Here is a 52,996-nt window from a genome sequence, read left to right as displayed (position 1 = left end):
GGGATAAGTCATATATCTTTCTTCGTTTACCTGCAGGATTTACACCATAGGGTTACGGTTATCTTTAGGGACTTTGTTGTCTTAAGTCAACTCACCCTCCTACAATGCCTCATTATCCTGTTCCTATTCGTCAGGCCACGATTTCGCTATCGCTTCCTCTCCCCCACATCTCACGATGTGAAGCTTGCGAGTCGCTAGCTAGCTTCGTCGATAACTACGCGCTAAGAGGACTTTCACCCCAGATATATGACATGCCCGTCATACTTAAAAAACTCCGTCCTATTGATTAGGACGGAGTTTCCGCGGTACCACCTGTATTTCTGCATGAAGAATCATACAGACACTTTAAAAGATAAGGGATTATCCCCCTTGCCTCATCAGTCAGGTGAACCACAGCCCCATCTGTATGCCTCATTACAGTCTGTGTAAGGCACTCCCTGAACAGAATTACGGACCATTTATGTCTGGCTTCAAGCTGAAGCAATGTATTCAATCTATAAAGTAATTATAAATCAAAATTTATAAAAATCAAGCTTTGAAATAATGCATTAAGATCCCCCCGGAAATGGCCACATTCAAACTTTCACTGTCTCCGGGCATTTCAATTTTCACGCGTTGATCTGCCTTATCGAGCAATTCTTCTTCGAGTCCTCTGCCCTCGTTGCCGAGGACCAGCATCAGCGGTGTATCATTAACCGCAATATTCTCAAACGGCACCGCCTCTTTGAGCGAGGTGCCAAGCACCATGCCATCAAAAGATTCAATTGCCTCGGCTGTATCCATCACATCCATCTCAATGTGGAAAGTACTGCCCTGGGCGCTCCTTAAGACTTTACCGCTATAGGCATCTACTGTGTCGGGCGATAAGATCACCTTGGAAAAACCGAACGCGTCTGCAGTACGTATCAACGTGCCAAGGTTCCCGGGATCCTGTATAAAATCAAGCAACAGTACCCTGTTTGAACTTTTGGAAGGCGCACTATAACTGATTGCCGCCACAATACCCGGCGGTGTTTCCAGTGTCGACAATGAATTCATTACTTCTTCATTCACAAGTATCAGATCTATGTCTGACAAATCAAGATGACTGTAATCATAATCTTCCAAAAGCACTACGTTATGGATTTTCTGATTATGAAGAATCGCCTCTGTGACCAGATGCTCACCTTCTATCAGAAACTGATCCGCCTTTTTTCGATGCTTTTTCGTCTGCAGTTTCCTTAACTCTTTAATACGTCCATTATCCTTTGATGTGATGATTTCCTCTTTTACCAAATAATTTCTTCCACCTTACTATCATCCAGAGATCTTACAATTTCAGTGACTAAATTAACCGCGTTGTTATAATCTTCCCTGTTGAGCACAGAAATATTGGAGTGCATGTATCTTAAAGGCACCCCGATAGAAACTGATGGCACACCTTCGTTGGACACGTGGAATGCACCGGAGTCAGTGCCTCCTCCTGTGATCGCAGACCACTGGATCGGTATATCCTTCTCTTCTGCTACTTTTTCGATATGGCGGCGAAATCCGACATGCCCGATGTTGGAACCGTCAAGCAGCAGAACCAGCGGCCCGTCGCCCATCTTTCCGACACCGTCTTTCTCACTCATCCCCGGGGTGTCCCACGATATACCTACATCAACAGCAATGGCGAGATCCGGTTTAATTTTATTGGCGGCAACTTTCGCCCCCCTCAATCCAACTTCCTCCTGGACAGTTGCACCACTCGCAAGGTTGATGTTCACATCTTCCTCTTTAATATTTTGCAGGACTTCGATGGCAAGCGCACAGCCGAATCTGTTATCCCATGCTTTGGCCATCAGGTAATTCTTATTCGTCATCTCAGTAAAATCACAATGCGGCGTGACTTGATCTCCGGGCTTGACGCCTGCTTCAACCGCTTCCTCTTTTGAAGCAACACCGATATCTATAAACATATCTTTGATTTCAACCGGTTTTTTTCGCGCTTCAGCTGACAGTACATGCGGCGGTTTTGAACCAATGACACCGGTTAATACACCTTTATCCGTGGTGATATTCATGCGCTGAGAAAGCATTACTTGATTCCACCAGCCGCCGACTGGAGTGAATTTAAGAAATCCGTTATCATCAATTTGGGTGACCATGAATCCTATCTCATCAAGATGCCCGCCGATTAAAAGGGTGCGTGAACCCTCCCTGGCCTTTCTCATACCGAATAAACCGCCCAGATTATCGCTCACCAGTTCATCACTGACAGGTTCAAGGTATCCCTCCATGATTTTTTTAACATCATATTCGAATCCGGAAATACCATTTGCGTCCGTCAGGCTTTTCATCATTGTTAACTGCTTGTCCATAATCAATCTCCTATCCTTCGTTCATATTACTTCCATTCTATCACATGATATTTCAATTTTCGTAATACAATACATATTGCTACAAAGTTTTGTACTTTACTGATATTATTTTCATATAGTATAAAGTTATTCAAGGAGGAAGGCCCATGATAAATATAGAATTATCCAAAGTTGAAGAATCCGGTGAACAGTTTGTTGTAAAAAGCAATACCTTTGAGGAGGAATCCACTGCTGAAGAACTGTATAATACGCTGACCGATGAATATGCCGATCAGACGCTCCCATTTTTTGATCAGGGTGAACAACTGATCAGACTTGATATTGTTTCACCTAATGAGGACGATGAAGCACCAAAAAATCAAAAAGAATGTTATTTCGAATACTCTGAAGCACTGCTTGGCAGTTTGTATAATCGGATATAGAGTAAAATCGCCTGATCCATTTGGATCAGGCGATTTCCATATATATTATCTTATTTTCCCAAAGCATTTTTAGCCTGGGATGCCAGTTCTGCAAAAGCTTTTTCATCGGAAACAGCAATTTCAGACAGCATTTTTCTGTTGATATCAATGCCTGCAGTTTTCAGGCCGTTCATCAAGCGGCTGTAGCTGATACCATTTTGACGTGCCGCAGCATTGATACGTGTAATCCACAGCTTGCGGAAGTCACGTTTCATCTGACGACGGTCACGGTAGGCGTACTGTCCGGATTTCAACACCTGCTGTTTGGCTGTTCTATACAGTGTGCTTTTCGCACCGAAATATCCTTTTGCCTGTTTTAATACTTTTTTGCGTCTTCTGCGGGACGTTAGTCCATTTTTAACACGAGCCATTGTATATCCTCCTCATTCAATCGATTATTTGACGTATGAAAGCAGCTGCTTAACACGTTTATGATCACTTTTGGAAACAAGCGTTGCTTTTCTCAATTGACGCTTCTGTTTCGTCGACTTATTTGCAAACAGGTGAGATGTAAACGCATGACTGCGTTTGAATTTCCCGGTTCCTGTACGTTTTATACGCTTTGCATAACCTCTGTGTGTTTTCATTTTTGGCATGAGATCATAACCTCCGGTTTGTTATTTTTTTTCAGAAATCGGTGATACAACCAAGAACATGGAACGGCCTTCCATCTTTGGTCTCTGTTCGATAGCCGCAACTTCTGACAGTTCATCCGCAAATCTTTCAAGCACTTTGCGTCCGATATCCTTATGGGTGATGGCACGCCCCCGAAAACGGATGGAAACTTTCACCTTGTCTTCCTTAGCCAGGAATTTCTTCGCGTTTTTAAGCTTGGTGTTAAAATCATGCTCTTCAATCGTCGGGGAAAGTCTGATTTCCTTGGTATTAATCACCTTTTGCTTCTTACGCGCTTCCCTTTCCTTGCGCTGCTGCTCGTATTTATATTTGCCATAGTCCATGATACGGGCAACCGGCGGCTTGGCGTTCGGTGCGACAAGAACGAGGTCCTGTTCTACCCGATCCGCCATTTCCTGGGCTTCCTGTTTTGACTTGATACCGACCTGTGAGCCATCCTGATCAATCAGACGAACTTCTTTAGCGCGGATTCTATCATTGATAAACGTTTGGTTTTTTGCTATCTTTGACACCTCCATAAAGTTTGAAGACGAACAAAAAAGGCGGGCACAATATGCGCCCGCCGTCCGACATAAAGACACACTGCAAATCGTAAAAGACCTGCATTCTGTCTTTACTTTTCAAACCCGTTCGCTACTTATTAGTGCTTGCGGGTGAGAAGCGGGTGCTTCTTCTTGTCCGTTCTTATCAACTCTTAGTATGATACATTATTCATTCTTTCCTGTCAACGTTTATTTCTTCAGTCTGACTTCGTCCACGAGCTGCCATATAAAGTCATCCTTATCATATGAATTCTGTTCCTGCTCACCATATTTTCTGACATTGACTTCCGATTCCTCTATTTCTTTGTCACCGATGACGATTTGGTAAGGAACTTTTCTCACTTGGGCTTCACGGATTTTATAACCCATCTTTTCATTCCTGTCATCGATGTTTACGCGGAGACCGTGGCTCTTAAGCTCATCTTTAACCGTCCGGGCGTAATCATAATGCAGATCGGGATTGACCGGTATGATCTCTGCCTGCTGAGGTGCCAGCCAAAGCGGAAATGCACCTTTATATTCTTCTGTGAGAAACGCCACAAAACGTTCCATCGTTGATACGACACCGCGGTGGATGACAACAGGACGATGCAGCTCCCCATCTTTGCCGACATACGTCAGATCAAATCTTTCAGGCATCAGGAAATCAAGCTGAACAGTGGATAATGTCTCTTCTTTTCCAAGTGCTGTCTGTACCTGAACATCAAGCTTGGGACCATAGAATGCCGCCTCACCTTTAGCTTCAGTATACTTGAGCCCCATTTCATCTATCGCCTCTTTACTCAGAGACTCTGCTTTGATCCACATTTCATCATCATCAAAATATTTCTCCTTATCGTCCGGATCCCTGTAGCTCATCCTGAACGAATAATTGTCAAAACCGAAATCATTATATACATCAACGATCAGCTGGATGACACGCTGGAATTCTTCTTTAATCTGATCGGGGCGCACGAAAACATGTGCATCATTCAATGTCATGCCCCGTACACGCTGCAGTCCGCTTACCGCACCGCTTGCCTCATAGCGGTGCATCGTACCGAGTTCTGCAATCCTGATTGGCAGCTCCCTGTATGAGTGACTTTCAGATTTATATACCATCATATGATGCGGACAATTCATGGGCCGCAAAACAAGTTCTTCCCCGTTTATGTCCATGACCGGAAACATATCGTCCTGATAATGACCCCAGTGCCCGCTTGTTTTATAAAGCTCACTGCTTGCCATTACCGGAGTATAAACATGGTCATATCCCAGCGAAACTTCCTTATCCACTATATAACGTTCTATCTCACGTCTGATGGTTGCACCGTTTGGCAGCCACAGTGGCAGGCCGGCACCAACCAGCTGATTGTTCTGAAAGAGTTTCATATCTTTGCCGATTCTGCGATGGTCACGCTCTTTACGTTCCTCCAAAATATTCAAGTAGGCTTTCAGGTTCTTTTTATCAAAAAAAGCTGTCCCGTATATGCGCTGCAGCATCTTGTTATCTGAATCTCCGCGCCAGTAAGCACCGGCGGTGCTGAGAAGTTTGAAAGATCTGATCTTTGATGTGGACGGCACATGTACCCCACGGCACAGGTCAGTGAACTCTCCCTGGGAATAAACAGTCACCGGTTCTCCTTCAGGAATGGCTTCGATCAATTCCAGTTTGTACGGATCGTCACTGAAAAATGTTTTTGCCTGTTCCCTAGTGAGTTCTTTCCTGGTGATTTCTATATTTTCATCGACAATTTTGTTCATCTCTTTTTCGATTTTCCCGAAGTCTTCGGAAGATATCCTTTCATCCATATCAAAATCATAGTAGAAACCTTCCTCGACCACCGGTCCCACGCCAAACTTAATATCACCGTACAATCGTTTTAGTGCCTGGGCCATCAAATGGGCAGTCGAATGACGCAGCACTTCAAGCCCCTCATCACTTTTATCGGTGATCAGTTCAACAGCACTGTCGCTCTCTATAGGGCGTCTGAGGTCATACATCCGACCGTCAACTTTCGCTGCCAGAGAGGCCTTTTTAAGTCCGGGACTGATTGAATGGGCAATCTCTTCTGCGGTGATACCCGGCTCAAACGCCTTGACATTACCGTCAGGGAAACTGATATTTATCTCGCTCATAAACATTCTTCCTCTCACATTAAAATTTGAAAATTCAATGATAAATCAAAAAATCGCCCCTCTATTATAGAGGGGCGATTTTAACCGCGGTACCACCCTGATTTTTACGGAAAACTCCCGCCTTCAGCCAGATATAACGGTCTGGACCGGCATGAGTATTAATCAGCAGATATCAAGGGAGTAACCATAACGGTCTTATATACATGTCTCAGCAAATCATGCATTCTCTGAAAAGAGACACAAAACGGTCTTGTCCTTGGATTTAAATTAATGAAATTATACATCTATTATAATCGAGCACTAACGAAATTTCAAGCGTCAGTGATCACGGTAATTTTTACCCTCAAGCTGCACTTCTTCACATAATGTTCTCAAACGTTCGATCATCCGCATCGCTTTTGTTTCTTCCACACCATTTTCTTTAGTTCTGCTGTAACGGTATGAAAGTTCATTCATGGAATAGTTCGAAGAGGCAAACGTCGGCAGACCTTCCACCATCCTGTAATGCAAAAGCCCTGTAACCACTTCATCCCGGACCCAGGGCGTAACATCTTCCGCGCCGAGATCATCAAGCATCAGCACCTGGGCATTCTTTATCGTATTGAATTTTTCATCTGTCGTCCCGTCCTTAAAGCCGGCTTTCAAATCACGAATAATTTCAGGTACATATACGATCATCGACGACACAGATTTTTCTTTTAATTCATTTGCAATACAGCCCAGCAGGTAAGATTTACCGATACCAAAACTGCCGTGGATATACATTCCTTTAGTCCCCCTGCCTTCACTGATTGCTTTCGACGCAGCGATTGCCTTCTTAATGATATCCTGCCTGTTCGTCTCTGGATCCAGAAAGACGGTGTCAAATGTTGCATCCTTGACATCTTTTGGCACATGATAGGACTCTATCATCCGCTCTCTTTCCCGGAAAGCATCGTCTTTGATTTTATTTGGACAGGCCGAATATATAATATGAATTCTGCCGTCGCGTACATCGATGGATGGGACATAGCCCTGCGGGTGATTGATGCAGTTCTCCAGCGATCCGCATTTTTCACATGCCAGTGACTGTTCTGTATATCTTTTCAACTGCAGCAGATCATTCTTTATCATCGTGCGGGTGATTTCCTGTTCACTGTTTTCTATGAGTTCAATAATCCGCGGATGAGAAATCAACTCCTCATAGAGCTTATCATTATTTTCCCGGATTTTCTTTGAGTTTTTTAAAAACTGATTAATGGGTTCCACTTCGCTCACCCTTTTCTGAATTCCTGTATCATTTTTTGTATTTCCGGGTCATCCTTGGCAGTTTTTTGATTGCTTCCTGACTGTTTCTTAGAATCTTCCTCCCCGGTTTTTTTCTCTTTGTCACCCTGTCTGGATTTATGTTCCTTCATCCAGGACGGCTGGCGTTCGCCCTGACGTTCTTTAAAGTTATGCTTGGAATTCGCCTGCTGATTTTCCTTTTTCCTTTGATTTCGATAATCCATGATCGACTGATAAGCATCAAGTGCAGACCTTATCCCTTTGGATTCCCAATCCTTGGCAATCTTCATGGTATAGGGGTAATTGAGGTCTCCCTGCTTTTGCTGATACACATATTCCAGCAATATATTGAGAACACCGTTTGGCAATGAAGTGACCGCTATCAGATCCGTGACCAGTTTTAAATCTCCATCACTCGGATTAAAATTTCTGATGTCATTCAACCGGTCGAGCGGGGAAATGTTCTCCAGATTTTTGATATAGGAATCCGACGGGCTTCCTTTGTCTTCCGATGAAACATCATTATTCAGCTTCGGCAGTTTGTTGTTATTCTCATTCTGATAATATCTTCTCGCTTCATATTTCAGCTGCTCTTTATCTATACCGGCATACTGGGTTGTGGAGGATAATAATATCTGCTTAATATCATAGGCATTCAGATCGAACAGCGCACTCAACTTCACGATCAGCATGCGTATTTCCTTATTAAAAAAAGCTTTGTCAATTTTAGTTCCTTTCAGATGGGTAAAGAGTACATCAAAGTCAAAATCATCCAGATCCATATTTGGGCCGCTCGAGTAGCTTTCTTTTTGAAACGTTTCCTGCGGCAGCGTAAACCCTCCTGTACTACCGGTTGTGAAAACTTCTGTAAACTTTCGGGTCACTTCCGCAACGTTCCCCGGCATTTTGGGGTAAACCAGCTTTTCTTTCTTTTTTCTGAATGCATCCGGTCCGATTTGGTTGTAAAGGTACAGACTCATCATCGGATCCTTGAAAAATGATTCTGCAGTCAGAGGCAGCAGAATTTCATAGACGAATAGATCATCATGCGCTTCATTGGATACATACGACCGGATCAATCCTACTGCTTCCAGTTTTTCAAGCTCTGTTGAAAAGTCGGACAGCGGTTTTCCGAATTCATCCATAATTTCCCTGTGAAATCTTACAGCAAGCGGCTCATAATGAGTGGAGGACTCATTGAAATAAATATATATCATCGAGGCCTCCGCCTGGATTAATGGCAGATACAACTCATTTAGAACATCCAGATGCGTCTGACTCATTTTAAACGGCTTATATATGATAAATTCGGTATTTGGTTTTAGCCTTTCATTAAAGTTCATCTTCATCACTGCCTTTGGTCAAGTGCTTCAAAGTATCCATGAGCTGATCGATATCCTTGAATTCTTTATAGACCGAGGCAAACCTGACATATGCCACCTGATCAAGTGTCATCAATTCGTTCATGACACATTCCCCGATTTCATTCGAAGAAACTTCCGGTTTGTTTAAATTTCTCAGAGAAGCTTCCACATTAGCAGCTCTTTTCTCCAATTCGTCATATGGGATGGGTCTTTTTTCACATGCTCTTAAAAGGCCGTCCATTATTTTATCCCTGCTGAAGGCTTCTCTTGTCCCGTCTTTTTTTACTACAACAAGCGGCGAAAGCTCCATTCTTTCAAATGTAGTAAACCTGAATCCGCAATTCTCACATTCTCTGCGTCTTCTGATGGCTTCATACTCCTCAGTATGCCTTGAGTCAATCACTTTGGAACTGGGATGCTGACATGTCGGACATTTCATCAAATCACCTCATTCTTACGGGATACTGATACTTCATTATAGTACAACATGGACAAAAAAAGAAGAAACCGAAGTTTCTTCCTTGGCATGAATTTATCATGTACTGCTCACCAGTGTTTTTGAAAGCAGCGTCTTAGCCAGGTCTACAACTCTGGCAGAGTAACCCCATTCATTGTCGTACCAGGCAAGCACTTTGACTTTATTATCGTCCATGACCATTGTCAGTGAACTGTCAATGATGGAACTTCTGCTGTCTGTATTGAAATCACTGGATACAAGCGGATCCCCTGTAACACCCAGAATGCCTTTCAAACCGCCCTCAGCATACTTTTCAAAAGTCGCATTCACTTCTTCTTTCGTCACATCCTTTTCAAGATCAACCACAAGATCTACGAGGGAAACATTGGAAACAGGTACACGTAAGGCCAGGCCGTGTAATTTACCCTGTAATTCCGGAATTACTTCCCCCAGTGCTTTTGCAGCGCCTGTAGATGTGGGAATGATATTTTCCGCACTCGATCTTGCTCTTCTGAGATCCTTATGCGGATTATCAATGTTCTTCTGATCATTAGTATAAGCATGGACAGTTGTCATCAGACCATTTTCGATACCAAACTCGTCATGGAGCACTTTGGCTACCGGGGCCAGACAGTTTGTTGTACATGAGGCATTGGAAAAGACATCATACCTCTCGATATCAATTTCCTGATCGTTGACACCGAGTACAATCGTTTGAACATCTCCACCTTTGGGCGGGGCTGTGAGCAGCACTTTTTTGGCACCCGCTTTGACATGCCCCTGTGCTTTATCACCATGATTGAAAACACCAGTAGCTTCAAGCACAAGGTCAATGCCGAGTTCTTTCCATGGAAGTTTTTCCGGATCCCTTTCATTGGTAATGAGAATTTCCCTGCCGTCGATCACCAGTTTATCACCTTCCGGCTCCACACGTTTCTTCCATGTTCCATGAGTTGTGTCATAGTTTAGGAGGTGAGCAAGGGTTTCTGCGGGGTAACTCGCATTGATTGCTGCAAGTTCCAATTCTTCCGACTCCACAGCTATACGGAACACCATTCTGCCAATTCTGCCTAAACCGTTAATCGCAACTTTATTCATGACAATCGCCCCTTTATGCTATACTTATTTTTAATTAGTATAACACAATTATTATGAGATTAAAGTATATTTTGTTAAATATGTCACTTTTCAAGTCTGCTTAAAAACGCATCGATCTGGTTGTATAATTCCTCCCTGGAACCATTATTATCAAGGGTTACATCGCTTAAATCCCTTTTTTTAGATAAAGGCATCTGACTGCTGATTCGGGATTCAGCGTCAGACTCCGTCAATTCATTGCGTTCAATCAACCGTTTTTTCTGAATGACCTTATCTGCATATACTGTCAGTGTAATATCGCACTGACTATCAAGGCCATTCTCAAACAACAGGGGGATATCCAGAAAAACATGACCTTTTTCAATCAGCCTGTCCCGTTCCTCATTCATCATCCGCCTGATTTTCGGATGCACCAGATCATTCAGTTCCTGTCTCTTTTCTTTGTCATTAAAAATAATGGATCCCAGCTTTTTACGGTCGATTTCCCCGTCTTCGTCGAGTATGTCCTTCCCAAAGGCCTTTATGATGCCATCAAAAGATGGGCCGCCTTTAGCTGTTGCTTTTCTGGAAAAGTGGTCGGCGTCAAGTACCGGATAACCTTTCTCCCTGATATATGCTGATGCTGTAGATTTCCCGCTTGCTATACCGCCTGTCAATCCAATGATGCTGTACATATTTTCACCTCTGGCATGTTGTGCAATAAAATGTATTCCTCGTCGCTATAACTTTCGTCCTCACTTCACTGCCGCATTGTCCGCACTTTTTCTTTTGATAAATACTAAATCCGTTCTGCATATTACCGCTCTGACCGGAAACGCCCCTGTAATCTGAAATCGTTGATCCGCCTTTGGATAATGAAAGCTCAAATACATTGATGATTTCCTGATGCAGTCCAGCAAGTCTCTTTGCCGAGATATTGGCGCACTTTCTGGTTGGCAGAATCCCTGCTGCATAAAGGGCTTCAGAAGCGTATATGTTCCCTACACCTGGTATTACCGTGCTATCCATAATCACTGCTTTGATCATCTTATTAGAATTTTTTTGATCCTTGACTCTATCCAAAAAATAAGCAGCGCTTCCTTCATCTGTATATTCAGGCGCCATGCGTGAGAATGGAAGAAAATCATTCAGTCTGCCAGCCAGACTCATTTCCCCGAAGCGTCTGATATCACAATACGCCATTAAAGTCGAATCATCCAAATGGAAAACCACCTGCCAGTGTTTCCTAAAGTTCACATTATCTATGTCATCCATGTTGTCCACAGCAAAAATCGCTCCTGACATCCCCAGGTGAGCCACCAGATGAAAGATGTCATTATTTTTCTCCAGGACGAAATAGATATACTTCCCGCGCCTGCCGACCTTTATGATTGAAGCACCGGTAACCCATTCTTTAAATGTTTCAATATCTTGTTTTATAATTGTTTTTCTGCCTGTTCGATGTCCATTGTTAACGAACTCCGACAGGTCTGTGCCTTCGATTGTTCTGCCTTGTACTCTTGGAGCAAGCTCGCGTTTCACGAGTTCAACTTCTGGTAATTCAGGCATTTCATCACCTACTTCACTTCGTACCAGTTATTCCCGTACCCATATTCAACTTCCAATGGTACTGAGAGTTCAATGGCCTCTTCCATTATTGATTTTATAACCGGGATGAAATTCTCCACCTGACTTTTTGGAATGTCAAAAATCAGTTCGTCATGAATCTGAAGCAGCAGCTCCGCATCAAATTTCCCGGCTTCAGTAGATTTATCATAATTGACCATAGCCAGTTTAATGATATCAGCAGCACTGCCTTGTATAGGGGAATTCATCGCCGTCCGTTCAGCAAAGCTTCTTGCATTGAAGTTTCTGCTGTGTATATCCGGGATATAGCGTCTCCGGTTCATCATCGTCTTAACATATCCATCCCTTTTGGCATCCTGGACAATCGTCTTCATGAAACTCTGAACTTCAGCGAATGAAGTCAAATAATTATCGATGAACGTTTTAGCTTCTTTCCTTGTGATGCCAAGGTTCTGACTTAAACCATAGTCACTGATTCCATAAACGATACCAAAGTTTACAGCTTTCGCATTCCTTCTCATCTCGGCAGTCACATCATTTTTGTTCACTCCGAAAACTTCCATAGCTGTTTTTGTATGAATATCGGTGTTGGATGTGAATGATTCTATCATCGTTTCATCCTGAGTGATGTGGGCAAGCACACGCAGCTCAATCTGGGAATAATCAAGAGCAAGAAGGACATGCGCATCATCTTTCGGAACGAATGCTTTGCGTATTCTGCGTCCTTCTTCGATCCGTATCGGTATGTTCTGGAGGTTCGGTTCCACACTCGACAATCTCCCCGTCTGTGCAAGCGTTTGATTGAATCTTGTGTGTATCCTGGAATCTTTCTTTATTTCCTCCTGCAGACCGATGACATATGTCGACTGAAGTTTTGAAAGGGTCCTGTAATCCAGCAGATATTGAATAATCTCATGTTTATCGTGCAATTTTTCAAGAACATCTACTGCTGTAGAATAACCCGTTTTTGTCTTTTTGATAACCGGCAGTTCCAATTTTTCAAACAGAATATGACCCAATTGCTTCGGTGAATTGACATTAAACGATTCTCCGGCTAATTCATGAATGCGCGATTCCATTGCGTCAACCCTGTCCTGTATCTCAATTTCCATTTCTTTCAAACTTTCAGGTTTGACCGTTATCCCCCTGATTTCCATCTCCGCAAGGATCTTCGTCAATGGAATTTCAAGATCCATCCACAGATCATACATTTCGTCTTCAGTGAGTGATGCCTCCATTCTATCCTTGATGAGATGGACAGCCATCACTTTGTCTGCCAGGAATTCAACTCTTTCTTCATGTGCAGGCACCTTTGCATTCTTGCCTTTGCCGTAGTGAAAATCATCACTGTCAATCGAAATGCCAAACTGTCCGACCGTTTCAGCCACATCCAGAACTTTTCTTGACGGGTTGAGCAGGAAACTGGCAAGCATCATGTCTGTATTAAACCCTTTGAATTCTATATCCATTTGTCTGAGCAGGCCGATATGTCTTTTAATATCATAGACATTGATACGCTTTCTTGAGTTTATAAATGTTTCCAGTTCCTTAGTGTCAATATTTTCTGTTGATTCCACATAAGTCTTTTCACCGTCTGTGACAGCAAAATATTCGGGCGGATTAAAAAGATAATTTTCTGCCCTGACTTCCAGATGCATGGTGACAGCTTCAGACAACTCATTAAAACCGTCAGCTCGTATGTCATTAAATTCACTCTTATCTTCTGCTCCGGATGCTGCCATATCTTCAAGCAGCGAGTCGAATTCCAGCTCTTTAAACAGCTCATATTTTTCTTTTTCATTATCATTTGAAAACTGCAATTCACCGAGACCAAAATCAAATGGTACTTCCCTGTAAATTGTGGCGAGCTGTTTGCTCATCATTGCATCGTCTTTATGATTTTCCAGATTATCCTTTAATTTTTTACCACTTATGCTGCCTATATTCCCGACCACATCTTCCACAGTCCCATGTTCTTTTAGAAGTTTCAACGCAGTCTTTTCACCAACTCCCGGCACGCCGGGGATATTATCTGAAGCATCCCCCATCAGTCCTTTCAAATCAATAATCTGGAGTGGTTTCAGACCATAAATTTCATCCACATATTCTGGCGTATAGACATCAATATCCGAAATGCCTTTTTTAGTATAGTAGATTTTCGTTTTATCACTGGCGAGCTGTGTAAGGTCTCTGTCCCCGGTAATGATGATTGTTTTAAAATCATTCGCATCCGCCAGTCTGCTGAACGTCCCGATGATATCATCCGCTTCATATTCTTCAATTTCATAACGTTTGATGCCATAGGCATCGATCAGACGGCGGATGGGTGCAAGCTGTTCCCCAAGTTCAGGGGGCATCTTCTGCCTGCCCCCTTTATATGCTTCATACTGTTTATGCCTGAAAGTCGATTTGCCTGCATCGAAAGCAACAAGAAAATGAGTCGGTTCCTCATCTTCAATGAGTTTCTCAAGCAGTCTCGCATAGCCAAAAATAGCATTGGTATGGAGGCCGCTCTGATTGCTCAGCAGCGGCAGTCCGTAGAAAGCCCTGAACGCTACACTGTTGCCGTCTATCAGAATTAATTTTTTCATGGAATGCGCCCTCTTTCTTCAATATTCCGGTCACTCAATTATATTCTACTATAAATGCCAAGTACATTTCAGCAATTCATTAATCATAGAAAAAGACACAGCCTGATGCTGTGTCTTTAAATTTTATTGTGGATAATTGATTGGGGAATCCGGTCCAAGCGGAAGACCCAAAAGCGTCCATACAATCAGCATCAATGCCCAGAATATGAAGAAACAGATGGAGTAAGGAAGCATGACTGAAATCAGCGTTCCAATTCCAATATTTTTATCATATTTCTGTGCAAATGCAATAATGATTGCGAAATACGTCATGAGCGGTGTAATGATGTTAGTACTGGAATCCGCAACACGATAAGCCATCGTAGTCATTTCTGGAGAATAGCCGAGCTGCATCAATATCGGTACGAAGATCGGAGCCATCATTGCCCATTTTGCACTCGCACTGCCGATGAAAAGGTTGATGACTGCGGTAACAAGCATAAACCCGATAATTAACGGTATGCCTGTCAGGTTCAAAGTATCAAGCAGCTCTGCACCATAAACACCGATGACAATCCCGAGATTGGATTCTGTAAAATATGCCACAAACTGACCCGCCGTAAATGCCAAAACGATGAACATTCCCATCGAAGCCATGGTATCACTCATTTGGGATGCGACATCTTTATCATTTTTAATGTTTCTCGTCACAATGCCGTAGACGAGTCCGGGTATAAAGAACAGTATCGCAATGACAGGTACCAGCGAATCCATGAATGGCGATTGGATAATGGTATCCATATAGTTGCCCAAATCATCAGATCCGCGCATCGGGGAATTCGGCAGTACGACCAGCAGGGCGGCCAGAATCAGGCCAACTGCAACTGAAACACCTGCCCAGATCATTCCTTTTTTCTCAATAGGTTTAAGTTTCTGGATACCTTCGGCATCTGCTGTGACATCTTCATCCGCGTCACTTGGATTATATGACCCAAGACGCGGCTCAACAATCTTATCTGATACAAACCAGCCGACTAAAGTCAGCAGGAAAACACTGACGACGATAAAGTACCAGTTCAAAGCAACATTTATCGTATCCGCATATGCCGGATCGAGCACAGCTGCTGCTTCTGTTGTCAATTCGGCAAGCATGGCATCGGTTCCACTTAAGAGCAGATTGGCTGAAAACCCTGCAGAAACTCCGGCAAAGGCCGCTGCCAGACCGGCCAGCGGATGCCTGCCCAGTGCCATATAGAGCAATGCCCCAAGTGGCGGCAGTACGACATAGCCGGCATCTGATGCGACAGAAGACATAATACCTGCAAATACGAGACCGGCTGTAATCAGACTTTTGGGGATAGACAGTACGAACCCCTTAAGAGCAGCACCGATCAATCCGGATCTTTCTGCTACTCCGATACCGAGCATAGTAACAAGTACAACACCAAGCGGTGCAAAGTTGATGAAGTTATCTGTCATACTTTCAAATATGTAACTGATTCCGTCAGAGTTGAGAAGATTTGTGACTGTAACTGTTTCATTATCTTCACCAGGATGTTCCACAGATACACCGGATAATGAGAATAGGGCAGATGCTGCTAAAGTCAGCCCTGCTAAAATCGCAAACAGTGTGACCGGATGCGGCAGTTTATTGCCAAGCCATTCCACAAAATCCAGAAACTTCTGAAACAGCCCCTTTTGTTTTTTATCTTGTTCCATTTCGATTCTTTCCTCCTGTAATCAAAAAAATGAAAAAGCCATTTGAAATGACTTTTTCAAGTATAATACCGATTCACCCAATTTTCAAATTATATTTAAGAAGTAACTGAAGTGTTTTAATATTTTATTTAAGCATTTTCATGACATTAACCACAGAGTCCCTGGATTTATCAAGGTCAGCCTTTTCATCCGTCGTTAAATCAAGTTCAATGATTTCCTCAATGCCATTTGCCCCCAGCACTGCCGGTACACCGAGGTAAAGGTCATGATAACCGTATTCGCCCTCCAAGAACGCAATGGACGGCAACACACGCTTCTGATCTTTTATGACAGCTTCAGCCATCTGTATAAGTGCAGAGGCAGGTGCATAATAAGCAGAACCATCGCCAAGAAGGTTGACAATTTCTGCGCCGCCTTTACGTGTGCGTTCGACAATCGCATCAATCTTTTCCTGTTCAAGGAGACGCGTCAGCGGCACACCGCCAACACTGGAATATCGAATCAGCGGGACCATATCATCCCCATGTCCCCCGAGGACAAATCCCTTAACATCTTTAATCGAATAACCAAGCGCTTCTGCAACAAAAGTTCTGAACCTTGCAGTATCAAGCACACCGGATTGTCCGAGGACCCTGTGCTTTTTAAACCCGGATTCTTTGTACACCGTATAAGTCATCGCATCAACGGGGTTGGTCAATACAATGATTGTGCATTCTGGTGAATACTTGACGATTTCCCGGGTAACTGAAGCCATCACCTTCTGGTTCGTCTTAATCAGGTCATCACGGGTCATGCCGGGTTTTCTTGCAATCCCTGCAGTGATAATGACAATATCAGAGTCCTTCGTATCCCCATAATCACTGGTGCCGATGATATTGACGTCAGTGTTCAGCACTGGGGCGGCTTCAAGCATATCAAGCGCCTTGCCCTGCGTCGCTTTTTCTGATTGGGGGATATCCACAAGTACTATATCGCCGAGTTCTTTAGCCGCAGCGATAAAAGCTGTCGTGGCACCGGTAGCACCGGCGCCGATGACAGAAATTTTCTTTCTGGACATAATGACACTTCCTCTTTAAAAAGTGGGTTACATATTGCTGATCAACGCCTGGCCAAATTCAGAACACTTAACTTCTGTAGCGCCTTCCATCTGTCTTGCAAAATCATAAGTGACCACTTTCGACGCAATTGTCTTTTCCATTGCTTTTGTTATCGCATCTGCAGCTTCCTGCCACCCGAGGTGTTCAAGCAGCAGCACACCCGAGAGTATCATTGAAGAAGGATTTACTTTATCCTGTCCGGCATATTTTGGTGCCGTACCATGAGTGGCTTCAAAAATCGCATGTCCAGTTTCATAGTTGATGTTTGCACCTGGAGCGATACCGATACCGCCGACTTGTGCAGCCAGTGCATCTGAGATATAGTCACCGTTCAGATTCATGGTTGCTACTACGCCGAACTCTTTCGGACGCATAAGAATCTGCTGCAGGAAGATATCCGCAATTGAATCTTTAATGATGATTCTGCCGGCATTTTCAGCTTCAGACTGGGCTTTATTTGCTGCCTCTTTGCCCTCTGCTTCTACAATCTCGTCATATTCTCTCCAAGTAAAGACTTTATCTCCGTATTCTCTCTCAGCAAGGTCATATCCCCAGGCCTTGAAGCTGCCTTCTGTAAATTTCATGATATTCCCCTTATGGACAAGCGTCACTGAAGGGCGGTTATTATCAATCGCATAGTTGATGGCTGAACGTACCAGACGCTCTGTCCCTTCTTTTGACACAGGTTTAACGCCAATGCCGGATGTTTCAGGGAAACGGATATTTTGGGAGCCCATCTCATTTTGGATGAAATCAATCACTTTTCTGACATCATCAGTACCTTCCTGGAATTCAATACCAGCATAGATATCTTCTGTATTCTCGCGGAAGATGACCATGTCCGTATCTTCTGGGTGTTTGACCGGGGAAGGAACGCCTTCAAAGTATCTTACCGGACGCAGGCAGGCAAATAGGTCCAGTTCCTGTCTGAGTGCAACGTTAAGCGAACGGATGCCGCCGCCGATTGGTGTCGTCAACGGCCCTTTGATCGCAAGCAGATATTCATCGATTGTATCAAGTGTTTCCTGCGGCAGCCATTCTCCCGTCTGATCGTACGCCTTCTGACCCGCAAGCACTTCTTTCCACTCGATTTTCTTCTCACCGTTGTACGCTTTTTCTACTGCAGCATCGAGCACTCTGCTGGCGGACTTCCAAATATCAGGACCGGTGCCGTCTCCTTCAATAAATGGGATGACCGGGTTATCAGGCACATCCAGTCTGCCGTTGTCTGTTGTAATTTTTTTGCTTGCCATTGTTAGATTACCTCCAAAGATTTTTATTGTTTATCTATTTTCAATTGAAACATATTTCTGATCTGACTTGCCAACATATTCTGCTCTTGGACGGATGAGACGATTGTCAGCATACTGTTCAAGGATATGTGCTGTCCATCCGGACATACGGCTCATTGTAAATATCGGCGTGAACAGATCGTGGTCGATACCAAGGGAATGGTATACAGAAGCACTGAAGAAATCCACGTTCGGCAGCAGACCTTTTTCTCTTTCTACAACTTCAGCAATTTTGGCTGATTTTGCATAAAGTTCCGGTTCGCCCCTCTGCTCTGTCAGCTTCTGTGACATCTCTCTCAGATACTTCGCACGCGGGTCGCCCTCTTTATAAACGCGGTGTCCCATTCCCATGATCTTCTCTTTGTTGTCAAATTTTTCTTTAAGGTAATCTTCTACATCATCTACAGAATCAATTTCTGAGAGCATTGCCATCACACGCTCGTTGGCACCGCCATGGAGCGGCCCTTTAAGCGCGCCGATTGCTGCTGTCACACCAGCATACATATCCGCCAGTGTGGCAACACATACGCGGGCCGTAAACGTAGAAGCATTCAATTCATGGTCCGCGTGGAGTATAAGCGCCTTATTCATCGCTTCCACTTCAGTTTCATTCGGTTCCTCACCGTTGAGCATATAAAGGAAATTTGCAGCATAGCTGTATTCTCTGGCAGCCTCAACAATCTTTTTCCCTTTTCTGATCCTGGCGAATGCAGCAACAAGTGAAGCAATCTGTGCCTGGATCTTAATCGCTTTCTCCTTGTTCGCTTCCTCACTCATTTCTTCTGTCAGCGGATCGAAGTGCGCTGAATAGGAAACAGCCGTTCTGATTGCAGTCATTGGATGCAGATCATCTTTCGAGTATGCTTCAAAATGACTATGAAGTTTAGGATCCAGTGTCATATAATTGAAAAGTTTTTCATTGAACTCATCTAATTCCGCTCTGTTCGGAAGTCTGTCGTTCCACAGAAGGAAAACAACTTCTTCAAATTGCGCATTTTCTGCAAGGTCGTCAATTTCGTAACCAGAATAAGTCAGCTGTGAGCCAACGATTGAACTTATCCTTGATTCAAGCGCTACAACACCTTCTAAACCTTTGTTCTCAGACATAACAATTCTCCTTTATAATCATTCAAGTATAGCCGTGTGGCCTCAAAACCATTATATCAAATTCAGCAACTTTGTGAACATTTGAAGGTTTGAACCTTTTTGTGAATGATATTACAATATTTCTTTGAAATCGCTTATTTACGGGGAAAACACATATATCTGGATGACCAGATTTTTAATAAGCCTCTTTTTTATTCACTTATGTGTCCCTATAACTTTTACTTAATCATTTGAGATATTCCTCTGTTACAGAGTGTCTCAAATTACATATTTTTAGGTTTTTCAATTAATTCAATATCGCCGATACGGCTGTATTCAATATTTGAAATCAAATTTATCTCTTCACCCTGGGTTTCTACTGTCAGAGTCAGTGCTCCTCCGGTATATTGGTATTCATCATTAAAATTAAGAGTAATAAGACCATTCACGTTTTCTGCTTCATCCAAAAGATCACTGGTTTCCTCATTAAGAAAAGCTTCAGCCTCATCGAGGGCCTCCACAGGATATTCAATTTCATAGCCATCTTCGGTCTGTGCTGCACTCCCTGATTCGAATGTTTCCAGATGACTGAGTACGTCACTGTAGGTGTTGCCGCTGATATCCATCGTTCCATCCTGTTGTTCTACATCATTATTCTGATACACAAAATGATCTTCCCCGATCAGGTAATGCGTCAGCACATCCTCACCGTCATCCACTTCGATTTTCATTTCATCCTGCTCACTCTGCGTAGTGATGGTTCTGACCACATTCTGTGTATCACCGGATCTAATTGTAAATGTCTGTCTTGCCTCATAGCTTGTTGTATCTCCCCAGGCAGACACCGTTTCATTTATGATATCGGATGTTTCAACAGCGGATTCCTCATCCGAAGAGTCCGCCGACTGATCTTCAGATGTGCTTTCTTCGTTTGTGGGTTCACCATCAGATTCAGATTCTTCCGTTGATTCTTCTGTGGTGTCATTTCCATTGCTGCACGCAGCAAGAAAGAAAGCCATCATTATAAGTAAAAATATTTTCTTCATTTCAGCCACCTCGTTTTCATTATACCGGCAGAGCCCGTTGCAGACAACAATAAAAGCGTGCAAAAATCCCCGGAAGACACCAATGCCGTCCGGGGGATCCAGTATTCAAAACCCTGTCTACAGTACGTTGGCATGTCCGCTGAATACACTGTTTTGTTCAGAATCAACTGTGACTACCATGCCGTCTTCCAATACATCCAGTGCATCGGCTGCTCCGACGATTGTCGGCAGATTCAGATTTAATCCGATAATCGCACCGTGTGAAGTCAGTCCGCCTTCAACGGTAACAAGCCCGGCTGCCTGCTCAAGATACTCTGTCATCTCCTTCTCCACCGACTGTGTAACCACAATCTTGTCTTCGACACCTTTATCATTTATATCCTGCACGGATTTTACAACTACCGCTTCACCGACTGCACTCTTCCTGCCGATACCCTGAGCATTTACAAGCACATCGCCGACAATATGCAGTTTCATCAGGTTGGTTGTTCCCGCTTGACCTGCAGGGACCCCTGCTGTAATTATCAATAGATCGCCATATGTGGCCACGCCTTCATCAAGCGCTGCTGATACGGAAGTATTCAATAGTTCATCGGTATCTCTTCTGCCTTCTTTGACTACCGGATGCACGCCCCAGACCAGCTGAAGCTGACGGGCTACATCGTGGTGGGGTGTAACTGCCATAATGTCCGCCTGCGGACGATATTTGGAAATCATCCGTCCTGTATGGCCGGATTCTGTCGCCGCCACAATAGCTTTGCACTGTAGATTTAATGCGGTGTGGGCAACAGACACACCGATTGCAGTTACTAAATTAGTCTGTAGCGACTTCGTTCTTTCCGACAGCAGTCTTTTATAATTCTGTGCTTCCTCTGCTGATACAGCAATGTTTGACATCGTTTCAACTGATTCCAGCGGGTAATCCCCTGCCGCCGTTTCACCTGAGAGCATCACGGCATCTGTACCGTCATAAATGGCATTGGCGACATCGCTTGCTTCAGCTCTTGTGCATCTCGGATTATACTGCATGGAATCCAGCATCTGAGTCGCGGTTATTACCGGCTTGCCCATGATATTACATTTTCTGATCAGTTCTTTCTGTACCATCGGCACTCCCTCAGGCGGTATTTCCACACCCATATCTCCGCGGGCAACCATCAGACCGTCGGATATTTCAAGTATTTCCTCAATATTATCGATGCCTTCCTGGTTCTCAATTTTGGGGATGATTTTAATATAATCTGCCGATTCTGTTTCCAGCAGTTCCCTGATTTCGAGGACATCATTATTCGTACGGATGAAGCTTGCAGCGATAAAGTCTATCCCCTGACCGATACCGAATATGATATCCTGTTTATCCTTTTCAGTGATGCCGGGAAGCTTCACTGATACCCCCGGCACATTCACTCCTTTTTTATCTTTTAATATACCTTCATTCAGCACTCTGCAATGGATTTCATTTCGATCTTTATGAATGCTTTCAATCTTCAGTTCTAAGAGTCCGTCATCAAGCAAAATACGGTCCGAGGTGTTCACATCATCTATCAGCCCCGGATAAGTGACTGAGAATTTGTTCCGGGTGCCGGTAACTTCATCCATCGACACAACGATCTCCTGTCCTCTTTCCAGGTTTATCTCTCCATTTTCCATGGCATGCGTGCGTATTTCAGGGCCCTTTGTATCCAACAGTATGGCAACCGTTTTTCCGAGCCTGTCTGCTGCCGCCCTGATATTTTCAATTCTTGCGCGATGTTCCTCGTGATCGCCATGTGAAAAATTCAATCTGGCCACATTCATCCCTGCCTCAATCAATCTCTCCAACATATCAGGACTTTCAGAAGCCGGGCCGATGGTAGCTACAATTTTTGTTTTACGCATTGATTAATTCCTCCTATATTGACAGCTCCTGGGAGAGCCTGAATAAATCTTCATCAATCTTGTGGTGTTCTTCAAATACTTCATCAAAGCTTGTCTTGGTTAATTGGTTACTTTCTATGCCGACTGCATGCCCGCTGATATTATGCAATAAAAGGTCTACGGCGAGTGCGCCGAGCCTGGAAGCAAGCACCCTGTCATTACCCGAAGGTTTGCCGCCGCGCTGCATATGACCGAGGACGCTTTCCCGCGTATCCACATTGATATATTTCCGCAGTTCCGCCCCGCACTCTGCAGCCGTCATTACACCTTCGGCTACAATGATGACAGAGTGTTTCTTACCTCTGTTCATCCCTGTTTCAATACGTTCCGCCACTTTCTTTATATCAGACGAAGATTCCGGTATTAAAATCGTTTCCGCACCGCCTGCAACACCTGCCCATAGCGCGAGGTCCCCGGCGTCACGTCCCATCACTTCAATAATGAAAGTCCTCTCATGACTCGTTGCGGTATCCCTGATCCTGTCAACAGCATCAATGACTGTATTCAGGGCGGTATCAAAACCAATCGTAAAATCAGTACCATTAATATCATTATCTATCGTGCCGGGGACACCGATTGTGTTGATGCCCTCTTCGTTCAGCCGTTGCGCACCTCTGAAGGAGCCATCACCGCCAATGACCACCAAGGAGTCAATCCCTCGTTTTTTCAGGTTTTCCATCGCCTCGCCACGCACTTTCGGTTCGATGAATTCCGGACATCTTGCCGAATACAGTTTTGTGCCGCCGCGTTGAATGATATCGCCGACATCTCCGAGCTCCAGCTTTTTGATATTATCATTTACAAGGCCCTGGTAGCCCTGGAAGACGCCGTAAACCTCAACATCTTCATAAATACCCTTCCGAACGACAGCCCTTATGGCCGCATTCATGCCTGGTGCATCTCCGCCGCTCGTCAGTACTGCGATTTTCTTCATGAGGTAACCTCCATAAATAGATTCTCTTGATTTTAAAATAGCATATCAGTGCAGCCATAGCCAAGATTTGCTTCTTTAAGATCATTTAAAACATAAGAAGAACAGTCCGATCTATGACTGTTCTTCATAAACACCAATATTCATGTATTTCTCATATCGGTTTTCGACCAATTCATCAGGATTGAGTTTCTGCAGCGCCCGAAGGTTACTTTCAATATATTTATTCAATGTCTCAAAAACCCTTTCCTTATCATTGTGCGCCCCGCCTTGGGGCTCATCGATGACATCATCCGCTATACCCAGGGATTTCAAGTCCTGGGCAGTAATCTTCAAAGATTCAGCTGCAATTTCCTTCAAAGATGCATCTTTGAATAAAATGCTCGCAGCCCCTTCCGGTGAAATGACAGAATACGTGGCATTTTCAAGCATCAGGAGTCTGTTGCAGACCCCGAGCCCCAGTGCACCGCCTGAGCCGCCTTCGCCGATTACAACACTGATTACCGGGACTTCAAGCCCGGCCATCTCAACAAGATTCCTGGCAATGGACTCACTTATACCACGTTCCTCTGCTGCTTTGCCCGGATAAGCACCTTTAGTATCTATAAAACAGATGACGGGACGTTTGAATTTATCCGCCTGTTTCATTAACCTGAGGGCTTTGCGATACCCATCCGGATGCCCCATGCCGAAATTCCGTTTAATATTATCTTTTGTATCTTTACCGCGCTGGTGCCCGATGACAGTAACCGCTTCACCTTTGTAAGTTGCAATTCCGCCGATGATTGCTTCATCATTCGAATGAACCCTGTCGCCAAAAAACTCTATGAAGTCATCGAACAACGCCTCCACGTATTCAAGTGCAGTTGGCCGTTTGACATATCTAGCGATTTCTATGCGCTGCCAAGGGGTCAAATTATTGTATATCTCATCTTTTTTGTCGTTTACCTTTTCTTCTAAGAAACTAATTTCTTTAGTCAGATCAAGTTTGTTTTTGGCTGCATATTTCTCCAGTTCACCAATCTTTTCTTCCAGTTCATTTATCGGCTTTTCAAATTCAAACGCCATCATTACACCTCACTATGCATGCTGAGAATTTTCCCCAGCAGTTCTTTCATATCCTTGCGGTTAACAACGCGGTCAAGCTGACCATGTTTAAGTAAAAATTCTGCTGTCTGAAAGTCATCCGGCAGCTTTTCTTTAATCGTTTCTTCAATGACTCGTCTGCCTGCAAATCCAATCATTGCGCCTGATTCTGCAAGGTTGATATCTCCGACCGAAGCAAAGCTGGCCGAAACACCGCCGGTTGTCGGGTTCGTCATATAGGCAATGTATAATAATCCGGCATTGCTGTGTCTTTTAACAGCAACACTGACTTTCGCCATCTGCATTAAAGAAATGATCCCTTCCTGCATCCTGGCACCACCGCTTGCTGTAAATACAATGACAGGCAGTCTATTGTCAGTGGCATGATTGAAAGCCCGCGCCAGTTTTTCACCGACTGCAGCGCCCATAGACCCCATTCTGAACCTGGAATCCATGATTGCCACAACTGATTTTGTCCCGTCAATTGTGCCTTCAGCCACAACAACCGCTTCATTCAGCTGGGTTTTCTCCTTATCATTTTCGAGCTTGGTTTTATAATTCGGAAATTCGAGCGGATTTGCAGATGTCACTTCTTCAAACATCGGTGTGACAGAACCCTCATCCATCAGTGCCTCCATACGATCCCAGCTCGTGATGGGAAGATGATGGTCGCAGTTTGTACATACATTCAGCTGTTTGTATAGTTCCTTGGAGTAAAGTATCTTCTTGCAACTGGGACATTTCGTCATAATCGACTGACTTTTTTCAAATGTACCATCATTTGCATCTGTCTCATTTACTTTTTTGTTCAGCTTGGAAAACAAGTCTTTTAACATAATGAAACCCCTTGCTTATAATTACGATTTGAATGCCCGTGAATATTTGTCGAGCAATGCGTGAATTTTTCTGAGTATTTGATTATCGTCTTCCGCAACTGGCAGGTCTTCATCTCCATGCTTAAACTTCACATGGTTTTCAATCATTTCCTTAATCTCCAGTATTTCATCTTCCTGTCTCTTCGTTCGGATCAGGTATTTGCCGATTAGTTGGAATAGTTGATGATTATCGATATCAGCGAGGAAAGTGCCTTCCCCTCTTCTGACATAGATAATTCCTAATAATTCAAGTGCACGGAGTGCTTCCCGTACACTTTGACGACTGACATTCAGTTTGTCTTTTAAATATCTTTCGCTGGGCAGTTTTTCTCCAACTTGAATATTCTCTGCTTCTATCAGGTGATGAATCTCTTCAACAATATATTCCAAACCCGTTCTCTCTACCATATTTCACCCGCTATTATTGCGTTAGTTTCAACGTGTTTTGGTAAACTTCCTCAGGGTCAATCTTAATGCGGCTGACGCCGCTTTCCATCGCAGCTTTGGCGACAGCTTTGGCGACCTGAGGGGCGACTTCCCTGTTAAATGGATCCGGGATGACATATTCAGCTCTCAGCTCATCCTCCGAAATCAGTTCAGCGATGGCAAGGACTGCAGCTTTTTTCATCTCATTATTGATATGTGTCGCTCTGACATCAAGCGCGCCTCTGAAAATGCCGGGAAAAGCAAGGACATTATTTATCTGATTGGGAAAGTCACTTCTGCCTGTACCGATAACACTGGCACCTGCAGATTTTGCTGACTCAGGCATGATTTCCGGCGTCGGGTTCGCCATCGCAAATATGATTGGCTTATCAGCCATCGATTCAACCATCGATTCATTCAATGCCCCTTCTACTGATACACCGATAAAGACATCAGCATCATGAATGACATCTTCGAGTCCGCCTTTAATGTGGTTCTGGTTCGTATATTCGCTGACTCTTTCTTTGATCGGGTTCATGCCTTCCTCTCTGCCTTCGTATATTGCGCCCCTTGAATCACACATTATCATTTCCTTGACTCCGAAACTGTAAAGCAGTCTGACGATAGCAACACCGGCAGCACCGGCTCCGTTCAGTACAACTCTGATCTGGTTCAATGAACGGCCCGTCAATTTCAATGCATTCATGAGTCCGCTTAACGTAACTATTGCGGTACCGTGCTGATCATCGTGGAACACTGGGATATCAGTTTCACGAATCAGTTTCTCTTCAATCTCAAAACACCGCGGCGCAGAGATATCTTCAAGATTAATGCCACCAAACACCGGTGTCATCAACTTGACAGATCTCACAAACTCATCTATATCGTTAGTATCAAGTGCAATTGGAAATGAATCTACACCTGCAAAATTTTTAAACAGCGCACTTTTTCCTTCCATAACAGGCAGACTGGCTTTAGCCCCGATGTTACCGAGGCCCAGGACAGCTGAACCATCAGTGACAACACCGACCGTCCTGCTTTTACCTGTGTAATCGAAAACAGTGCGCTCGTCTTCATATATTTCTTTACAAGGCTCAGCAACCCCTGGTGAATACGCCAGGCTCAAAGCCTCTTTATCCTTAATTTCCACTTTGGAATTCACTGAAAGTTTACCCTGATTCTGTCTGTGCATGTGCAGTGCATCATCTCTTAGCGACACTCTGATCTCCCTTTCTGAAAGTGGTCATACCACTAATTATATTAACATTATCATATTTCCGTGACAACAGATTTACTGCAGGATCCGTATATCATGCGATTTGACTGAGTTTATCAAGGCATATATATCTGTGTGTGAAATTTTACCGATTTCCTCCCCGCTGTCAAAATCCAGCACCGGCATCCCCTCCCCGGATAAAAACCCAGAAAGTTCGTAAGTTCCGGTATTCCTTATAAACACCTGTTTTGCAGTTTTCATATAGGAATCCTTAAACGACTCCAGCGTTTCGACATTATCCGCAATCAGCTGACGTTCACCTTTCCGTTCTTCGATGCGGCCGGAGGCGACAAGCACTTTTTCACTGAGCAGATGATGGACATTAAAGAATGTTTTAGGAAAGATTACCGTTTCCATTTCCTCAAAACCGTCAGACACTCTGGCAAATGCCATGTTCTGGCCTTTTTTAGTTTTTATGGTTTTGATACTTTCGAAAAACAGCAGATACCTTGCATTCCTTTTCTTTTGAGACAGCAGGGAAAATGGAATGTATTGCAGTTCTTTGTGTTTTTGTCTGATCGGATGTTCAGAAATATAAAAGCCAAGTACTTCTTTTTCTCCTTCGATCATTTCAAAAGAATCCATTTCTTCCGTATGGTTAAATTCCTTTTTGACGCTGAAACCAAGCGTGCTTAAAAAAGAATCATGCGCGTATTCTTCCGTATTCAGAGCATCGACGAGCGGCAGGGACTGCAGCATGGTCTTCCTGTTTTCCTTAAAACCATCGAGCGCCCCGGATATGATGAGGCTGCTGAGAACTTTTCTGTTGAGGTTCATCTCTTTGACCCGTGTCTTCAGGTCATAGATATCTTTAAATGGACCATTTTGCCTTTCTTCGATGATTGCTGCAGCAGTCCTGTAAGTGACACCTTTGATCATGCTGAAGCCCAGACGGATGCTTTCTTCTGAAATATTGGCCCATTCAGACCGGTTGATGTCAGGCGGAAGGATGTTAATGCGCAACAGTCTGATCTCATCCATTATCTGCCGGATTTTTACATCGTTACCAAAATGGTGAGTTAATATTACAGAATAGAATATTGCCGGGTACATTGTTTTGATAAAACTAAGTATATAGGAAATCCGGCTATATGCAACAGCATGGCTTTTAGCAAAACCGTAATCGGCAAACTCCATGATTAGATCGAAAATGGATTTCCCCAGTTCTCTGCCATAACCTTTTTGTTCAGCGCCCTTTTCAAAATTCGTACGTTCTTTTTCAAGCGTCCGCCTGTCCTTTTTACTCATGGCTCGCCGGAGTATGTCTGCATTTGCATAGGAGTATCCAGCGATTGTGGAAGCAATCTGCATGATCTGCTCCTGATAGACGATGACGCCATAAGTCTCTTTTAATATTTCCTTCAGATCCGGATGCGGATACGATACTGATTCCGGATTTTCTTTACCATCAATGAAATGCGGTATTTCTTTCATCGGTCCGGGTCTGTACAGTGCAATGACAGACGCGAGATCCATGAACGTCGCGGGGCTCACATCCTGCACTACCCTGCGGATACCTTCGGATTCAAGCTGGAACACGCCGAGTGTCAAGCCTTTGGATAACAGCTTGTATACTGCCGGATTATCTTCTGGTATTTCCCGGTAATCAAAACCGGGATCAACTTTCTTTATCCTGCTTACCATATATCGGATCAGCGACAGATTGCGCAGGCCCAGTATATCGATTTTCAACAGACCGGCCGACTCCACCTCGGTCATTGTCCACTGACTCAGTGCATGACCTTCCTGAAATATGACAGGCACCACTTTTGTCAGGTTGTTTTCACTCAAAAGCACACCGGCTGCATGGGTTGAGGAATGTCTTGGCAGACCTTCAACTTTCATGGATATTTCAGCAAATGTTCTGTATTTAGCATCCGCAGCGGCCAACGATTGGAACCTGTCGGATTCAAATACATCCTTAAGGGCCGCCCCGGGTGTCTCTGGTATCATATTTGAAATGAGTTTGAGCTCTTCTTCAGAGAAACCCAACACTCTTCCGACATCACGGGCTGCCATTTTGGCACTGAGTGTACCGTACGTAATGATGTGTGACACATTCATTGTTCCATACTTTTCCATCAGATAATCGACCACTTCATCTCTTCTTGTATCCTCAAAATCTATATCAATGTCAGGCATGGTCACACGTTCAGGATTTAAAAACCGTTCGAAGAGCAAATTGTATTTCAACGGGTCCACTTCTGTGATGTTCAACAGATAGGAAACAAGACTGGCGCTGGAGGACCCTCTGCCGGGACCGACGTATATACCGCTTTTTTTTGCAAAATCAACAGCATCCTGGACAATCAGGAAATAATCTTCATAACCCATTTCTATGATGATATTATACTCATATTCCAGCCGCTCCATATAATTTTCACCCGCTGTCTGACCCAGGCTTCTTCTGAGCAGGTGCCACAAATATTCTTTTGAGTCCATATTCTGATTATTCGGGAATCCGGGGAGAATATTCTCACTCCGGGGAATGGAAACCTCACATTTTGACAAAAGATTGCGGTTATTATCAAGAATTTTTCTTTCTTCTTCGGTTAAATCCTGGAATGTCTTAACAAAATACTGACCGCTGCTGCCGGATATATTATCTATTTCCATCCGTTCGTTGTCCCTGATTGCATTGAGCACCCTGACTGCCGGCAGGTCCGTTTCCGACAGATAGTATGAAGTCTGAAAAAACAGTCGGTTATATGCCTTGGTGTCGACTGTATGGGCCTGATACTTATCTTCATGCTTTATGTTAAGGGCATCGAGCACAGGAATCCCCGCTTCGTCCTTTGCAATCACGACACAGTGGTTAATGTTTTCCATCAGATAGTTTAACGGGGTCTCCGCGATACCCTTATACGAAAGCATGGCTGAAAGTCTGATGAGTTCACGGAATCCTTTATCATTTTTCGCTATCAGCACAAGAGGAGCACCTTCAAACCCTTCTGATACTCCGATTTCCATTCCTGTTAACGGCTTTACTCCGTTTTTAACAGCGGTCTGCATAAACCGATAGATTCCGTGCATCCGGTTGAAATCGGTAAGCGCAACAGCTGACTGCCCATCTTCTGCAGCTTTTTGGATAAGGTCTTCAATTCTGATATTGCTGTTAAGGAAATCGAAACAACTGTGAACATTCAAATTGATCATGGACACCTATGCTCCTTCCTAGAGTTTGCGATCCAGTGCTTCTGTAAGATCCCGTATCTTTTCACTGGAGGACAGACTGATGCCGCTGGCCAGAGGGTGCCCCCCGCCCCCGAACGCTTCCGCGACATCATTGATGACAGTTTTTTTAGAACGCAGACGCACTCTGATATTATCTTCCTCTTCTACAGCCATGAACCATATTTCAGCCTCGTCCATCTCACGGTACAGGTTTACACTCAGACTCGCTTCATTGCTGTTCAAACCATATTCATCAAGAACAGAACTGGGCACCCAGACGCCCAGCACCCCTTTATCAGTGATCTCGAAGTTGTCAATCAGGTACCCTTTGAATCTGAACTGACTGATGGATTGACGGTTCATCAATCCCATATCCTTTGTAGCGTCAAAGTCGAATTTCTTTAACTCGGAAGCAATCCTGTGTGTCATACTGCTTGTATTGTCAAACAGGAAACGCCCGGTATCACCGACAATCCCTGAAAACAGGAGCCTGGCAGATGTGTCATTGATGTAGTCATTATCAAACCCCCACAGATTTGCAAGAATGAATATTAATTCAGATGTCGACGATACACCCGTCTCTACAATATTTATATCCCCGTAAGGGTCATTATTTGGATGATGATCGATTTTAATCACTTTGCTGCCGGCTGCAATATCACCGTCTACCCGCCCGGCACCGGCCGTATCCACCACGATGACCAATGGATCATCGACAGTAGTCACCGGATCCATTCTGCCAAGGTAGTTCAGGGAAGATTCTTCTTCACCGAGGGCTGCGATGGACTTATTTGGAAAAATATACTGCAGAATTGCTTTTAATCCGAGCTGGGCACCGATGGCATCCGGGTCGGGCCTGATATGCCTCAATATAATAATTTCATCATATTCGTTTATAAGATTTAGTACATCATTATAATGATGCTTCAAAGACGGATATTGTTTTATATTTTCTGTGAACAATTGAGATTCTCCCTTTGTAAATATTTACTTGGTCAACATTATAAATTATACTACAATATGGATTGGAGTTGTATCAGAATGGAATTCCTATATCAGTTATCTGTATCAATACTTGTCACTTTCCTGCTCCTCTGCCTGTTTATGTTTATCATTTATAAAATCAGGCAGGCAAAAACAAAACGTGATGTCAGGACGGCATACTATAACAGTATTTCGAGAATCTGGCTCGGCCTTTTGATACTCACTTTCGGCCTGAACACCATCGTACAGTTTTCAACGGCAGTCGCCTATATCGTCGGTCCTTTGTTCATACTGCTCGGTGCAATGAACGCCCGTCATTTTAATGCAGCAAGAAAATACTTTAAGGGCAACCTGCCGATAGAGGAGAAAGCCTGGGAAGAATTTAATAAGCAAAAGAGCAAATAGACAAGCGGTCACCGCTTGTCTGTTTTTTTATCTCTCACGGTAGTATTGGATCATCAGCATCGCTTTGGAAAATATTTCTCCGTTTGATGTCGTTACGGTTTCCAATCTCAGGAACTGATCCCCAAGATCTATCACATTACCTTCTAAAACGATATTCTGATTGAGCTGGACAAGTTTTATGTTCATAAGATTTATGGAATCCAGATGATAACTATGTATGTCATAGTTCTCAAGCACTGCACCAATCAGCCGTTCCACAAGTCTCATATATGCAGACTGGGTAATGCTCCCATATTCATCCGTCATAAATGGCAGCACATTGATATAAATCCTATTGTCATCTATTCTAATCTCCCGGTCGATGACTTCTTCATCGCTCATGCCTGTCGATAATTTTTTGGATTCCATCTGCCGGAATACTTCCCTGCGGTGTACAATGCCCATATACTGGTCCTCTTCATCTACAATCGGAACGATGTTCAGCTGATGCCAGCTCATCACCTGGCGCAATCGCTGCAGTGTGCTTGAAGAAGGCTCCGCCACTCCGGACATGATCCATTCCTTGTATCTGCCGGATGTAATATTTTTAAAATCCGATGATCTGATTGTACCGATATATTCGCCATCATGAAGTAAAACCGTGATTTTATCGCCCGGCTGGTAAACGCGCGCGCTATCTTTCAACAAATCATACACATATTCTTCCTGTTTGACAGCCAGGTCACCGGCAGTCACTATGTTCATCATCAGCGACAGGCTGTAGAGCTCTCTCTGAATGATGGATGCAACGGAAAAAGTGTCCGAATCTGTCGAGATGACCGGCAGTGACAGCTCATCTGCTTTATCCAGTATTTCCTTATTTGTACCGAATCCCCCCGTAATTAAAATACCGGAACGGGTTTCCATTGCTTTTAACTGTACATTCTCTCTGTTGCCAACGATGAGGAGTCCACTTTCTTCCAGGTAAGTCACGAGGGCATCCGTCTTCATCGCGCCGATGATAAATCGGCTGATCTCTTTATCCATCCCCTGCCCGCCTGCAAGCACAGTGCCCCCTATCACATTGTTGACCTGTTTAAAAGTCAGTTTCTCCTCCCGGGTGCTCTCTTTTGATGCGACACGTATTGTTCCAACTCTTTCTATCGTCTTGACCAGGCCTTCTTTTTCTGCAAATTTTATCGCCCGGTAACTGGTGCCGTCAGAGACATTCAAGTTGGCTGAAATTTGTCTTACAGAAATTTTTGTGCCTTCGGGAAGCTCTCTTATATAATTGAGTATTTCATTATGCTTGGACATAGTATATCACCTTACAGCTATTATATAACAAAAAAGAGGCACCGTCAGTGCCCCTTGCCCGTTCATTTGAATAACTTAAAATTGTACTGCGTCGCCTGCTTTCAATATCTGGCAGTCTGTTTTCAATTTTCCTTTGAATGTTTCGGGATCCTGTTTTATAGGCGGGAACGTATTGTAGTGAACAGGTACTGCAGTTGCAGGCTGTACGAATTGATCTGTGGCATAAATCGCATCATCGATGCCCATTGTAAAATGATCTCCAATAGGTACAAAGAACACATCGAATGGCCCGTTCAGTTCTGTGATCAGTTTCAAGTCACCGAATATTCCTGTATCTCCGGCATGATAGATCTTCTTGCCGCCTGATTCTATGATTATCCCTGTCGGCATACCTGTATAAACCGGCGCTTTGCCTGCTTCGACTGTATAGCTTGAACTGTGAAATGCATGGACAAATTTTACAGAGCCAAATTCATACTCATTCCTGCCGCCGATATTCATACCGACAGTTTCAATCCCGTAAGCGCCGATGAAATCGGCAAGTTCAACCGGTGCTACAACTGTTGCACCCGTCCTCCTGGCAATGTCAACAGTATCTCCGACATGATCATTGTGACCGTGCGTCAGCAGAATATAGTCCGCTTCCACACTGTCTGCATTTAAATCCGTCAATTCATTACCGCTGATGAACGGATCAATAATGGCTTTTGAATCATTGTTCTCCACCTGGACAATCGAATGGCCATGATAACTTACTCTCATTGTACAATGCACCCTTTCTCGAAATTTTTGCATGTTATTATACTACCCCGTTATCCATAGATTCATTCATTTTATGATACAATTTTGACGAGGTGAATGATTTGAAAGTCATATATAGAAACCACAGTCTGTCAAATAAACATATATCGGAAATTTTGTCACATGAAGACTTCAGTGCCCCAAACAGCGTTCTGCCTGAAATGAAAAAAGTACTGTATCCTGAGGCTGAAATATTCGCTTCTGTCAACCATTGGGCAGAGACCGAACGATTCATGCAGAAAAACATAATTTCAGAAACCATCCGTCAAATGGAAGCTGCAGACGGCTATATTACTGATCAGGTGTTCGAAGATCACCACCATCATTTGGATCTGAAATTCATCAGCGAACTGTCGAAACAGATTGGCAGCAAGCATTTCATCATCGGATCCACATTTTCGAAAGTACCCGCCTTTCTGCAAAGCCGGCTGCTCGATGAACTGGTAGAATATGACGTATCCGGAATAATGTATGATGTGAGGGAACTCGATATGGATGATCACAGTGCGCTGCAGCCGCTTGCCAGACTTAAAATCCATTCAAAGAAACGCATCGTTATCATCCCTCATGTAAGGGATGAAGATCAATTGAAAACACTCGTTAACCGAGTTCCTTTTGACGTTGCCTGTGTCGATCAATTTTAATGTGGAATAATGAGTGGTCATAACTTCAAAAACCTGCAGGATGACTGGCATCCCACAGGTTTTATACCTTATCTTTTACTTTACAGGAGTTCGGATACATCTTTGTATTCGATATCCTGAGCTTCTGCCACTGCTTCGTAAGTAACATGGCCCTCAAATGTGTTGAAGCCGCCAAGCAGTGTTGGATTCTGTTTCGCTGCTTCCCTGAAACCTTTATTTGCAATCTGCAGACCGTAGTTCATTGTCGCATTCGTCAGCGCAATCGTGGACGTACGCGGTACTGCTCCCGGCATGTTTGCAACTGCATAATGTACAACTTCATGTTTAACATAAGTCGGATCATCGTGGGTGGTCACTTTGTCCGTTGTTTCGAAAATACCCCCCTGGTCAATTGCAATATCCACAATGACAGAACCTGCATTCATGGATTTTATCATGTCTTCAGTGACAAGACGCGGGGCTTTTGCTCCCGGTATCAGCACAGCACCGATTACAAGGTCGCTGTCCTTAACCGCATCTGCAATATTGAACGGTGAGGACATCAGTGTCTGGACACTGGCACCAAACAAATCGTCCAGCTCTCTCAGACGTTTAGGATCAAGGTCCAGAATCGTTACTTCTGCCCCAAGGCCAACCGCCATCTTAGCTGCATTCGTACCAGCCATGCCGCCCCCGATGATCGTTACTTTAGCACGGGGCACGCCTGGCACACCGCTTAACAGCACCCCTTTGCCGCCTTTGATCTTTTGTAAGTATTCTGCCCCTATTTGAGCAGACATGCGCCCTGCCACCTCACTCATCGGTGACAGGAGCGGCAGCGAGCCATCTTCTGCCTGTATCGTCTCATAGGCTATGGAAACGACTTTTTTATCCAACAGGGCCTTTGTCAGCTCTACTTCCGGAGCTAAATGCAGATATGTGAACAGAATCTGATTTTCTTTAAAATATCCAAATTCTTCTTTGAGCGGTTCCTTGACTTTGACTATCATATCAACATCCCAGGCTTCAGCGGCGGAATTAACAATTTTACCGCCCGCACCGGTGTAATCAGCATCATCAAAGTATGAACCGGAACCTGCACCAGTTTCAACAAGAACAGTGTGCCCGCCGTTGACAAACGCGTGAACCCCTCCCGGTGTTAAGCCGACCCGGCTCTCATTGTTTTTAATTTCCCTCGGTACACCAATTAGCATTGCAAATTCTCCTTTCCTTCATTAGAAAATATTGTAACACACACTTAACAAAACCGTCATGAAAATTCATTCACAAAAAGTTATAAAATCTGGAAATGTGGTATAGTAATAGTGAAAACGATATCAATATGAAAGGGGCAGTAATAATGCTTAAGTACGATAATATCCTTATTGCAGTAGACGGTTCCAGAGAGGCAGAATGGGCATTCCATAAAGCCATCGACATTGCGAAACGAAACGACTCCAAGCTATCCGTGATTAACGTTATCGACACAAGATCTTTCGCTTCGGTAGAAGCATATGACCGTTCTATATCCCAGCGGGCAAATGATTTTGCACAAAAATTATTGGACGGTTATGAGAATCTTGCTTTGGATAAAGGGGTAGAAAACGTGACAAAAATTATCGATTATGGTTCTCCTAAATCTATAATACCAAAAAAAGCGGTTCAGAAAACCGGCGCGGACCTGATTGCCTGTGGAGCTACCGGGCTCAATGCTGTGGAACGTTTCATCATCGGTTCAGTTTCAGAAAATATCGTGCGTCACGCCCCGTGTGATGTATTGGTAGTAAGAACGGAAACTCTGCCTGAGGACTTTGAGCCGGTGGTTGCAACAGAAGAATTCATTAACGAAAATAAGTAGGATAATCACGCAAAGGACCCCTCAAATCAATGATTTGAGGGGTCCTTGATTGAGAAAAACTTATCACACGAAGAACGGACTCAGGATATATTCGCTATTTCCATGACATCACGGGCGATCATCAATTCTTCGTTAGTCGGGATGATGATGATTTTAACCGGTGAGTATGGGTGGTTGATAAATTTTTCCTCCCCGCGCACATCGTTCAGTGAAGGATCGAAATAAACACCCATAAACTCGAGGCCGTCCAATACTTTGGATCGCACAATATCAGAGTTTTCACCGACGCCGGCTGTAAAGATAATGGTATCGAGACCGCCCATGCGTGTCGCATACGAACCCATGTATTTATGGATTCTTTCACCAAATACTTCCAGGGCCAGTTCCGCTCTTTCATGTCCCGCTTGAGCTTCTTCCTCGATATCCCGCAGGTCACTTGAAAATCCACTGACCCCCAGAAGGCCGGATTCCTTATTCAGTACATTTAATACTTCTACAGCCGATTTCCCGGTCTTTTCCATGATATATGGGATCAGGGCCGGATCCAGATTGCCGGAACGTGTCCCCATTGTGACGCCGGCAAGCGGTGTGAACCCCATTGAAGTATCGACGGATTCTCCGCCTTTCACTGCAGCAATACTGGCCCCGTTCCCCAGGTGGCAGCTGATAATACGCAATTCTTCAAGCGGTCTGTTTAACATCTCGCTCGCTCTTTGTGTCACGTACTTATGGCTGGTGCCATGAAAGCCGTATTTACGGATCCCATAATCTTCATAATATTGATATGGCAGGCTGTAAAGATACGAACTTTCAGGCATCGTCTGGTGAAATGAAGTATCAAATACTGCGATATGGGGGACGGCAGGCAGCTGCTCTCTGAATGCGTTAATGCCCATCAGGTTGGCCGGGTTATGGAGCGGTGCGAGTTCACTCAGTTCCTGAATTTTTTTGACGACATCATCATCAATCAATACAGACCTGTCAAATGTTTCCCCGCCATGGACGACTCTGTGGCCGCTGGCGTCAATATCATTAATCTCTTTGATTACACCCTGATCTTTAAGCTGCTTAAGCATAAGATTGACAGCTTCTTCATGATTATTAAAATTCTGACTGATCGATTTCTCCGCTCCATCCACAGTTATTGAGAAAATCCCTTCATCCAGGCCGATCCTTTCTGCGAGCCCTTTGGCAACCTCTTTTTCTTCAGGCATTTCAAACAATTGGAACTTAAATGACGAACTGCCTGCATTAATAGCAATTATTTTAGCCATGATTCCTCCTAGAACGCTTAATTGTTAATATAGCTATCATACCATGATTCTGTTTGTGCCAAAAAGTGTTTAAATTGTTCTGTATCTTTGAAGTCAGGGATATCTCCGATCAGCACTTCATTATTGGTGAGCGGTGAAAAATTCTTTTTCAGGACAATGATGGATTTTCTCTGATTTTCCGTCTTAAATATTGTATTGGGCAGCTTCAGGAACATGAGCAGTGTTGCCGATTCGGATAGATACTTCTTAATCGTTTCATTGTTTTCTTCCAGCATATCCGACGGCACGACAAATATGCCAAGCCCATCATCTTTTACATAATGCATAGCACTTTCCAGCATCAACAGATGGGCGAAACTCTTGCCCTCTTTGAACGCAGTGGTGAAACCTGCTGGGTTGAGCGGATAATAACCCACGGGCAGGTCCCCGACTGCCACATCCATCAGGGGCAGCCTTGCCTGCTCAATAATGTTTTGCGGATAAATATTCATCGATGTCTCCAAGTACTCGCAAACATTGGCATTTACATTTGCCAGCAGCGGATCCACTTCCGCACCGTACAGCTCCACGTCCGCTTTATGCTCACGGATTGTCATTGACAGGTGCCCGGTGCCGCTTCCGGCATCCAGCATCTTGACCGGACCGTCGTTGAATAATTGGATAATATGCGAGATGAAATAGCCGATGGAGTCAGGTGTCAACTGATGGTTGGGCTGCACCGGTTCTTCTTTAGTCTGATAAAGATAGGCAAATTGGAAGGCTTTTCTCAAATCACTGTAACCCCCGGTATTTTCAACACGGATCAACGCCTCTCCCAGAGCTTCCAGCCTGGTGGCATCCGGATTTCCTTCCAGGATACGGTCAGTTTCTTCAATTAATGCGTGATATACCTGTTCCATAGATGTTTGTTCCATTATTAATCCCTCATTAGAATAAAATATGGGCTGCTCGTTTTCGAGCAGCCCCAACAAGCATTATATAATTATATTAAATTGACACGAATACATCAAGCGTTTGACTTACTCTCAACATTGAAAATACGGATTACTGGCTATCCTGCGGGTAAGTGTACTGAGTGTTGTTTACTTCTCTGAAACAATGTGCCTTTATCGTATGATTGTATTCCAGATACCTGTTCTTTACAACATATGTGTCCGCAAAGAAATCGTGCAGCCCAATTCTGTTATCAGTGAATATGATCATCAGATAGGGAATATATACAAGTGTATTGCTGATATATCTGCCCACCAATTCACGGTAGATCACCTGCTTGAAAGCCAGTTTCTCCCCTGTTTTATCCATCACACTGATGCCGATAATCATCTTTCCCAAAGTCTGTCTCAGGAAATACGTCATCAGTACAAAATATGAAAAGAACAACAGGGCGCTCAAAATATTATCCAGACTGAAAATAGGCAGCCAGAACTGTAAATCTTTGATTCCAAGCATTCCCAGCACCGGATAGATGACAATCTGTGAGATGGCCCAGATAAGAATAACATCAATAATGTAACCCACCAGTCGCGTGAAAAAATGTGCCGTTGACATATAATCCAATTTGTCGGAAAGCGTGGTTTTATTGGTTTCAGGCTGGTATCTTTCTGTGTATTCCATTATGACACCCCCCCTACTGTTCATACAGGTACATCGGCTGGACGCCCTGCCTGTTATTTAAAAGTGATTCAATTTTGGCAATTTCATTATTACCGAAAAGATTGCCAACAAATTCTTTCGCTTGAGCAGAAAAAGGGATGTTTGAATTGGAATTCTGACCATATTCTACAACCTGAGCATTGCCGCCTAACTCCTCCTGGAGCGCAGCCATGGCGTCTTCTGGGTAACCGATCTGGTCTGCAAGACCGTTGTCGACAGCTTCATCACCCAGATAGACACGGCCGTCTGCCAGGTTTCTCACTTCGTCTTCCGACATCCCTCTGCCAGCTTCAACAACATCGACAAAGTCCTGGAACATCGAATCGACCATACCCTGGACATATTCCTCTTCTTCCTGAGTTGGCTCACTGCTGCCGCTGAGCATGTCCTTCATATCTCCACTCGTGTAAGTATCAAATTCAATGCCGTATTCCTCCGCCAGCTGGCTGTAATTGATCGACTGCATAATAACACCGATCGAGCCGGTGATTGTTTCGTTTGTGGCAAATATCTGATCTGCCGGGGCTGATACATAATAACCGCCTGAAGCAGCCATGCCGCCCATCGAACTGTATATTGTTTTACCTGCATCTTTGATATCCTGAAGATGGCTATGTATCTCAGCACTTTCATAAACGCCGCCGCCCGGGGAATCCACATTGAGCATGACGCCATTCACCGTATCATCAGATGCAATCTGTTTCAGTGATTCAATGACCATTTCATGGTTATAGCCGCCACTGTTGAACGCCCCAGTATTACCAGTGTCCATAATTGTCCCCTCGATGTTCACAACTGCAATCTTATTTTCGGGATCCCCTTGCTCAACGATTGAAGAGGGCGGAAATTCAGTACTTGCATACTGATTGAAAGTTTCTTCCCAGTCACTGGCCCACATCGCATTGAACACAGACGCTACGACGCCAAAAACAAGCAGTGCCAAAGCGATGACTACCGCAATAATTCGTTTCACGCTATCAAACCTTTCCAAATTTAATTTTCCATTTCAATGATACCACAGAGAAAGACATTGAGGACAATGCAAATCTCGCAGGCCATAAAGTGTTGTGGTTGCTGCAGCTGTCAAATAAATATGAAATATGGTATAAAAGAGTTAGATACAAGTCAGAATTATATGAACCGGTAAATGTTCAGGATAACAATACTTAAAGTCGAACGCACAGGGAGTGAATGGCTTGGACAATTATAAAACAATCTATTTCTTTGCTCCGCACGCAGAAGAAAACAATGAAATCATAACACATTTGAGCGATATTTTCTCGGGGCTTGGAATTGAAACAGTACAATCGACAGAAGAAGCTGACATCATCGCATCCATTGGCGGTGACGGAGATTTTCTGCAGGCTGTAAGAAAAAATGGATTCCGTGATGACTGTGTATATCTCGGTATTGCAGTCGATGACTCAAACTATTTTTATGTGGATTTCCATTACCGTGAAATCGACATGCTGAAAGAAGCATTTAAACAGGATGATGTTGACGTCAGAAACTATCCCGCACTCAAAGTAACCATCAATGACAACAAACCGAGCTACTGTCTGAATGAATTCACACTGAGATCAAGCATCATCAAAACGATAAAAATGGATGTTTACATCAATGATTTCCTGTTTGAGCAATTTAATGGCGACGGCATCCTGGCAGCCACGCCGACGGGCTCCACAGGCTATAACAAATCTCTGGGCGGTGCCGTTGTAGACCCCCTGATTCAGGCAATGCAGGTGACAGAACTTGCCAGTGTGAACAACAACACCCACAGGACACTGGGAACGAGCTTTCTTCTGAATAGAGAGCGGCCGCTGACACTCCTGATTGATAAAAATGTGGATTACTACCCGATCATGTCACTTGATAACGAAGCGCTCAGTGTGAGAAACACTGAAAAAGTCGAAATTGGACTGAGCGATAAATTCATCAAAACGCTTAAACTGAAGAACAATACATTCTGGCACAAAGCACAAAGAAACTTCCTGTAAAAGGAAGTTTCTTTGTTAATATGATTCACTTATTCCCTATCAGAGCAGAGACTCAAAACTCTCAGATTCCGCTTCAGTATTCGATATATACACTTCTATATTATCCGCTGCCTCATCTATCAACGGTTCAAAGTCCACTCTTGATTCGAAACCTTCGACCTTTTCAAGTGAGGGTTTTGTTTTCGGTGATTTCGGTGTGAAGATAGTACAGCAGTCTTCAAACGGCAATATGGATGTTTCATAAGTGCCGTACGCTTTCGCTTTACCGATAATTTCATCCTTTTCCAACGTAAGCAGCGGCCTTAAAATCGGAAAACTGGTCACCCTGTTAATCACATGCATGCTTGTCATTGTCTGGGAAGCAACCTGGCCGAGATTTTCGCCATTAACAATCGCCCCAGCATGTTTCCTGCTTGCTAATTTTTCGGCAATCCTCAACATGATCCTTCTTGTCGAGGTCATGGAGAGACTTTGTGGTATTCTGTCATAAATTGTTGTCTGCAGCTCTGTAAAAGGCACAATATTAAGTCTGATGTCAACGCCGGTTCTGTCCGATATGATATCAACCAGCTGCTTGACCTTTTCTGTTGCCTGAGGACTGGTATAGGGCGGGGAATGAAAATGGACGGCTTCAACTTCGACGCCCTTTTTCATGATTTCAAAAGCAGCCACCGGTGAATCAATACCGCCTGAAAGCATTAATATCGCCCTGCCGCCGGTACCTGCCGGGAATCCTCCGACACACGCAATTACTTCACGATACATATAAACGGCGTCCTGTCTGACTTCAACCATAATTTCATAGTCCGGCTGTCTGACATCAACAGTGATTTCTTCAGTGTTCTCCAATACGTGGCTGCCGAGGAGCTGCTGGATATCAAAAGTTTTCAACGGATAGCCTTTATCCGCACGTTTAACTTCTATTTTGAATGTTGAGCCATCTTGAAATTCATGGGCAAAATCCACTGCATTCTTCTGCATCGCTGCGTTTGTCTTCTCAAGTTTCACAACCGGTGAAACACTTAAGATTCCGGTCACATGTTTCAAGGCATCCATCACTTTATATGGATCGGCATTGTTCAGTTCGATATATGCACGATCCCTGTTTGCTTTTACATGAACACCGAAGGGTTCAAGCGTCTGTATCATCGTCCTTCTCAAAGCATCGACAAAAATCTTTCTGTTTTTCGATTTGAGCGTCAATTCGCCGTACCTCACCAGAATATGATCATAATTCATTTCAGCACACCTCCGATTTCCTTATACACACTATTCAGAGCAGAGACCAGTTTATCCGCTTCCTGATCATTTGTAAAGTGGCCCATGGAAATCCTGATACTGCCTTTAACCACATCCGGGCTGTTATTCATCGCCATCAGCGTTTCATTCAATGAACTCAGTTTAGAAGCACAGGCGCTCGTTGTAGACACCATGATTTCTCTTTGACTGAGGGCATTGACGACAATTTCTCCCCGGGCACCGATATAGGAGACGTTGATGATCTGGGGGACTCCGCCCGGCTGCACTTGCACTGAAGGCAGTTTAGATACTGCTTCTCTGATTGACTTGTTGTAACGGCTGATCCTCAAACGATTTTCTTCGAGTGATTCCATGCTCATCCTCAAAGCTTTAGCCATCGCTGCGATTGCCGCAAGGTTTACAGTGCCGCTCCTTACATTGAACTCATGTCCGCCGCCAAAGGTGATCGGGGACATTGATTTCACTTCTTTCACAATCAAAGCGCCGGCACCTTTAACCCCATGAAATTTATGGGCGCTCAAACTCAGAGAGTCCACACCGCTATAGTCCATCCTCACTTTGCCAACAGCCTGTGTAGCGTCCACGTGAAAATAAACTTTCGGATAACTTTTCAATATCTCCACAATTTCAGAAACTGGTTGAACACTCCCGGTAACATTATTGACCGCCATGACTGTAACAAATATGACGTCATTACCCAGCAGATACTTCAAGCTGTCCAAATCCACGATGCCTGATTCAGTTGTTTTGATATATTCGACATTAAATCCTTTATGCTTCATTTTCTCTGCAACATTTATCACACTTGGGTGTTCCATTTCGCTTAAAAGCACAGTGCGGCCAAACTGCTTTTTAGTTTCCAGTACCCCCTGAATCGCGATATTGTTGCTTTCAGTCGCCCCTGAAGTAAATACACATTCATAATCCCCAAGATCCATCAGATCAAGTATCTGCCGCCGTGATGCGCCAAGCAGCTTTTCTGCCTTACGGCCTTCTGAATGGATGCTTGCCGTATTAAAATAGTATGAACGGCTCACCTCGGTAAAAGCATCCACTGCTTCGTCATATGGCCGGGTTGAAGCTGCATTGTCCATGTAGATCAAATAATCACTCCTTACATAAAAGTGACTTGGAATATTATATCCCAAGCCGACTGTTTAATCCTTGTCAAATTCATTTTCAATTCGCACCGCCGCTCCAGGTTCAACTTTTTCCAAAGCGTTTTTGGTAATTTCCAGGGCTCGTTTATAACGATTCTCTTTAAACAGACGCTCCGCTTCATTGAGCATCTGGTTAAAGTCAGGGTCGTCCCTGCGATACCGGTTCCCGTACTGGATCATCAATTCTGTCAGCCTGGCTTCCTGCAGTATCTCAAAAGCTTCCTGTTCATACTTATTCATGGCCACGACGGTCTGGTTCACCTTATCTTTAATGTACTGCACATTCAAAGGACGACGCTTAAAGTACTTATGGATTTCTTTCACTTCCAGGTCCAGCTCATTTTTCATGACGAGAAACTTTTCAGGTACGCTCGACATATTTGAACCCATCAAGTCCCTGTGAATCTCCTCTTTTCTCTCCTGTACCAGAAGTGCATTCTCTCTGGCTTCTGCTTCATCTTCACGCAGATTCAGCAGATACCCCTGGATCTGTTTCTGTTCATCATTTATCTCGTAAATATTGTTTTTGATATACTCCAGGTTATACAGCACTTCACTGTAACGGGCAACTGTCTTGGATATTTCAGAAATCATGTCATCATAGGTGCCGATCAGATTCTCTATCTCATGCTCGAATTTTTGTACTCTATGAATATCAGACTCATTGATATGGAACTGCTCCTTGACATAGTCAATCTCAGTTCTGAGTGTATAGTTCATATCCTTCGCATAAAAAAGGTCATCGGTAATGAGGTCTTTTTCGTTGTCGACTTTTGTCTTGGCTTTCACCTCATGCTCCACAAGATCCATCATGTCATCCAGCTGAGCGTTGATGTCATCAAGGATTGCTCTTGCTTCATCAAGCTCCAGCCTGCTGATGAGCGGTTCAACAAGGTTTAATTTGCCCTGCAATGTTGATAATTTACTTTCCACTTTGATGTGTTCAAGATCATAACCCTCAGCCTTAAGATCACGGCATCCGAAACGAATCTCCTGAAACTGCTGCGGCAGATCTTTTTGGACTTCCTTGATAAGCAATGGTATTTCATCCATATTTGTTTTCAGTGCTGTCAGTTCTTCATGAACATCTGCGATATGCTTGTTTGCAGTGACGTAATCACCGTCGTTAACCAATTTCTCATATTCTCTCAATTCCGGCTCGTATGTTTCTATCAGCTTCTCAAGCGGTGGCTGGCTGTCCCCGAACTTATGGCTGCTCGCCAGCACATCGCGTTTAGCTTCGCGGTGCAGCCGTTCAGAATCGGTATATTCTTTCTCAGCTTCAGCATTCGAATCCAGCAGCTGATTGATTTCAACTGTCAGGTCCTGATACTTCTGCTCGGCCTCTGTAATCTTTTGATTTACGGAATTGATCTTTTCACGGCTGTCTTTAAATTTGAATTTCTCAACTTCTTCTGCTGCTGAATCCAGATCGGTGGCCGCTTCATTGAGGGAGCTGTTCAGCACATTTTGCCAATCAGACTGCCATCGCTCATATAGCGCTTTAGCTTCACCATGAAAATTATAATTTTTAATTTTGATCAGTTCATCCTGCAGAGGTAATCTTTTCACCTCTTCAAGCCGGGTCTGATAATTATCAATTTCATCTTTTCTGATGTTCCGCATATATAATAGCGTGCCTGCTCCGATAATTATGAGCAGGATGACTACGATTAAAACATAAACCCACATACAGCTACCTCCTAAGTATATAATCAATTATAGCTTAAAAGAATAAAACAAAAAACTATAAATATATAATTAAAGACTAAAAGATAATCATTAATATATATGAATCTCCAGTATACATATAATTTACCTTATATACATTTAAAAATATTCCAGAAAACCTTGTTTGAAGACATGTGAAAGTTTATTCCGGATCATAATAAGGATATAATGACTAACGAACGGAGGGCTGCCGATGAAATTGAATTTACAAGATATCACGGCACACAGAACCGCACCGCTGCCAAAAGGGCCATGGATGATGCACCACAAATATCAGAATTTAATATGCATGCATATCTTCGTGGATCCAAAAGCGCTTTCAATTGATGTGCCGGGCCCTCTTGACCTCGATTTATACGACGGTTATGCATGGAATGGGCGTAAGGGCGCCTCCTGACTCTGCCATACTTCAAAGCGCGTATGAAATCAATAAAAAAAGCGGGATGAACCCACTTTTCAAGCCGGCGTCAACCAGAAAACACCCCGTATTTACAAGCGCGATACAAAGCAATTTCCAAACCTGGGATTCCCTCACCCGGCTCTCTTGATCACTGGCTTTTTGAGCTGAAAAAAGTCATAATCTGCACTTATCGCTGCAGCCATTCCAATGCCTGATCAACCTGATCCTTATCAAATTGTTTCATTTCAATCCCCGGCGCAATGTCCGCGAATTTCACTCCCTCTTCAATCCATGCGGTATCAGTAACCACTGCGAACTTCCCATATTGATTCCAGTGCTTTATATCCATGACTGCACCCTTTAAGATACCGCCCGGACTCGCACCTTCAATATTTTTTACATAGATTAATGCATTCACGGACGCGTCTTCTCCATAATGTTCTTTGATAAACCCATCCGCTTTTTCTGCATCCTCTTTTGTTAAATTACCGTCCACCTCCAAAGATACAATATTTGGATAGTCACTCTCATTTATTTTAATCATTATTGTCCCTCCTCGGAAATTTTCCTGGTTTTTTTAACTTCCCTTTTTTGGATGGATAGAAACACACAATATACATGTGCCTGAGCTAGCGTAACATTTAAATGATTTTCAAAAGTCTGCCCGTCATCTATGAAAAATTATTTTACCCCTCCGGCCAAGTCAGGGTTTAAAGGTACAAGAAAAGCCCTGGCATCTCAATTTCATCGAGACGCGGGCTTTATATTTATAACGTTTCCAGTTTTCTACGCTTAACGTTAAGTGAACAACGCTTTAACTTCGAGGTAATCTTCTACACCATATAAGCCGTTTTCACGTCCAATTCCAGATTCTTTATAACCGCCGAATGGCGCCTTCGGTGAACGTTTTCCTCCATTAATAAACACATTACCTGTGCGGAGCTGTTTACCGACTGCCAGTGCATGGTTAAAATCCGGTCCTGTGACTGCACCTGAGAGACCATAAGCTGAATCATTTGCTATTTCAATTGCTTCTTCCTCACTGTCATAAGGAATCACTGATAATACAGGCCCGAAGATTTCTTCGCGGGCAATCGTCATATCATTTTTTACATTCGTAAAGACTGTCGGTTCAATATAATAACCTGTCCGATCCACTTGATTACCGCCCAGGAGTAACTCTGCACCTTCATCTTTACCTTTTTGAATAAAACTGAGAATGGATTTCATCTGACTCTCAGAGACGATTGGGCCAATATCCGTGTCATAATCTGCCGGATCTCCAATTTTCACATCTTTGTAGTATTCTTTAATCTTCTCGTTAACCTCATCCAACTGGCTGCTTGGAACTAAAAGCCGTGTCAATGCGGTACAGCTTTGTCCCTGATTATTGATCACCGTCTTCGCTGCCTGGTCAATCGCCTGATCAAGGTCGCCGTCTTTCAAATATACTAATGGTGATTTACCGCCTAATTCAAGGACCAATTTTTTAATATTCGTTCCCGCATTTTCATACATACCGCTGCCGACTGAAGTAGAACCGGTGAATGATACAACGGAGACATCTTCATGTTTGGTCAAATAATTACCTAAGTCACTGCCTCCCCCGGTAACGATATTAAATACACCATCCGGCAGTCCGGCTTCGTCTGCAATTTCAGTCAGCATCATTGCAGTAAGCGGTGTCAGACTCGCAGGTTTAATGACTAATGTGTTACCAGCTAAGAGCGCCGGTGTCATCTTTCTCTGAATTTGGTTTAACGGGTAATTCCAAGGGGTGATACAAGCGACTACGCCAAACCCTTCTTTATAAATGACAGTACCATCATCCAGCTCTTCTTCAAAATCAAATTTCTTTATTTCTTCTAAAGCAGCTGACATTTCTTTCAATGATAAAGGCACTTGTCCTTCTTCAGAAAACGTTTGGGAGTTACCTAATTCGCTGACCATCATATCAGCAAGTTCCTGTTTCTTCGCTTCTATACCTTCAAATATTTTCTGGACGTATTCTGCTCTTTCTTCCGGAGAAGTTTTGTTCCATTTCGGGAAAGCATTTTTGGCAGCTTCCACTGCTTTATCTACATCGTTATGGTTGCCTTTAGGGACTTTTGCGATGACTTCTTTTGTTGCAGGATTCTCTACTTCACTAAATTCATTGGAATCGGAGTTCTGCCACTTGCCATCGTAGTAAATTTGATACTCTTTCATAAAGATCTCCTTTTGAAAAATTTATATATCCAGCGTCACAAAACAGTTTTAAATCAGCTTGCTTTTAAATATACCCGTTGTATATTTTAAAAAACATTACCATTTTGGAATTCCCCTATAATTTTCTGCTTAAATGTAAATGAATCAGATTTTAAGCAGCACTAATGATCTGTTTTGTTTATTAATAAAAGATTGAATCAGAGTTCAAACCGTTGTATAATTTAATAATATTTATAAAGGGAAGGTGATTCCATGGACACAGCCGCAACAATCAAAAATTATGATCAACTGAACCGGATGCTGGAAGGGCTGGTGGAAGACGAGACAGATCGCATCGCTATTCTGGCCAATGCAGCGGCCCTTTTGAATCAATTCTTAGAGGATGTGAACTGGGTGGGTTTCTATCTCTATCAGGAAAAGACAGATGAACTTGTCCTGGGTCCATTTCAGGGACTGCCTGCGTGCGTTCGCATACAAAATGGCAAAGGCGTATGCGGTACAGCGTTCAGGGGGGGAGACATCCTTATCGTAGATGATGTTAACGAATTCCCGGGTCATATCACATGTGATGCGAACAGCAAATCTGAACTCGTCCTGCCCGTTCATAAAAGCGATGAGGCCGTCGGTGTGCTTGATATTGATTCCCCCATGTTCAAACGCTTCACAGAAGAAGACCGCAAAGGGCTTCAGGCATTCATTGAAATTCTTAAAACGCACATTTGACACAAAACGTTGACTTATACAAGCCACTCAGGTACAATTAGTTATTGTGTTAATGAACGGATTAAGTAGCGGATAATCATTATGTGCAAGTATGCGGTTCCCGCTGTGGTGTGCTGCGTAACTGATGCTATTAGGCGAAGGTACTTTAAATCGCATGCCCATATAAGTGATTATTACCCTTATGATGTTTGTTGCATAAACTAAACAAAATAAGGAGGAGTCTTAATGGCTACATTTAGAGGTTCCATTTGGAAAAAATCCCGCCGTCTCGGAGTTTCCCTGACTGGCACTGGCAAGGAATTAAACCGTCGCCCATACGCACCGGGCGATCACGGACCGACCCAAAGAAGGAAGCTGTCGGAATACGGTACGCAGCTCCAGGAAAAACAAAAGCTGCGTTACATGTATGGAATTACAGAGCGTCAGTTCCTCAGAACTTTCGAAAAATCTGCTAAAATGAAAGGTGTACATGGCGAAAACTTCATGATTATGCTCGCCTCCCGCCTGGATGCAGTCGTATTTCAGATTGGACTTGCCAAAACACGCCGGCAGGCACGCCAGCTCGTAAATCACGGGCACATAACAGTGGATGGCGGACGTGTGGATATCCCATCCTACACACTTACGCCTGGACAAACAATTGGTACTCGTGAAAAATCACGTAACCTTGATGTCATTAAAGAAGCTGTTGAATACAGCAGCTTCGTACCTGAGTATCTTTCTTTCGATGAAGATAACTTTGAAGGTGTATACGTCCGCCGCCCGGAACGTTCCGAACTGCCGGCGGAAATCAACGAGCAGCTTATCGTTGAGTACTACTCACGTTAATCTGGATACTTTAAAAAACTATGAGATCATAAAATATGATCTCATAGTTTTTTTATGTCCAAGATGACTGGTACGCAATCACAAACGGTCATTCAGACCGCTCTTGGTTACGCTTGTATACTTCATATAAATCCTCCACCAGACCGGCATCCTTGAAATGTTCATTTTTTAAGTGCCTGAATACTTCAATCATCGCTCCATCCTCAGGTTTACTTCTGATCGCATCGCCCTCAACAAATTCAAGATCAGCAATCTGTTCATCAATGTATGCTTCCAGTATATGCACAAACGCTTTGAATGCTTCATCTTCCGCCATCCTTTGCTCCAGAGCCGCTTGTCTATCCGCCATTTTTTCAGCCTCCTCAAATAATATTATTGTCATGACCGTGATGCTTACATTCCACTTGGACAGTCACATGGTTGATACCTTCCTCCTCCATTTCACTTTTAATCTCGGCGATAATTCTCTGCGATTCGTGGACAGTCATATCTCCATGCACCACCGCATGCAGACTCATCGCATTGTGTCCGCTTGTAATCGTCCATACATGCAGGTGGTGAACATCTTCCACCCTGTATATTTGGGTCAGTTTATCAACCAGATACGGCACATCTATACTTTTCGGAACACCTTCCATCAGCACATGGAGCGCTTCTCTGGTCACTCTCCATCCGCTGATAAGTATCAGCACTGCGACGATTACACTGGCAAGCGGATCCATGAATCCCCAGCCAAACAACATAATACAGAGTGCGGCGATGATAGCACCGATCGAACCGAGCATATCACCGATAACATGCAGAAATGCCGCCTTTAAGTTCAGATTCTCTTCTGTGTCCCCGCGCATCAATATCCAGGCAACAGCCAGATTCACAAGCAGGCCGACAACAGCTATCATCAGCATACCGGCTGATGCTACTTCCGGCGGCGCCATAAACCTCTGGAACGCTTCATAGAATATGAAAATGGAAATGAGCAGGAGTGTGACGCCGTTAAATACTGCTGCAAGTATCTCGAACCTTTTATAGCCATAAGTCTTGCTGTAGTCAGCCATTTTTTCACCGAATTTGAACGCTGTCAGTGCAATAGCAAGTGACACAGCATCACTCAGCATATGCCCGGCATCTGCCAGAAGCGCCAGACTGTTGGTCAGGATACCCCCAATAGCTTCTATGACCATAAATGCTGCAATCAGGATAAAGCTGATTAAAAAGGCTTTTTTATTCGCCCCATGGGTATGGTCATGATGATGCTCATGTCCCATCATCTTCACCTCTTGATTTATTATTCACATCTAAATTATAACAATTCAATGATATTTTGTTTATATATAGAATTCCTCATTTTCATCCCGCGCTGCAATATCTGTGTCTTTAAGATCATATACTGTCTGTTCTGCCTTCATCTTTTCCTGCCTGCTTCAGCAGCGGTTCTGTCTTTCATAGTAATGTATATGATCGTCCTCTAAGCTGTCTCCGATATAATATTCACTGTTTTTGAGCATCCAATCGGTTTTGGCAAAATGAACTTTTTTTGCTCCCCCAGTGACAGCCAGTGGTGATTGCAGATTCAGCTGCAGTATATGGCGCTTTTTCCCATTATATTTATATGAAGTTTTCACAATTTTAAAACCAAGTCTGAATTTGTCCTTCAGACTTGCCAGGTTATATGGCATGACCGTTGTCAGTATATAATCGAAACGCCCGTCTTTTTTGACCTCCCCAATCAGTTCCTCCCCCATCTTTGTCTGCAGCCGGCGGCCTCGGTAGCTGGGATTGATGAAACTGATTTCTGAAAAGATCACTTTATCCTTCTCTGTGAGTTCAGCATCATCAGCCAGATGCTCCTCATAATCCACAGGGGGAATATACATGGCCCGTATTCCGACAAGCGTATGCTGATCGCAGATACCAACGATGAACCCCTGGTCAATAATCTCTTTAAATTCATCTTCATTTAATGTCTGCAGAACTTCTTTATCTTCAAGCATATTATAAACCACATGCTGGAGGGCCATGATCTCCGGCAAGTCATTTCTGGTCAAATATTTCAAATTCATCTTTATCACTCCCAAAATTAATATTTTTTATATAAATCCGTAATGTTTACTCCTGTTCATTCGTGGTTATATTATAAATGAGGGAGTTGGTGTGCATGGCAATCATAGTCAAGGTTAAAGATAGCACGAACGATGAAACGGATTTTAAATTCATCCGTAATGACAAGGGTTTGGAAAGCGTAAAGGCGATGTATATAGATCAGGAATTTTCAGGCGGAAATAATCGTAAATTTATCCAGTTTATATATCCGGGGCATACAGAAACATTCACACAATTCATGATTCATTATAAAAGACGCTGAAATCCAGCGTCTTTTATAATGTTTAATTGATTAACCGATAAAGATAGAGTTCATTTTGATATTCTCCATTGATATACAGCGAATCAATCCTCTCCCCTTCCACAAGAAATCCGAGATTTTTGTATAATTCTATCAAACCGGTGATAGATACGGGCAATGACAGTTCCAGCCGGTAGATGCCATTATCCCCAGCCCATTGGATCCCTGCATTCAGCAGATCTCTGCCAACCTTGTCCTGATCCACTGCTTTGATGATCCCGAGTGAAACATGGGCCCTGTGTCCGGTCATATCCGAATGGTTTCCAAACAAACTAAGATAGCCAATGATCTGGTCCTCATCAATCGCAACGAGTATTTGCTTTTTCGCATCCTGAAGCACGTCAGACAATAGATTTTCAGTACTTGAGATTGATCGCCCCGCTTCGCCGCCAAATCCATAAGTGTCCACGGAAACCAGCAGGTTTGTGAAATTTTCTACATCTTTCATTACTATCGATCTAATTTCCACTATCCTTACCCCTTTTCTTTAAGCAGTACGTTAAATATGAAGTCAAGCGCCGGTGGATTTTCTTTTTTCAGTTCATGAACAAATGCCGCTCTGTCATATGCCACTTTTCTGAATTCCAGCTCAATCGAACCGTCGGTCGTTATATCCATAATGGTATACGGAGCAAATGCGTCAGTCGTCACACCCAAGGCCCCCGGGTTGAGAAATATTCTGCGCTTATCTTCAAAATGCTGAACCGTATGATCATGACCAAATAATACGGCATCATAGTCAGTGTCTTCATATAGATCCTGCAGGCTGTCAAGTGTTGGGTTAAAGTCAATTGGAAGGTATTGGCTGCTTTCTGTCATATGATAGTGCGTCATCAATATTTTATGGCCGAAAAACTCACTCTCAACTGTCACTGGTAATTCTTCAAGCATACGAATATACTTCACATGGATATTTTTTGATATATATAAATGATGTGCATGCTCTTCCCCGCATGGAGATTCCCCGGAGTGATCTTTATAAGCATTGATTACCGCATCGTCATGATTGCCGCGTATTATTTTAACCGCCTTCAATTGGCTGATGGCCT

The 52,996-nt window shown here is 43.6% G+C and carries 52 protein-coding genes and 1 other annotated feature (1 of these 53 only partly in view); of the genes, 9 read left to right on the top strand and 43 right to left on the bottom strand.

Annotated features, from left to right (window positions below):
* Positions 1-528: 528 nt before the first annotated feature.
* Complete coding sequence (locus tag G343_RS0107690; RefSeq protein ID WP_020007550.1) at positions 529-1,275, bottom strand: TrmH family RNA methyltransferase; 747 nt, start codon at positions 1,273-1,275, stop codon at positions 529-531.
* Positions 1,269-2,342: a M42 family metallopeptidase gene (locus tag G343_RS0107685; protein ID WP_020007549.1), complete on the bottom strand. Its 1,074-nt coding sequence runs from the start codon at positions 2,340-2,342 to the stop codon at positions 1,269-1,271. The genes G343_RS0107690 and G343_RS0107685 overlap by 7 nt, the downstream gene beginning before the upstream one ends.
* A gap of 146 nt (positions 2,343-2,488) precedes the next feature.
* On the opposite strand from G343_RS0107685, the gene G343_RS0107680 reads away from it, so the two are divergent.
* A complete protein-coding gene (locus G343_RS0107680) occupies positions 2,489-2,764 on the top strand; it encodes a hypothetical protein (RefSeq protein ID WP_020007548.1) in 276 nt (91 codons plus the stop codon).
* Between the two features lie 50 nt (positions 2,765-2,814).
* Here G343_RS0107680 and rplT read toward each other — a convergent pair whose 3' ends face one another.
* From rplT to G343_RS0107560, 24 genes are all read right to left on the bottom strand, one after another.
* Positions 2,815-3,174 (bottom strand): 50S ribosomal protein L20, encoded by a 360-nt coding sequence (gene rplT / locus G343_RS0107675; protein WP_020007547.1) that lies wholly within the window; start codon positions 3,172-3,174, stop codon positions 2,815-2,817.
* Positions 3,175-3,198: 24 nt separating this feature from the next.
* Positions 3,199-3,399 (bottom strand): 50S ribosomal protein L35, encoded by a 201-nt coding sequence (gene rpmI / locus G343_RS0107670; protein WP_020007546.1) that lies wholly within the window; start codon positions 3,397-3,399, stop codon positions 3,199-3,201.
* A gap of 21 nt (positions 3,400-3,420) precedes the next feature.
* Complete coding sequence (infC, locus tag G343_RS0107665) at positions 3,421-3,951, bottom strand: translation initiation factor IF-3 (protein WP_026366314.1); 531 nt, start codon at positions 3,949-3,951, stop codon at positions 3,421-3,423.
* Between the two features lie 16 nt (positions 3,952-3,967).
* Positions 3,968-4,121 (bottom strand) — a sequence feature (ribosomal protein L20 leader region).
* Between the two features lie 49 nt (positions 4,122-4,170).
* The gene (thrS, locus tag G343_RS0107660; RefSeq protein WP_020007544.1) at positions 4,171-6,099 is read right to left on the bottom strand and encodes a threonine--tRNA ligase; all 1,929 of its coding nucleotides are present in this window, start codon (positions 6,097-6,099) and stop codon (positions 4,171-4,173) included.
* Between the two features lie 318 nt (positions 6,100-6,417).
* A complete protein-coding gene (gene dnaI, locus G343_RS0107655; RefSeq protein ID WP_026366313.1) occupies positions 6,418-7,347 on the bottom strand; it encodes a primosomal protein DnaI in 930 nt (309 codons plus the stop codon).
* Positions 7,348-7,352: 5 nt separating this feature from the next.
* Positions 7,353-8,708 carry a replication initiation and membrane attachment family protein gene (locus tag G343_RS0107650; RefSeq protein WP_020007542.1) on the bottom strand — a complete coding sequence of 452 codons (1,356 nt, stop codon included), beginning with the start codon at positions 8,706-8,708 and terminating at the stop codon, positions 7,353-7,355.
* Positions 8,698-9,168, bottom strand: a complete 471-nt coding sequence (nrdR, locus tag G343_RS0107645) for a transcriptional regulator NrdR (protein ID WP_020007541.1) — start codon at positions 9,166-9,168, stop codon at positions 8,698-8,700. The genes G343_RS0107650 and nrdR overlap by 11 nt, the downstream gene beginning before the upstream one ends.
* Positions 9,169-9,264: 96 nt before the next feature.
* Complete coding sequence (locus tag G343_RS0107640; protein ID WP_020007540.1) at positions 9,265-10,284, bottom strand: glyceraldehyde-3-phosphate dehydrogenase; 1,020 nt, start codon at positions 10,282-10,284, stop codon at positions 9,265-9,267.
* An 83-nt stretch (positions 10,285-10,367) separates the two neighbouring features.
* Positions 10,368-10,958, bottom strand: a complete 591-nt coding sequence (gene coaE, locus G343_RS0107635; protein ID WP_020007539.1) for a dephospho-CoA kinase — start codon at positions 10,956-10,958, stop codon at positions 10,368-10,370.
* A gap of 4 nt (positions 10,959-10,962) precedes the next feature.
* Complete coding sequence (mutM, locus tag G343_RS0107630) at positions 10,963-11,832, bottom strand: bifunctional DNA-formamidopyrimidine glycosylase/DNA-(apurinic or apyrimidinic site) lyase (RefSeq protein ID WP_020007538.1); 870 nt, start codon at positions 11,830-11,832, stop codon at positions 10,963-10,965.
* Between the two features lie 8 nt (positions 11,833-11,840).
* Positions 11,841-14,441: a DNA polymerase I gene (gene polA / locus G343_RS0107625; RefSeq protein WP_020007537.1), complete on the bottom strand. Its 2,601-nt coding sequence runs from the start codon at positions 14,439-14,441 to the stop codon at positions 11,841-11,843.
* 123 nt (positions 14,442-14,564) lie between these two features.
* A complete protein-coding gene (locus G343_RS0107620) occupies positions 14,565-16,139 on the bottom strand; it encodes an AbgT family transporter (RefSeq protein WP_020007536.1) in 1,575 nt (524 codons plus the stop codon).
* Positions 16,140-16,263: 124 nt separating this feature from the next.
* The gene (gene mdh / locus G343_RS0107615; protein ID WP_020007535.1) at positions 16,264-17,196 is read right to left on the bottom strand and encodes a malate dehydrogenase; all 933 of its coding nucleotides are present in this window, start codon (positions 17,194-17,196) and stop codon (positions 16,264-16,266) included.
* Between the two features lie 27 nt (positions 17,197-17,223).
* Positions 17,224-18,489, bottom strand: a complete 1,266-nt coding sequence (icd, locus tag G343_RS0107610) for an NADP-dependent isocitrate dehydrogenase (RefSeq protein ID WP_020007534.1) — start codon at positions 18,487-18,489, stop codon at positions 17,224-17,226.
* 30 nt (positions 18,490-18,519) lie between these two features.
* Complete coding sequence (locus tag G343_RS0107605; RefSeq protein ID WP_020007533.1) at positions 18,520-19,635, bottom strand: citrate synthase; 1,116 nt, start codon at positions 19,633-19,635, stop codon at positions 18,520-18,522.
* Between the two features lie 263 nt (positions 19,636-19,898).
* Positions 19,899-20,660 (bottom strand): membrane lipoprotein lipid attachment site-containing protein, encoded by a 762-nt coding sequence (locus G343_RS0107600; protein ID WP_020007532.1) that lies wholly within the window; start codon positions 20,658-20,660, stop codon positions 19,899-19,901.
* Positions 20,661-20,777: 117 nt separating this feature from the next.
* Positions 20,778-22,538, bottom strand: coding sequence for a pyruvate kinase (gene pyk, locus G343_RS0107595; protein ID WP_020007531.1), 1,761 nt, complete (start codon positions 22,536-22,538; stop codon positions 20,778-20,780).
* Between the two features lie 13 nt (positions 22,539-22,551).
* On the bottom strand, positions 22,552-23,511 hold the full coding sequence (gene pfkA, locus G343_RS0107590) for a 6-phosphofructokinase (RefSeq protein ID WP_020007530.1): 960 nt from the start codon (positions 23,509-23,511) through the stop codon (positions 22,552-22,554).
* Between the two features lie 111 nt (positions 23,512-23,622).
* The gene (locus G343_RS0107585) at positions 23,623-24,576 is read right to left on the bottom strand and encodes an acetyl-CoA carboxylase carboxyltransferase subunit alpha (RefSeq protein WP_020007529.1); all 954 of its coding nucleotides are present in this window, start codon (positions 24,574-24,576) and stop codon (positions 23,623-23,625) included.
* 2 nt (positions 24,577-24,578) lie between these two features.
* Positions 24,579-25,430: an acetyl-CoA carboxylase, carboxyltransferase subunit beta gene (gene accD, locus G343_RS0107580; protein ID WP_020007528.1), complete on the bottom strand. Its 852-nt coding sequence runs from the start codon at positions 25,428-25,430 to the stop codon at positions 24,579-24,581.
* Between the two features lie 21 nt (positions 25,431-25,451).
* Entirely contained in the window at positions 25,452-25,877 is a 426-nt protein-coding gene (locus G343_RS0107575) for a FadR/GntR family transcriptional regulator (protein WP_020007527.1), read from the bottom strand.
* A gap of 13 nt (positions 25,878-25,890) precedes the next feature.
* On the bottom strand, positions 25,891-27,114 hold the full coding sequence (ystJ, locus tag G343_RS0107570) for an NADP-dependent malic enzyme (protein WP_020007526.1): 1,224 nt from the start codon (positions 27,112-27,114) through the stop codon (positions 25,891-25,893).
* Positions 27,115-27,186: 72 nt separating this feature from the next.
* The gene (locus G343_RS0107565; protein WP_020007525.1) at positions 27,187-30,327 is read right to left on the bottom strand and encodes a DNA polymerase III subunit alpha; all 3,141 of its coding nucleotides are present in this window, start codon (positions 30,325-30,327) and stop codon (positions 27,187-27,189) included.
* Between the two features lie 18 nt (positions 30,328-30,345).
* Positions 30,346-31,308 (bottom strand): DHH family phosphoesterase, encoded by a 963-nt coding sequence (locus G343_RS0107560; RefSeq protein WP_020007524.1) that lies wholly within the window; start codon positions 31,306-31,308, stop codon positions 30,346-30,348.
* Between the two features lie 78 nt (positions 31,309-31,386).
* Between G343_RS0107560 and G343_RS0107555 the strand changes: the two genes are divergently transcribed.
* A complete protein-coding gene (locus G343_RS0107555; protein WP_020007523.1) occupies positions 31,387-31,734 on the top strand; it encodes a YtpI family protein in 348 nt (115 codons plus the stop codon).
* A 27-nt stretch (positions 31,735-31,761) separates the two neighbouring features.
* On the opposite strand, the gene G343_RS0107550 is transcribed toward G343_RS0107555, so the two are convergent.
* On the bottom strand, positions 31,762-33,030 hold the full coding sequence (locus G343_RS0107550) for a DRTGG domain-containing protein (protein ID WP_020007522.1): 1,269 nt from the start codon (positions 33,028-33,030) through the stop codon (positions 31,762-31,764).
* Between the two features lie 75 nt (positions 33,031-33,105).
* A complete protein-coding gene (locus G343_RS0107545) occupies positions 33,106-33,792 on the bottom strand; it encodes a metal-dependent hydrolase (protein ID WP_020007521.1) in 687 nt (228 codons plus the stop codon).
* Between the two features lie 101 nt (positions 33,793-33,893).
* On the opposite strand from G343_RS0107545, the gene G343_RS0107540 reads away from it, so the two are divergent.
* Complete coding sequence (locus tag G343_RS0107540; RefSeq protein WP_020007520.1) at positions 33,894-34,475, top strand: hypothetical protein; 582 nt, start codon at positions 33,894-33,896, stop codon at positions 34,473-34,475.
* A gap of 80 nt (positions 34,476-34,555) precedes the next feature.
* Here G343_RS0107540 and ald read toward each other — a convergent pair whose 3' ends face one another.
* Positions 34,556-35,668, bottom strand: a complete 1,113-nt coding sequence (gene ald / locus G343_RS0107535) for an alanine dehydrogenase (RefSeq protein ID WP_020007519.1) — start codon at positions 35,666-35,668, stop codon at positions 34,556-34,558.
* Between the two features lie 146 nt (positions 35,669-35,814).
* On the opposite strand from ald, the gene G343_RS0107530 reads away from it, so the two are divergent.
* Positions 35,815-36,312: a universal stress protein gene (locus G343_RS0107530; RefSeq protein WP_020007518.1), complete on the top strand. Its 498-nt coding sequence runs from the start codon at positions 35,815-35,817 to the stop codon at positions 36,310-36,312.
* A gap of 80 nt (positions 36,313-36,392) precedes the next feature.
* Here the strand turns inward: G343_RS0107530 and G343_RS0107525 are convergent, their stop codons facing one another.
* The 4 genes from G343_RS0107525 to sppA form a co-directional block, all read right to left on the bottom strand.
* Positions 36,393-37,586 (bottom strand): acetate kinase, encoded by a 1,194-nt coding sequence (locus tag G343_RS0107525; protein ID WP_020007517.1) that lies wholly within the window; start codon positions 37,584-37,586, stop codon positions 36,393-36,395.
* Positions 37,587-37,603: 17 nt separating this feature from the next.
* Entirely contained in the window at positions 37,604-38,500 is an 897-nt protein-coding gene (locus G343_RS0107520) for a class I SAM-dependent methyltransferase (protein WP_020007516.1), read from the bottom strand.
* A 130-nt stretch (positions 38,501-38,630) separates the two neighbouring features.
* Positions 38,631-39,200, bottom strand: coding sequence for an RDD family protein (locus G343_RS0107515; RefSeq protein ID WP_020007515.1), 570 nt, complete (start codon positions 39,198-39,200; stop codon positions 38,631-38,633).
* A gap of 13 nt (positions 39,201-39,213) precedes the next feature.
* The gene (gene sppA / locus G343_RS0107510) at positions 39,214-40,230 is read right to left on the bottom strand and encodes a signal peptide peptidase SppA (protein WP_020007514.1); all 1,017 of its coding nucleotides are present in this window, start codon (positions 40,228-40,230) and stop codon (positions 39,214-39,216) included.
* Positions 40,231-40,435: 205 nt separating this feature from the next.
* On the opposite strand from sppA, the gene G343_RS0107505 reads away from it, so the two are divergent.
* Positions 40,436-41,236 (top strand): NAD kinase, encoded by an 801-nt coding sequence (locus G343_RS0107505; RefSeq protein ID WP_020007513.1) that lies wholly within the window; start codon positions 40,436-40,438, stop codon positions 41,234-41,236.
* A gap of 39 nt (positions 41,237-41,275) precedes the next feature.
* Here the strand turns inward: G343_RS0107505 and thiI are convergent, their stop codons facing one another.
* The 3 genes from thiI to G343_RS0107490 all read right to left on the bottom strand — a co-directional run bounded on the left by thiI (position 41,276) and on the right by G343_RS0107490 (position 45,348).
* On the bottom strand, positions 41,276-42,475 hold the full coding sequence (thiI, locus tag G343_RS0107500) for a tRNA uracil 4-sulfurtransferase ThiI (protein WP_020007512.1): 1,200 nt from the start codon (positions 42,473-42,475) through the stop codon (positions 41,276-41,278).
* The gene (locus tag G343_RS0107495; RefSeq protein WP_245541947.1) at positions 42,472-43,590 is read right to left on the bottom strand and encodes a cysteine desulfurase family protein; all 1,119 of its coding nucleotides are present in this window, start codon (positions 43,588-43,590) and stop codon (positions 42,472-42,474) included. Before G343_RS0107495 ends, thiI begins: the two co-directional genes overlap by 4 nt.
* A 63-nt stretch (positions 43,591-43,653) precedes the next feature.
* On the bottom strand, positions 43,654-45,348 hold the full coding sequence (locus G343_RS0107490; protein WP_020007510.1) for a septation ring formation regulator EzrA: 1,695 nt from the start codon (positions 45,346-45,348) through the stop codon (positions 43,654-43,656).
* Between the two features lie 232 nt (positions 45,349-45,580).
* On the opposite strand from G343_RS0107490, the gene G343_RS0107485 reads away from it, so the two are divergent.
* Positions 45,581-45,784 carry a hypothetical protein gene (locus tag G343_RS0107485; RefSeq protein WP_020007509.1) on the top strand — a complete coding sequence of 68 codons (204 nt, stop codon included), beginning with the start codon at positions 45,581-45,583 and terminating at the stop codon, positions 45,782-45,784.
* 190 nt (positions 45,785-45,974) lie between these two features.
* Here G343_RS0107485 and G343_RS0107480 read toward each other — a convergent pair whose 3' ends face one another.
* Both G343_RS0107480 and G343_RS0107475 read right to left on the bottom strand, forming a co-directional pair.
* Positions 45,975-46,331, bottom strand: a complete 357-nt coding sequence (locus tag G343_RS0107480) for a SpoIIAA family protein (protein WP_020007508.1) — start codon at positions 46,329-46,331, stop codon at positions 45,975-45,977.
* A 254-nt stretch (positions 46,332-46,585) separates the two neighbouring features.
* Entirely contained in the window at positions 46,586-47,995 is a 1,410-nt protein-coding gene (locus G343_RS0107475) for an aldehyde dehydrogenase family protein (RefSeq protein ID WP_020007507.1), read from the bottom strand.
* A gap of 252 nt (positions 47,996-48,247) precedes the next feature.
* Here G343_RS0107475 and G343_RS0107470 point away from each other — a divergent pair, with 252 nt between their 5' ends.
* Positions 48,248-48,718 carry a GAF domain-containing protein gene (locus tag G343_RS0107470; RefSeq protein ID WP_020007506.1) on the top strand — a complete coding sequence of 157 codons (471 nt, stop codon included), beginning with the start codon at positions 48,248-48,250 and terminating at the stop codon, positions 48,716-48,718.
* Positions 48,719-48,943: 225 nt separating this feature from the next.
* The gene (gene rpsD / locus G343_RS0107465; protein ID WP_020007505.1) at positions 48,944-49,546 is read left to right on the top strand and encodes a 30S ribosomal protein S4; all 603 of its coding nucleotides are present in this window, start codon (positions 48,944-48,946) and stop codon (positions 49,544-49,546) included.
* Between the two features lie 88 nt (positions 49,547-49,634).
* On the opposite strand, the gene G343_RS0107460 is transcribed toward rpsD, so the two are convergent.
* From G343_RS0107460 to G343_RS14465, 3 genes are all read right to left on the bottom strand, one after another.
* Positions 49,635-49,895 (bottom strand): hypothetical protein, encoded by a 261-nt coding sequence (locus tag G343_RS0107460; RefSeq protein ID WP_020007504.1) that lies wholly within the window; start codon positions 49,893-49,895, stop codon positions 49,635-49,637.
* A 13-nt stretch (positions 49,896-49,908) separates the two neighbouring features.
* Positions 49,909-50,811, bottom strand: a complete 903-nt coding sequence (locus G343_RS0107455) for a cation diffusion facilitator family transporter (RefSeq protein ID WP_020007503.1) — start codon at positions 50,809-50,811, stop codon at positions 49,909-49,911.
* A gap of 156 nt (positions 50,812-50,967) precedes the next feature.
* Positions 50,968-51,606, bottom strand: a complete 639-nt coding sequence (locus G343_RS14465; protein ID WP_020007502.1) for a GNAT family N-acetyltransferase — start codon at positions 51,604-51,606, stop codon at positions 50,968-50,970.
* 95 nt (positions 51,607-51,701) lie between these two features.
* Here G343_RS14465 and G343_RS0107440 point away from each other — a divergent pair, with 95 nt between their 5' ends.
* Entirely contained in the window at positions 51,702-51,908 is a 207-nt protein-coding gene (locus G343_RS0107440) for a hypothetical protein (RefSeq protein WP_020007501.1), read from the top strand.
* A gap of 22 nt (positions 51,909-51,930) precedes the next feature.
* Here the strand turns inward: G343_RS0107440 and G343_RS0107435 are convergent, their stop codons facing one another.
* Both G343_RS0107435 and G343_RS0107430 read right to left on the bottom strand, forming a co-directional pair.
* The gene (locus G343_RS0107435; protein ID WP_245541945.1) at positions 51,931-52,416 is read right to left on the bottom strand and encodes a GNAT family N-acetyltransferase; all 486 of its coding nucleotides are present in this window, start codon (positions 52,414-52,416) and stop codon (positions 51,931-51,933) included.
* Between the two features lie 5 nt (positions 52,417-52,421).
* Positions 52,422-52,996, bottom strand: the 3' portion of a protein-coding gene (locus tag G343_RS0107430) for a metallophosphoesterase family protein (protein WP_020007499.1). 151 nt of this gene lie beyond the right edge of the window; 575 of the gene's 726 nt are visible here — the last part of the coding sequence; its start codon lies beyond the right edge, outside the window; the stop codon is at positions 52,422-52,424.

This window comes from Salinicoccus albus DSM 19776 (assembly GCF_000385175.1).
GTDB lineage: Bacteria > Bacillota > Bacilli > Staphylococcales > Salinicoccaceae > Salinicoccus > Salinicoccus albus.
Note: the sequence above shows the minus strand (reverse complement) of the source record. Positions and strands in the feature narration are given on the sequence as shown.

What these genes read in the sequence shown, in the direction of transcription:
- G343_RS0107620 (WP_020007536.1), bottom strand. Translation starts at nt 16,139, where the DNA reads ATGGAACAAGATAAAAAACAAAAGGGGCTGTTTCAGAAGTTTCTGGAT.
- G343_RS0107515 (WP_020007515.1), bottom strand. Translation starts at nt 39,200, where the DNA reads ATGGAATACACAGAAAGATACCAGCCTGAAACCAATAAAACCACGCTT.
- G343_RS0107440 (WP_020007501.1), top strand. Translation starts at nt 51,702, where the DNA reads ATGGCAATCATAGTCAAGGTTAAAGATAGCACGAACGATGAAACGGAT.
- G343_RS0107495 (WP_245541947.1), bottom strand. Translation starts at nt 43,590, where the DNA reads ATGGACAATGCAGCTTCAACCCGGCCATATGACGAAGCAGTGGATGCT.
- thrS (WP_020007544.1), bottom strand. Translation starts at nt 6,099, where the DNA reads ATGAGCGAGATAAATATCAGTTTCCCTGACGGTAATGTCAAGGCGTTT.
- G343_RS0107530 (WP_020007518.1), top strand. Translation starts at nt 35,815, where the DNA reads ATGCTTAAGTACGATAATATCCTTATTGCAGTAGACGGTTCCAGAGAG.
- G343_RS0107520 (WP_020007516.1), bottom strand. Translation starts at nt 38,500, where the DNA reads ATGGAACAAACATCTATGGAACAGGTATATCACGCATTAATTGAAGAA.
- icd (WP_020007534.1), bottom strand. Translation starts at nt 18,489, where the DNA reads ATGGCAAGCAAAAAAATTACAACAGACAACGGCAGACTGGATGTGCCT.
- pfkA (WP_020007530.1), bottom strand. Translation starts at nt 23,511, where the DNA reads ATGAAGAAAATCGCAGTACTGACGAGCGGCGGAGATGCACCAGGCATG.
- G343_RS0107480 (WP_020007508.1), bottom strand. Translation starts at nt 46,331, where the DNA reads ATGATTAAAATAAATGAGAGTGACTATCCAAATATTGTATCTTTGGAG.
- G343_RS0107605 (WP_020007533.1), bottom strand. Translation starts at nt 19,635, where the DNA reads ATGTCTGAGAACAAAGGTTTAGAAGGTGTTGTAGCGCTTGAATCAAGG.
- mutM (WP_020007538.1), bottom strand. Translation starts at nt 11,832, where the DNA reads ATGCCTGAATTACCAGAAGTTGAACTCGTGAAACGCGAGCTTGCTCCA.
- G343_RS0107555 (WP_020007523.1), top strand. Translation starts at nt 31,387, where the DNA reads ATGGAATTCCTATATCAGTTATCTGTATCAATACTTGTCACTTTCCTG.
- rpsD (WP_020007505.1), top strand. Translation starts at nt 48,944, where the DNA reads ATGGCTACATTTAGAGGTTCCATTTGGAAAAAATCCCGCCGTCTCGGA.
- G343_RS0107470 (WP_020007506.1), top strand. Translation starts at nt 48,248, where the DNA reads ATGGACACAGCCGCAACAATCAAAAATTATGATCAACTGAACCGGATG.
- rpmI (WP_020007546.1), bottom strand. Translation starts at nt 3,399, where the DNA reads ATGCCAAAAATGAAAACACACAGAGGTTATGCAAAGCGTATAAAACGT.
- G343_RS0107525 (WP_020007517.1), bottom strand. Translation starts at nt 37,586, where the DNA reads ATGGCTAAAATAATTGCTATTAATGCAGGCAGTTCGTCATTTAAGTTC.
- G343_RS0107650 (WP_020007542.1), bottom strand. Translation starts at nt 8,708, where the DNA reads ATGAACTTTAATGAAAGGCTAAAACCAAATACCGAATTTATCATATAT.
- G343_RS0107640 (WP_020007540.1), bottom strand. Translation starts at nt 10,284, where the DNA reads ATGAATAAAGTTGCGATTAACGGTTTAGGCAGAATTGGCAGAATGGTG.
- G343_RS0107475 (WP_020007507.1), bottom strand. Translation starts at nt 47,995, where the DNA reads ATGAAAGAGTATCAAATTTACTACGATGGCAAGTGGCAGAACTCCGAT.
- G343_RS0107545 (WP_020007521.1), bottom strand. Translation starts at nt 33,792, where the DNA reads ATGAGAGTAAGTTATCATGGCCATTCGATTGTCCAGGTGGAGAACAAT.
- G343_RS0107490 (WP_020007510.1), bottom strand. Translation starts at nt 45,348, where the DNA reads ATGTGGGTTTATGTTTTAATCGTAGTCATCCTGCTCATAATTATCGGA.
- G343_RS0107575 (WP_020007527.1), bottom strand. Translation starts at nt 25,877, where the DNA reads ATGGTAGAGAGAACGGGTTTGGAATATATTGTTGAAGAGATTCATCAC.
- thiI (WP_020007512.1), bottom strand. Translation starts at nt 42,475, where the DNA reads ATGAATTATGATCATATTCTGGTGAGGTACGGCGAATTGACGCTCAAA.
- G343_RS0107600 (WP_020007532.1), bottom strand. Translation starts at nt 20,660, where the DNA reads ATGAAGAAAATATTTTTACTTATAATGATGGCTTTCTTTCTTGCTGCG.
- G343_RS0107485 (WP_020007509.1), top strand. Translation starts at nt 45,581, where the DNA reads ATGAAATTGAATTTACAAGATATCACGGCACACAGAACCGCACCGCTG.
- G343_RS0107550 (WP_020007522.1), bottom strand. Translation starts at nt 33,030, where the DNA reads ATGTCCAAGCATAATGAAATACTCAATTATATAAGAGAGCTTCCCGAA.
- G343_RS0107455 (WP_020007503.1), bottom strand. Translation starts at nt 50,811, where the DNA reads ATGGGACATGAGCATCATCATGACCATACCCATGGGGCGAATAAAAAA.
- G343_RS0107680 (WP_020007548.1), top strand. Translation starts at nt 2,489, where the DNA reads ATGATAAATATAGAATTATCCAAAGTTGAAGAATCCGGTGAACAGTTT.
- ald (WP_020007519.1), bottom strand. Translation starts at nt 35,668, where the DNA reads ATGCTAATTGGTGTACCGAGGGAAATTAAAAACAATGAGAGCCGGGTC.
- polA (WP_020007537.1), bottom strand. Translation starts at nt 14,441, where the DNA reads ATGAAAAAATTAATTCTGATAGACGGCAACAGTGTAGCGTTCAGGGCT.
- G343_RS14465 (WP_020007502.1), bottom strand. Translation starts at nt 51,606, where the DNA reads ATGAATTTGAAATATTTGACCAGAAATGACTTGCCGGAGATCATGGCC.
- coaE (WP_020007539.1), bottom strand. Translation starts at nt 10,958, where the DNA reads ATGTACAGCATCATTGGATTGACAGGCGGTATAGCAAGCGGGAAATCT.
- rplT (WP_020007547.1), bottom strand. Translation starts at nt 3,174, where the DNA reads ATGGCTCGTGTTAAAAATGGACTAACGTCCCGCAGAAGACGCAAAAAA.
- pyk (WP_020007531.1), bottom strand. Translation starts at nt 22,538, where the DNA reads ATGCGTAAAACAAAAATTGTAGCTACCATCGGCCCGGCTTCTGAAAGT.
- nrdR (WP_020007541.1), bottom strand. Translation starts at nt 9,168, where the DNA reads ATGAAATGTCCGACATGTCAGCATCCCAGTTCCAAAGTGATTGACTCA.
- G343_RS0107460 (WP_020007504.1), bottom strand. Translation starts at nt 49,895, where the DNA reads ATGGCGGATAGACAAGCGGCTCTGGAGCAAAGGATGGCGGAAGATGAA.
- G343_RS0107685 (WP_020007549.1), bottom strand. Translation starts at nt 2,342, where the DNA reads ATGGACAAGCAGTTAACAATGATGAAAAGCCTGACGGACGCAAATGGT.
- mdh (WP_020007535.1), bottom strand. Translation starts at nt 17,196, where the DNA reads ATGTCCAGAAAGAAAATTTCTGTCATCGGCGCCGGTGCTACCGGTGCC.
- G343_RS0107565 (WP_020007525.1), bottom strand. Translation starts at nt 30,327, where the DNA reads ATGATCAATTTGAATGTTCACAGTTGTTTCGATTTCCTTAACAGCAAT.
- G343_RS0107585 (WP_020007529.1), bottom strand. Translation starts at nt 24,576, where the DNA reads ATGGCGTTTGAATTTGAAAAGCCGATAAATGAACTGGAAGAAAAGATT.
- accD (WP_020007528.1), bottom strand. Translation starts at nt 25,430, where the DNA reads ATGTTAAAAGACTTGTTTTCCAAGCTGAACAAAAAAGTAAATGAGACA.